The 56,258-nt window shown below is 69.1% G+C and carries 52 protein-coding genes and 1 pseudogene; 18 read left to right on the forward strand and 35 right to left on the reverse strand.

The window, feature by feature from the left end; genetic code table 11:
- Positions 1–123: 123 nt before the first annotated feature.
- The 13 genes from ACIHAO_RS25705 to ACIHAO_RS25765 all read right to left on the reverse strand — a co-directional run bounded on the left by ACIHAO_RS25705 (position 124) and on the right by ACIHAO_RS25765 (position 12,232).
- On the reverse strand, positions 124–618 hold the full coding sequence (locus ACIHAO_RS25705; RefSeq protein WP_396561876.1) for a hypothetical protein: 495 nt from the start codon (positions 616–618) through the stop codon (positions 124–126).
- Complete coding sequence (locus ACIHAO_RS25710) at positions 615–1,103, reverse strand: hypothetical protein (RefSeq protein WP_396561878.1); 489 nt, start codon at positions 1,101–1,103, stop codon at positions 615–617. Before ACIHAO_RS25710 ends, ACIHAO_RS25705 begins: the two co-directional genes overlap by 4 nt.
- Positions 1,103–2,338 carry an MCE family protein gene (locus ACIHAO_RS25715; RefSeq protein WP_396561880.1) on the reverse strand — a complete coding sequence of 412 codons (1,236 nt, stop codon included), beginning with the start codon at positions 2,336–2,338 and terminating at the stop codon, positions 1,103–1,105. The genes ACIHAO_RS25710 and ACIHAO_RS25715 overlap by 1 nt, the downstream gene beginning before the upstream one ends.
- Positions 2,335–3,540: an MCE family protein gene (locus ACIHAO_RS25720; protein ID WP_396561882.1), complete on the reverse strand. Its 1,206-nt coding sequence runs from the start codon at positions 3,538–3,540 to the stop codon at positions 2,335–2,337. The genes ACIHAO_RS25715 and ACIHAO_RS25720 overlap by 4 nt, the downstream gene beginning before the upstream one ends.
- On the reverse strand, positions 3,537–4,718 hold the full coding sequence (locus ACIHAO_RS25725) for an MCE family protein (RefSeq protein WP_396561884.1): 1,182 nt from the start codon (positions 4,716–4,718) through the stop codon (positions 3,537–3,539). Before ACIHAO_RS25725 ends, ACIHAO_RS25720 begins: the two co-directional genes overlap by 4 nt.
- Positions 4,715–5,746: an MCE family protein gene (locus ACIHAO_RS25730; protein WP_396561886.1), complete on the reverse strand. Its 1,032-nt coding sequence runs from the start codon at positions 5,744–5,746 to the stop codon at positions 4,715–4,717. The genes ACIHAO_RS25725 and ACIHAO_RS25730 overlap by 4 nt, the downstream gene beginning before the upstream one ends.
- Positions 5,743–6,780 (reverse strand): MCE family protein, encoded by a 1,038-nt coding sequence (locus ACIHAO_RS25735; protein WP_396561888.1) that lies wholly within the window; start codon positions 6,778–6,780, stop codon positions 5,743–5,745. Before ACIHAO_RS25735 ends, ACIHAO_RS25730 begins: the two co-directional genes overlap by 4 nt.
- A gap of 463 nt (positions 6,781–7,243) precedes the next feature.
- Positions 7,244–8,560, reverse strand: a complete 1,317-nt coding sequence (locus ACIHAO_RS25740) for an MCE family protein (RefSeq protein WP_396561890.1) — start codon at positions 8,558–8,560, stop codon at positions 7,244–7,246.
- Positions 8,557–9,405, reverse strand: coding sequence for an ABC transporter permease (locus ACIHAO_RS25745; protein WP_125785417.1), 849 nt, complete (start codon positions 9,403–9,405; stop codon positions 8,557–8,559). Before ACIHAO_RS25745 ends, ACIHAO_RS25740 begins: the two co-directional genes overlap by 4 nt.
- Before the next feature lies 1 nt (position 9,406).
- Positions 9,407–10,192 carry an ABC transporter permease gene (locus ACIHAO_RS25750; protein WP_091597335.1) on the reverse strand — a complete coding sequence of 262 codons (786 nt, stop codon included), beginning with the start codon at positions 10,190–10,192 and terminating at the stop codon, positions 9,407–9,409.
- A gap of 91 nt (positions 10,193–10,283) precedes the next feature.
- A complete protein-coding gene (locus tag ACIHAO_RS25755) occupies positions 10,284–11,045 on the reverse strand; it encodes a glucose 1-dehydrogenase (protein ID WP_034322618.1) in 762 nt (253 codons plus the stop codon).
- Positions 11,046–11,070: 25 nt separating this feature from the next.
- Entirely contained in the window at positions 11,071–11,955 is an 885-nt protein-coding gene (locus tag ACIHAO_RS25760; protein WP_396561893.1) for a 3-oxoacyl-ACP reductase, read from the reverse strand.
- Positions 11,956–12,040: 85 nt separating this feature from the next.
- A complete protein-coding gene (locus tag ACIHAO_RS25765; protein ID WP_396561895.1) occupies positions 12,041–12,232 on the reverse strand; it encodes a ferredoxin in 192 nt (63 codons plus the stop codon).
- Between the two features lie 103 nt (positions 12,233–12,335).
- Between ACIHAO_RS25765 and ACIHAO_RS25770 the strand changes: the two genes are divergently transcribed.
- The 4 genes from ACIHAO_RS25770 (at position 12,336) to ACIHAO_RS25785 (ending at position 17,536) form a co-directional block, all read left to right on the forward strand.
- Positions 12,336–13,517, forward strand: a complete 1,182-nt coding sequence (locus ACIHAO_RS25770; RefSeq protein ID WP_396561897.1) for an acyl-CoA dehydrogenase family protein — start codon at positions 12,336–12,338, stop codon at positions 13,515–13,517.
- A 176-nt stretch (positions 13,518–13,693) separates the two neighbouring features.
- Complete coding sequence (locus tag ACIHAO_RS25775; RefSeq protein ID WP_396561899.1) at positions 13,694–14,767, forward strand: acyl-CoA dehydrogenase family protein; 1,074 nt, start codon at positions 13,694–13,696, stop codon at positions 14,765–14,767.
- On the forward strand, positions 14,764–16,287 hold the full coding sequence (locus ACIHAO_RS25780) for a long-chain-fatty-acid--CoA ligase (RefSeq protein ID WP_396561901.1): 1,524 nt from the start codon (positions 14,764–14,766) through the stop codon (positions 16,285–16,287). The genes ACIHAO_RS25775 and ACIHAO_RS25780 overlap by 4 nt, the downstream gene beginning before the upstream one ends.
- 151 nt (positions 16,288–16,438) lie before the next feature.
- Positions 16,439–17,536 (forward strand): alpha/beta hydrolase family protein, encoded by a 1,098-nt coding sequence (locus ACIHAO_RS25785; protein ID WP_396561903.1) that lies wholly within the window; start codon positions 16,439–16,441, stop codon positions 17,534–17,536.
- Here the strand turns inward: ACIHAO_RS25785 and ACIHAO_RS25790 are convergent.
- Positions 17,488–18,093: a TetR/AcrR family transcriptional regulator gene (locus tag ACIHAO_RS25790; RefSeq protein ID WP_396561905.1), complete on the reverse strand. Its 606-nt coding sequence runs from the start codon at positions 18,091–18,093 to the stop codon at positions 17,488–17,490. The two genes, ACIHAO_RS25785 and ACIHAO_RS25790, sit on opposite strands and share 49 nt — an antisense overlap.
- A gap of 65 nt (positions 18,094–18,158) precedes the next feature.
- Here ACIHAO_RS25790 and ACIHAO_RS25795 point away from each other — a divergent pair, with 65 nt between their 5' ends.
- Together ACIHAO_RS25795 and ACIHAO_RS25800 are read left to right on the forward strand one after the other, a co-directional pair.
- Positions 18,159–18,608, forward strand: a complete 450-nt coding sequence (locus ACIHAO_RS25795) for an SgcJ/EcaC family oxidoreductase (protein WP_396561907.1) — start codon at positions 18,159–18,161, stop codon at positions 18,606–18,608.
- A 4-nt stretch (positions 18,609–18,612) separates the two neighbouring features.
- On the forward strand, positions 18,613–19,524 hold the full coding sequence (locus ACIHAO_RS25800; protein ID WP_396561909.1) for a hypothetical protein: 912 nt from the start codon (positions 18,613–18,615) through the stop codon (positions 19,522–19,524).
- Here ACIHAO_RS25800 and ACIHAO_RS25805 read toward each other — a convergent pair.
- Genes ACIHAO_RS25805 through ACIHAO_RS25815 form a run of 3 tightly spaced genes read right to left on the reverse strand, consistent with a single transcriptional unit; the run spans position 19,517 to position 24,289 of the window.
- Positions 19,517–22,210 (reverse strand): GNAT family N-acetyltransferase, encoded by a 2,694-nt coding sequence (locus ACIHAO_RS25805; protein ID WP_396561911.1) that lies wholly within the window; start codon positions 22,208–22,210, stop codon positions 19,517–19,519. The two genes, ACIHAO_RS25800 and ACIHAO_RS25805, sit on opposite strands and share 8 nt — an antisense overlap.
- Before the next feature lies 1 nt (position 22,211).
- Positions 22,212–23,384 carry an acetoin utilization protein AcuC gene (locus tag ACIHAO_RS25810; RefSeq protein WP_396561913.1) on the reverse strand — a complete coding sequence of 391 codons (1,173 nt, stop codon included), beginning with the start codon at positions 23,382–23,384 and terminating at the stop codon, positions 22,212–22,214.
- Positions 23,385–23,440: 56 nt separating this feature from the next.
- Positions 23,441–24,289: a sulfurtransferase gene (locus ACIHAO_RS25815; protein WP_396561915.1), complete on the reverse strand. Its 849-nt coding sequence runs from the start codon at positions 24,287–24,289 to the stop codon at positions 23,441–23,443.
- 108 nt (positions 24,290–24,397) lie between these two features.
- Here ACIHAO_RS25815 and ACIHAO_RS25820 point away from each other — a divergent pair, with 108 nt between their 5' ends.
- The 3 genes from ACIHAO_RS25820 to galE all read left to right on the forward strand — a co-directional run bounded on the left by ACIHAO_RS25820 (position 24,398) and on the right by galE (position 27,411).
- Entirely contained in the window at positions 24,398–25,117 is a 720-nt protein-coding gene (locus tag ACIHAO_RS25820; protein ID WP_396561917.1) for a metal-dependent transcriptional regulator, read from the forward strand.
- A complete protein-coding gene (galK, locus tag ACIHAO_RS25825) occupies positions 25,114–26,295 on the forward strand; it encodes a galactokinase (protein WP_396561919.1) in 1,182 nt (393 codons plus the stop codon). The genes ACIHAO_RS25820 and galK overlap by 4 nt, the downstream gene beginning before the upstream one ends.
- Positions 26,296–26,457: 162 nt before the next feature.
- Entirely contained in the window at positions 26,458–27,411 is a 954-nt protein-coding gene (gene galE / locus ACIHAO_RS25830) for a UDP-glucose 4-epimerase GalE (RefSeq protein WP_396562130.1), read from the forward strand.
- On the opposite strand, the gene ACIHAO_RS25835 is transcribed toward galE, so the two are convergent.
- The 3 genes from ACIHAO_RS25835 to ACIHAO_RS25845 form a co-directional block, all read right to left on the reverse strand.
- Positions 27,386–28,450, reverse strand: coding sequence for a DUF4192 domain-containing protein (locus tag ACIHAO_RS25835; protein WP_396561921.1), 1,065 nt, complete (start codon positions 28,448–28,450; stop codon positions 27,386–27,388). The two genes, galE and ACIHAO_RS25835, sit on opposite strands and share 26 nt — an antisense overlap.
- Positions 28,451–28,600: 150 nt before the next feature.
- The gene (locus ACIHAO_RS25840; RefSeq protein WP_125785394.1) at positions 28,601–29,455 is read right to left on the reverse strand and encodes a M23 family metallopeptidase; all 855 of its coding nucleotides are present in this window, start codon (positions 29,453–29,455) and stop codon (positions 28,601–28,603) included.
- 227 nt (positions 29,456–29,682) lie between these two features.
- Positions 29,683–31,494, reverse strand: a complete 1,812-nt coding sequence (locus ACIHAO_RS25845) for a Xaa-Pro dipeptidyl-peptidase (protein WP_396561924.1) — start codon at positions 31,492–31,494, stop codon at positions 29,683–29,685.
- An 82-nt stretch (positions 31,495–31,576) separates the two neighbouring features.
- Here ACIHAO_RS25845 and ACIHAO_RS25850 point away from each other — a divergent pair, with 82 nt between their 5' ends.
- The gene (locus ACIHAO_RS25850) at positions 31,577–33,142 is read left to right on the forward strand and encodes a DUF4139 domain-containing protein (protein ID WP_396561926.1); all 1,566 of its coding nucleotides are present in this window, start codon (positions 31,577–31,579) and stop codon (positions 33,140–33,142) included.
- An 18-nt stretch (positions 33,143–33,160) separates the two neighbouring features.
- Here the strand turns inward: ACIHAO_RS25850 and ACIHAO_RS25855 are convergent, their stop codons facing one another.
- The gene (locus ACIHAO_RS25855; protein WP_396561928.1) at positions 33,161–35,818 is read right to left on the reverse strand and encodes a LuxR C-terminal-related transcriptional regulator; all 2,658 of its coding nucleotides are present in this window, start codon (positions 35,816–35,818) and stop codon (positions 33,161–33,163) included.
- Positions 35,819–36,407: 589 nt separating this feature from the next.
- Here ACIHAO_RS25855 and ACIHAO_RS25860 point away from each other — a divergent pair.
- A pseudogene (locus ACIHAO_RS25860) lies at positions 36,408–36,929 on the forward strand (GAP family protein); the annotation flags it as partial.
- On the opposite strand, the gene ACIHAO_RS25865 reads toward ACIHAO_RS25860, so the two are convergent.
- From ACIHAO_RS25865 to ACIHAO_RS25875, 3 genes are read right to left on the reverse strand one after another with little or no spacing between them, the layout of a single operon-like run.
- Positions 36,872–38,050, reverse strand: a complete 1,179-nt coding sequence (locus ACIHAO_RS25865; protein ID WP_396561930.1) for an AI-2E family transporter — start codon at positions 38,048–38,050, stop codon at positions 36,872–36,874. The pseudogene ACIHAO_RS25860 and the gene ACIHAO_RS25865 sit on opposite strands and share 58 nt — an antisense overlap.
- Positions 38,044–38,484 (reverse strand): hypothetical protein, encoded by a 441-nt coding sequence (locus ACIHAO_RS25870; RefSeq protein ID WP_396561932.1) that lies wholly within the window; start codon positions 38,482–38,484, stop codon positions 38,044–38,046. Before ACIHAO_RS25870 ends, ACIHAO_RS25865 begins: the two co-directional genes overlap by 7 nt.
- A complete protein-coding gene (locus ACIHAO_RS25875; RefSeq protein WP_396561934.1) occupies positions 38,481–39,014 on the reverse strand; it encodes a DUF1269 domain-containing protein in 534 nt (177 codons plus the stop codon). Before ACIHAO_RS25875 ends, ACIHAO_RS25870 begins: the two co-directional genes overlap by 4 nt.
- Before the next feature lie 197 nt (positions 39,015–39,211).
- Between ACIHAO_RS25875 and ACIHAO_RS25880 the strand changes: the two genes are divergently transcribed.
- Entirely contained in the window at positions 39,212–41,020 is a 1,809-nt protein-coding gene (locus ACIHAO_RS25880; RefSeq protein ID WP_396561936.1) for a glycoside hydrolase family 15 protein, read from the forward strand.
- 65 nt (positions 41,021–41,085) lie between these two features.
- On the opposite strand, the gene ACIHAO_RS25885 is transcribed toward ACIHAO_RS25880, so the two are convergent.
- The 3 genes from ACIHAO_RS25885 to ACIHAO_RS25895 are packed head-to-tail and all read right to left on the reverse strand — an operon-like array spanning position 41,086 to position 42,976.
- The gene (locus ACIHAO_RS25885; RefSeq protein ID WP_125785391.1) at positions 41,086–41,517 is read right to left on the reverse strand and encodes a CBS domain-containing protein; all 432 of its coding nucleotides are present in this window, start codon (positions 41,515–41,517) and stop codon (positions 41,086–41,088) included.
- Positions 41,518–41,564: 47 nt separating this feature from the next.
- Positions 41,565–42,047 carry a hypothetical protein gene (locus ACIHAO_RS25890; RefSeq protein WP_396561939.1) on the reverse strand — a complete coding sequence of 161 codons (483 nt, stop codon included), beginning with the start codon at positions 42,045–42,047 and terminating at the stop codon, positions 41,565–41,567.
- Complete coding sequence (locus ACIHAO_RS25895; protein ID WP_396561941.1) at positions 42,044–42,976, reverse strand: neutral zinc metallopeptidase; 933 nt, start codon at positions 42,974–42,976, stop codon at positions 42,044–42,046. The genes ACIHAO_RS25890 and ACIHAO_RS25895 overlap by 4 nt, the downstream gene beginning before the upstream one ends.
- 106 nt (positions 42,977–43,082) lie before the next feature.
- Here ACIHAO_RS25895 and ACIHAO_RS25900 point away from each other — a divergent pair, with 106 nt between their 5' ends.
- Positions 43,083–45,089 carry a prolyl oligopeptidase family protein gene (locus tag ACIHAO_RS25900; protein ID WP_396561943.1) on the forward strand — a complete coding sequence of 669 codons (2,007 nt, stop codon included), beginning with the start codon at positions 43,083–43,085 and terminating at the stop codon, positions 45,087–45,089.
- Positions 45,090–45,152: 63 nt separating this feature from the next.
- Here the strand turns inward: ACIHAO_RS25900 and ACIHAO_RS25905 are convergent, their stop codons facing one another.
- Positions 45,153–45,467: a multidrug efflux SMR transporter gene (locus ACIHAO_RS25905; RefSeq protein ID WP_125785387.1), complete on the reverse strand. Its 315-nt coding sequence runs from the start codon at positions 45,465–45,467 to the stop codon at positions 45,153–45,155.
- Positions 45,467–46,123: an FMN-dependent NADH-azoreductase gene (locus tag ACIHAO_RS25910; protein WP_396561945.1), complete on the reverse strand. Its 657-nt coding sequence runs from the start codon at positions 46,121–46,123 to the stop codon at positions 45,467–45,469. Before ACIHAO_RS25910 ends, ACIHAO_RS25905 begins: the two co-directional genes overlap by 1 nt.
- A 93-nt stretch (positions 46,124–46,216) precedes the next feature.
- Between ACIHAO_RS25910 and ACIHAO_RS25915 the strand changes: the two genes are divergently transcribed.
- Positions 46,217–46,804 carry a TetR/AcrR family transcriptional regulator gene (locus tag ACIHAO_RS25915; protein WP_396561947.1) on the forward strand — a complete coding sequence of 196 codons (588 nt, stop codon included), beginning with the start codon at positions 46,217–46,219 and terminating at the stop codon, positions 46,802–46,804.
- Here ACIHAO_RS25915 and ACIHAO_RS25920 read toward each other — a convergent pair whose 3' ends face one another.
- Positions 46,805–47,203 carry an SRPBCC domain-containing protein gene (locus ACIHAO_RS25920; protein ID WP_396561949.1) on the reverse strand — a complete coding sequence of 133 codons (399 nt, stop codon included), beginning with the start codon at positions 47,201–47,203 and terminating at the stop codon, positions 46,805–46,807.
- Between the two features lie 54 nt (positions 47,204–47,257).
- Here ACIHAO_RS25920 and ACIHAO_RS25925 point away from each other — a divergent pair, with 54 nt between their 5' ends.
- Complete coding sequence (locus ACIHAO_RS25925; protein WP_396561951.1) at positions 47,258–47,857, forward strand: CGNR zinc finger domain-containing protein; 600 nt, start codon at positions 47,258–47,260, stop codon at positions 47,855–47,857.
- 18 nt (positions 47,858–47,875) lie between these two features.
- On the forward strand, positions 47,876–48,925 hold the full coding sequence (locus ACIHAO_RS25930; RefSeq protein WP_396561953.1) for a DUF2293 domain-containing protein: 1,050 nt from the start codon (positions 47,876–47,878) through the stop codon (positions 48,923–48,925).
- A gap of 26 nt (positions 48,926–48,951) precedes the next feature.
- Here ACIHAO_RS25930 and ACIHAO_RS25935 read toward each other — a convergent pair whose 3' ends face one another.
- Positions 48,952–49,488 carry a hypothetical protein gene (locus tag ACIHAO_RS25935; protein WP_396561955.1) on the reverse strand — a complete coding sequence of 179 codons (537 nt, stop codon included), beginning with the start codon at positions 49,486–49,488 and terminating at the stop codon, positions 48,952–48,954.
- The gene (locus tag ACIHAO_RS25940) at positions 49,485–50,642 is read right to left on the reverse strand and encodes an ImmA/IrrE family metallo-endopeptidase (protein WP_396561956.1); all 1,158 of its coding nucleotides are present in this window, start codon (positions 50,640–50,642) and stop codon (positions 49,485–49,487) included. The genes ACIHAO_RS25935 and ACIHAO_RS25940 overlap by 4 nt, the downstream gene beginning before the upstream one ends.
- 29 nt (positions 50,643–50,671) lie before the next feature.
- Here ACIHAO_RS25940 and ACIHAO_RS25945 point away from each other — a divergent pair, with 29 nt between their 5' ends.
- Complete coding sequence (locus ACIHAO_RS25945) at positions 50,672–51,028, forward strand: DoxX family protein (RefSeq protein ID WP_396561958.1); 357 nt, start codon at positions 50,672–50,674, stop codon at positions 51,026–51,028.
- A 255-nt stretch (positions 51,029–51,283) separates the two neighbouring features.
- Positions 51,284–52,102, forward strand: a complete 819-nt coding sequence (locus ACIHAO_RS25950) for a phosphoribosyltransferase (RefSeq protein WP_396561960.1) — start codon at positions 51,284–51,286, stop codon at positions 52,100–52,102.
- A gap of 57 nt (positions 52,103–52,159) precedes the next feature.
- Here the strand turns inward: ACIHAO_RS25950 and ACIHAO_RS25955 are convergent, their stop codons facing one another.
- The 3 genes from ACIHAO_RS25955 to ACIHAO_RS25965 form a co-directional block, all read right to left on the reverse strand.
- Positions 52,160–54,976: a vitamin B12-dependent ribonucleotide reductase gene (locus ACIHAO_RS25955; RefSeq protein WP_396561962.1), complete on the reverse strand. Its 2,817-nt coding sequence runs from the start codon at positions 54,974–54,976 to the stop codon at positions 52,160–52,162.
- A 34-nt stretch (positions 54,977–55,010) separates the two neighbouring features.
- A complete protein-coding gene (gene nrdR / locus ACIHAO_RS25960; RefSeq protein ID WP_034311932.1) occupies positions 55,011–55,499 on the reverse strand; it encodes a transcriptional regulator NrdR in 489 nt (162 codons plus the stop codon).
- Between the two features lie 301 nt (positions 55,500–55,800).
- Complete coding sequence (locus ACIHAO_RS25965; RefSeq protein ID WP_396561965.1) at positions 55,801–56,160, reverse strand: LysM peptidoglycan-binding domain-containing protein; 360 nt, start codon at positions 56,158–56,160, stop codon at positions 55,801–55,803.
- Positions 56,161–56,258 lie beyond the last annotated feature (98 nt).

The following is a 56,258-nucleotide window of genomic DNA, read 5'->3' on the forward strand; positions in this document are numbered from 1 at the left end:
CCGCGCCCCGCCGCCCCCCCCCCCCCCCACACAAACCACCCCCCCCCCCCCCCCCCACCCCTCCCCGGGGGGGGGGGTGGCCGCCCCCCCCCCCCCCCGCAACCAGGTGACGAATTGCGGCCGTCACAGCGGGGTGAGCTGTGAGATCTTCCACCGGCCGTCGATCCGGACAGTGGTGACCGAAAGCTGGGAAACCGACGATTGCGGAGCGGCTCCACCGGGAGTGAGCGTCTGCTGGTCGAGGAACAACAACACTTCGGCCTGGTCTCCGCGCAGGGACCGGACACCGAGCGATCGGACCGTCGTGGTGCGCACGAGCTTCTGCTCTTCGGCCCGTTTCCGCGCCGAAGCGAACTGATCCCGGTACTGCCCGGTCGCCTCGCCGGTGAGCACGTCGGCCGCGGCCCGTTCGGTCCGCGCGAGGTTGCTGTAGTCGTAGGAGAAGACCGCCTTGACCCCGGCGCCGACCTGATCCGCGACCTCGGCCGTGGCGGCCCGGTCGACCAGCGCCGCGTTGCCGTCCGAGCCCAGCGAGGACGCCTGGAGGCCGAACCACACCGCGCAGCCGGTGGCCAGCACGATGAGCGCGATCAGGAGCCGCGGGGTGCGCCCGGTCACGAGCCCGCCGCCTGTACCGCGCTGACCTTCCAGCCGTCCTCGACGCGCTGGTAGTCCACGGTCAGCCTGCTCACCTTGGGCGCGGCCGATCCGCCGCCGGTGCTGACCCGCACGTCCAGCACGGCCATCAGCCGCGCCGTCCCGGCGACGGCGTCGAGTTCGGTGACCGCGGCCTGTTTGAGCTTGGCCGTGGCGACGGTCTTGCTCGTGGTCGCCCGGTCGATCTGGACCTTCCGATCGCCGGTGAGATCCTTGCCGAGGCGTCCGGTGGTGACCCCGAGCCAGCGGTCGACGTCCTGGGCGCCGCTGCGGTAGTCGATCGTGTTGAGCACTTCGAGCTGGCCGGACGCGGCGGCCAGCACGGCTTCGCGTTCCCGGCCGCGGGCAAGGCCGTCGTCCCGGGCGGAGCTCCACCACGACCAGCCGAACCAGGCGGCCGCGAAGACCGCCAGCGCGGCGAAAACGGTAAGGGCACGGGTGAGCACTACTTGCCGCCCAGCAGCGCGCCGAGTCCGCCCGGCGCGGATCCGGTGAGCAGGCTCAGCACGCCCGGCAGCTGAGCGGATTCCGCCGCCTGCGGGGTCTGCTTCGGCCGCTCAGGGACCGCGGGCGGCTTCCCGGCGTACGGGGCGTTCTGTGAACCACGCACGCCCGTGGGACTTCCCGGCGGCTCGGCGCAGTAGGCCTGCGTGTTCACCGGCGCCTCGGTGGTGTCGTTGGCGGGGCGTTGTTTCGTGCCCTCGTAGCCCTTGGTGCACGAGGCCGGGTCGAAGAAGTTGAACACGACGCCGAGGTGACCGGTGCCGTCCGGCGACGTCGAGCGCGAGAAGGCCGAGATGATCGGGTACGCGACGAGGAGTTCCTCGATCGCGTCGGTGCGGGCGGAGGTGATCTGGGCGGTGGTGAGCGTGTTCGCGAACAGCACCCCGAGGTCGGTCCCGGAGACCGCGAGCACGTCGCTGATCTGGCGGCTCAGCTTGGGTGCTTCGTCGATCACCCGCCGCAGATCCGGGTCGGACGTCTTCAGCTGCGCCGCGATCGTCTTGAGCCCGCTGGAGAACTGGGTGATGTTGTCCGCCTGCCGCCGCTGGGTGTCCAGCACCGTCCGCGAGTTGGCGAGCAGGCCTTGGGTGTCGGGCAGGTACTGGGTAGCCGTCGCGGTGAGGGAACCGGTGCTGTTCAGCAGCTGCCGCAGATCCGGACCGGCGTTGGCGAACGCCTCGTAGGTCTCGTCGACGACGGTCTTCAACGATTCCGGCTTCACACTCGACACCAGTTTGTCCAAATTGGACAGCACGGTGTCCGGCGCGAGCGGGATCGACGTCTTGTCCCGTTCGATGACCGACCCCTCGGCCAGGTAAGGCCCGTTTTCGTGCATGGGCAGCAGATCGACGTACTGCTCCCCCACGGCCGATCGGTTCGCCACCGCGGCCTTGGTGTCCGCGGGGATCTTCGGCGCTCCCTCGTCGATGTCGAGGCCGAGGTCGATGCCGTGCTCGGTGAGCGTCATCGACGCGACCTTGCCGACCGCGACCCCGCGATAGGAGACCTCGGCGTTGACGAAGATCCCGCCGGAGTCCGCGAGCTGGGCGGTGACGAGGTAACCGCGAGTGCCGAAGAGCCGGTCCAGGCCGGCGTACTTGCCGCCCGCGTAGACGACCGAGACCACCGCGATGACGACGAACACCGCCATCTTGATCTTGGTCTTGCGCGTGATCACCGGCCACCTCCCAGCAGCGGTCCGAGGATCCCGCCGAGCACGCCGCCCAGCACGTCCCCTTGGGGCGTCTGGGGAGCCTGGGGGAGATCGCCGGCGGGCAGCGGCAGCACCGGTGGGGCGGCACCGTTGTTGAACGGGATCGCGCCGGGGGTGCCGGTCCCCTGGGTGCCAGGGAGCTGGATGATCGGCTGCGACGAGTTGTTCATGTTCTCCAGGAACGTGTCCAAATTCAGATCGATCTTCGCCTCGACGTTCGCGTAGTCGCCCTTGATCACGTTGCCCGCGTAGTCCGGGAACGGGTAGGTGAGCAGGATCCGCAGCGCCGTCGGCAGGTCCTGGCCCGCCTCGGTCAGTTTCTTCAGCGTCGGCTGCAACGCGCGCAGGTTCGCCACCAGCGTGTCCTTGCTCGCCTTGATCGTTTCGGTCGCCACCCCGGACAGCGTGTTCAGCGACTGCAGCATGCCGACGAGCTGATCCCGTTGCTCGGTCACGACCTTGAGTCCCGGCGAAAGATTGTCGAGCGCGTTCGTGAGGTTCTGTGTCTGGCCGACGAGGGTCTTGGACAGCTTGTCGAGACCGTCGATGGCACGCAGGATCTCGCCCTTGTGCCCGTCGAGTTCGGTGGCCAGCTTGTCCACTTGGGACAGCAGCGAGCGCACCTCGGCCTCGTTGCCGGTGAGCGCCTCGTTGAGTTCGTGGCTGATCTTCTGGATCTGCTCGACCCCGCCGCCGTTGAGCAGTAGGGAAAGCGCGCCGAGGACCTCTTCGACCTCGGGGTTGCGGTTCGTGCGGTCGAGCGGGATCTTCGCGCCCTCGGCGAGGGCTCCTTCGGGCTTTTCGGGGGCGTGCAGGTCGACGAACTTCTCCCCCAGCAGACTCGACTGCCGCAGCTCGGCACGAGCGTTCGCGGGCAGCGCGATGTCGCCGTTGACGACCATGCTCACCCACGCCGACCGCGTGTCCGGCGCGAGGTCGATCTTCTCGACCCGCCCGACCGGGACATCGTTGACCTTCACACTCGCCTGCGGCACCAGGTCGAGGACGTCGGAGAACTGCGCGGAGAGCCGGTACGGATGGTCGCCGAGATCCGCGCCACCCGGCAAGGGAGTGTTGTACAGCCCGGAGAAACCGCCGTCACTGCAACCGGCCAGCACCAGGACACCCGCCATCACGCCCGCGATCCGCTGCCGTTGCCGCCTCATTTCGGGAGCCCCTTGGTCATGACGTCGACGAGCGGGAGCGGCAGCGGTGGCAGCTCGCCGCTCTGCAGTGAGGCCAGCACCTGCGGCACCGACGGGAGTTTCAGCGTGCCGTCGAGGACGGGCGCGAGCTGTTTGCAGATGTTGCCCAGCGCGTCCGGGATCGGCTTCGGCGTGCTCGCGCTGATCAGGCGGCACACGGTCAGGATCGGCGGATGCGTCAGCTCGTTCAGGTTGTCCCGCACCGCGATCGTGCCGGACGCCGCGTCGTAGGAGTTGATGAAGTTGGTCGCCCCGGTCGGCGCGATGTCGATCACCTCGGCGAGCGAGGCCCGCTGGTCCACGAGCACCTTCGTCAGGCCCGCCAGCTTGTCCACATTGGACGAAAGGAGGTCCTTGTTCTCCGCGACGAACTTCTCGACGTCGCCCATCGCCGTCGCCAGTGAGTTCAGCGCGGCACCCACGTCGGCGGAATCCGCGGCCAGGAAGCCGCTGACGTCCGCGGCGCGGCGGTAGAACTCGTTGAGCTGCTTGTCGCTTTCGGCGAGCGCACCGGTGAAGGAGTTCAGGTTCTGCACCGTGGTGAACAAATCGCCTTTGGAGCTGTCCAGGGTCTTGGCCAGTTCGGACAGCCTCGTCACCGTGGTGTTGAGGTTCTTCCCGTTGCCGTCGAGGTTCGCGGCCGCGGTGTCGAGCACGTCGGACAGCGCGCCGTTCTTGTTGGCGCCGTTGGGCCCCAGACTGGTCGAGAGCTTGTCGAGACTCGTGTAGAGGTCGTCGAGTTCGGCCGGCGTCGCCGTCTTCTCCTTGGCGATCACCGTGTCCGGCGCCATTTCGGGGCCGCTCTCGTAGGCCGGGGTCAGCTGGACGTACCGGTCGCTGACCAGGCTCGGCGCGACGACGACGGCGCCCGCGTCGGCCGGGATCGGGGTGTCACCGTCGATCCGCATGTCGACCCGGACCGCCTCGCCCTGCGGCGTGACACCGGTGATCTCCCCGACCTTCACTCCGAGCACCCGGACCGACGAACCCGCGTAAAGCCCGACCGTCTTCCCGAAGTAGGCGCTGATCCGCGTCCCGCCGGGTTCCTTGAACACCAGCCACAGTCCCGCGGTCAGGAGCAGCACGAGGACGCAGGCGAACGCGACCCGGTGGTAAAGCGGGCGGTGCCGAGCGCTCATCGTCCGCCCACCCCCTGGTTCGGCGCCGCGATCGGCGGCGTGCAGCCCTCCGGGTTGACCTGGAACGCGCCCGCGATGATCGTCGGCGGCAGCAGCCCGCACAGGTAGCCCTCGAACCAGCGCCCGTTGCCGGTCGCGTTGGCGCCGACGCGGGCGAACGGCGCCATCAGCGCGAGGCTGCGGCTGAGGTTGTCCTGGTTGCGTTGCAGGAGGTCGGTGACCTTGCCGAGTTTCTCGAGGGTCGGCTTCAGCTGTTGCCGGTTGTCGGCGACGAGACCGGACAGCTGCGCGGAGACCTGTTGCGTGCCCTTGAGCAAGGTACTGATCGCGTCCTTCCGGTTCTGCAGTTCGGCGAGCAGGAGGTTGCCGTCGTCGAGGATCCGTTTCAGCTGGACGTTGCGGTCGGACAGCGTCTTGGACACCTTGCTCGTGTTGGCCAGCAACGTCTTCAGGTCACCGTCGCGTGAGGACACCGTCTTGGACAAGGAAGACAGGCCGCTCAGCGCGTCCTTGAGATACTGCGGGCTGTCCTTGAGCGCGTCGGAAAGGACGGTGAAACTCGACGCCAGCTGCGCCGTGTCGATCTCGCCGACGGTGCCCGACAGCTCCTGGAACGCGTCCTGCAGTTCGAACGGCGTCCGTGTGCGGTCGAGCCCGATGGTGGCGTTCGGATCCTGGTTCGCCTTGCCCTTCGGGGTCAGCGCGAGGAACTTCTCCCCCAGCAGCGTCTTGATCTCGATCGACGCGGCGGTCGCGTCGCCGACCCTGACGCCGGAGACCCGGAACTTCACCAGCACCTTCTTGCCCGCCAGCTCCACGGAACTGACCTGCCCGACCTTGACCCCGGCGACCTGGACCTCGTTGTCCGGCGCCAGCCCCGCCGACTCGCCGAAGTACGCGGAGTACGTCGTCCCGCTGCCGAACAACGGGATCCGGTCGGAGAAGTACGTCGTCGCCGTGACCAGCACGATCAGGATCAGCGTCACGCCGCCGACCAGGGCCTGGTTGCGTTCCTTGAGCGGCTTCACGGCCCGCACCTCTCCGGTCGCTGCGTGCCGGGCAGCGGCGTGATCGGCAGTTCGATGTTGAGCGATTTGATGCCGATGCTGCCGGAGATCCCGCACAGGTAGTAGTTGAACCAGCTGCCGTAACTCAGCGTCCTGGTGAACTTCTGCAGGTTGCCCGGCAGCACCTGCAGGAGATGGTCGAGCAGCTGTTCCGAGTCGCCGAGGTTCTGCGACAGCGCGCCGAGCTGCGCGACGTCTTCCTTGAGCGCCGGCCGCGCGTCGGCGAGCAGGCCGGTGGTGGCGACGGTGAGGTCGCCCAGCGCCTTGACCGCCTCCCCGATCGGCTGCCGCTGCTCCGCCAGCCCGGTGACGAGCCGCTGGGTCTGGTCGATCAGCTCGCCCAGCTCCGGCGACCGTTTCTCGACCGTGCCGAGCACGGAGTTGAGGTTCACGATGACGTCACCGATGATCTTGTCCTTGCCCGCGATGGCCGACGTCACCGACGCGGTGTGCGCGAGCAGGCTGGTGATCGTGCCGCCCTCGCCTTGGAAGACCTGGATGATCTCGTAGGACAGTTTGTTGACGTCCTCGGGGTTCAGCGCGCGGAAGAGCGGTTTGAACCCGTTGAACAGCACGGTCAGGTTCAACGCCGGTTTGGTGCGCTCGGGCGGGATGACCCCGCCGCGCGGCAACGACTTCTCGTCGCCGATGTCCGTGCCGAGCGAGAGATACCGCTGCCCGACCAGGTTGCGGTACTTGATCGTCGCGGTCACCGACGCCGGCAGCCGATGCGAGGTCTGGACGTCGAAATGGACCTGGGCGAAACTGCGATCGCCCTCCTCGACCTCGATCCTGGCGACCTGCCCGACCTTGACGCCGACGATGCGGACGTCGTCGCCCTCCTTGAGGCCGGACGCGTCGGTGAACTTGGCCGTGTAACCGGAGGTCTCGCCGAAGTTGGTGTTCGCGATGGTGGCGCCGAGGATCGCGGTGAGCAGCACCGTCACCACCGCGAAGATGAGGATCTTGACCAGATCCGGGACGAAGGACCTCATCGGGCCGCCCTCCAGCCTCGCGAGTGGCCGGGACGGTCCTTACCACTCACGCGCCCCAAGACCGACCGATCGCCGCCGGCCGTCGGGGGCCGAGGTTGCGAAAGCCACTTTCGCAACGTTGAGGGTTGCGAAAGTGGCTTTCGCAACGTCAGGTGGGCGAAGGCCTCCATGACCGCATCAGATGCGATGAAAGCTCCCTTCGCCGCGTCGGATGCGGTGAAGGGCCCCTTCAGCCCGGCCTCACGCCCCGCCGCGGCCACCACAAGTGTGTCGCGAAAGCCACTTTCGGGACACGTGACGTCCCGAAAGTGGCTTTCGCGACATGCGCGAAGCGCGGAGGAGGCGCTCTGCGAGGCCGAACGTCGCCCACGCCCGAAGCGGCGGTCCGTGAAGTCCTCCTTCCCTACGCTCAGGGTAGGGAAGGAGGCCTTCACGGCCCCGGAACCCGAGTTCGGCACGGTCCTCATCGCAATTCCACCTCCGCCCCGCGGTACAGCGGCCCCACCAGCAGGCTGCCCCAGTTCGGCACCTGGTCCGGTGTCGTGCCCATGGCGGGCGACACGAGCAGGTCGATCAGCCGCTGTTCGTCCGGTGTGTTCACCACCGAGCCACCCGCGCTGCCGCCGGCGGGCAGGGTGCCGTCGGGATCCCGCGGTGGCGCGGGTTTCGAGGATCCGTCGTCGATGGCGCCATCCGGCGGGTACTGCGGCCAGCGTCCCGGGGGCGGCACCTCCGGGTAACACCGCGGGCCGCGTTTGTCGTTGTACTTCGGCTCGTCGACACCGGGCAGGTACTTGCCCCGGCTCGGCGTGAACTCGATCGTCACCCGGCTGACCTCGGGATGCGCGGTGCCCTTGCCGAACGCGAGTTCCGCGCGCGGCACCGATCCGGCGAGCTGTTTGAGCAGGCACGGGTACTCCGGCGCGTACTTCGCGAGGACGTCCAAAGTGGGCTGCAGGTTGGTGGTGAGCCGGATCAGGTTGTCCTGGTTCACTTTCAGGAAGCTCGTCAAGTCGATCGAAGCCGCGGTCACCGTCGAGTAGACGTCGGCGAGACCGCGCTGGCTCTCCACCAGGGTCTTGCTCGTGGTGGTCAGATCCGACAGCGCTGCCAGCAGATCCGGCGCGGCCTTGTCGTAGATCGCGGCCGCGTCGGCCAGTCCGGTGATGTCGGCCTTGAGATCGGGCAGCGACGGGTTCACCTTCCCGAGGTAGCCGGAAAGCCCGGCCAGCGTCGCGCCGAGCTGTTTGCCCTGACCATCCAAAGCGGACGCGACGGCGTTGAGCGTGCTGGCCATCTTCTCCGGCTGTACGGCCTGCAGCAGCGGCATCACGTTGCCCAGCACGGTTTCCAGCTCGATCGCGCTGCTGCTGCGGTCCTGCGGGATGACGTCGCCCTCGGCGATGTGCCGCTCCGGCTTCTCCGGTACCTGCAAAGCGACATACCGCTCGCCGAACAGTGTCTTCGGCAGCAGGCGCGCGGACACGTTCGACGGGATGACCGAGGTCTTGTCCGGTTGCAGCGCCAGTTCCATCGTCGCGCGATCACCGTGCGCCCGGATCGTCCGTACCTCGCCGACGACCATCCCGCGTACCTTGACGTCCGCGCCCTCGCGCATCTGGTTGCCGATGCGGTCGGTCTCCAGGTTCACCAGGGTCACCGTGGTGAAGGCCTTCTGGTAGAAGGCGATGGTGGTGACGAAGAACAGCACGACCACCACGAGGAAGATCAGCCCCAGCACCTGGTGCCGGAGCCGCTGCAGCAGAATCCTCCTGTTCACCCGGAAATCCTCACCGTCGTCGTGGCGCCCCAGATCGCGAGGCTGAGGAAGAAGTCGAGTACCGAGATCAGCACGATCGACGTCCGCACCGCGCGCCCGACCGCGACGCCGACCCCGGCGGGCCCACCGCTGGCGGTGTAGCCGTAGTAGCAATGGGACAGGATGACAAGCACGCTGAAGATGATCACCTTGAGGAACGACCAGAGCACGTCCTCGGGCGGCAGGAACAGCGTGAAGTAGTGGTCGTAGGTGCCCGCGGACTGGCCGTAGAGCCAGATGGTGATCTGCCGCGAGGCGAGATAGGACGAAAGCAGGCCGACGGCGTAGAGCGGGATGACCGCGGTGACGCCGGCGATCACCCGCGTCGTCACCAGGTACGGCAGGCTCGGCACGCCCATCACTTCGAGCGCGTCGATCTCCTCGGAGATCTTCATCGCGCCCAGTTGCGCGGTGAACCCGCAGCCGACGGTGGCCGAAAGCGCGAGCCCGGCCGAGAGCGGCGCGACCTCGCGGGTGTTGAAGTAGGCCGAGATGAACCCGGTCAGCGCGGCGGTGCCGAGCTGGTTCAGCGCCGAGTAGCCCTGCATGCCGACGATGAGACCGGTGAACAGCGTCATCCCGATCATCACGCCGAGCGTCCCGCCGATCACCGCGAGCGCGCCGGTGCCGAAGCTGACTTCGGTCAGCAGGCGGAAGATCTCGCGGCCGTAGCGCCGGATCGTGCGCGGGGTCCATGCCAGCGCACGGAAGTAGAACGACAGCTGACCGCCGAAGCCTTCCAGCATCGCGCCGGGACGCGCGATGATCTCGAGCGTCCGATCCGAAACAGCGGGTTCGCCTGCCATGTCACATCGCCTTCGGCGGCACGATCCGCAGGTAGATCGCGGTCAGCACGACGTTGATCAGGAACAGCAGCAGGAACGTGATGACCACGGCCTGGTTCACCGCGTCGCCGACGCCCTTCGGCCCGCCCGCCGGGTTCAGCCCGCGGAACGCCGCGACCACACCGGCGACGAAACCGTAGAGCAGCGCTTTGATCTCGCTGATCCACAGATCCGGCACCTGGGCGAGCGCGTTGAAGCTGGCGAGGTACGCGCCAGGGGTGCCGCCCTGCATGACGACGTTGAAGAAGTAGCCGCCGAGCACCCCGACGACGCTGACCAAACCGTTCAGCAGTACCGAAACCACGATGGCCGCGAGGACGCGGGGGACGATCAGGCGCTGGATCGGGTTGACCCCGAGGACCTCCATGGCGTCGATCTCTTCGCGGATCTTCCGGGCGCCGATGTCCGCGCAGACCGCGCTGCCGCCCGCGCCCGCCACGAGCAGCGCGGTGATCAGCGGGCTCGCCTGCTGCACGATCGCGAGCGCGCTCGCCGCGCCGGTGAACGACTGCGCGCCGATCTGCTGCGTCAGCGAGCCCAGCTGCAAGGCGATGACGGCACCGAACGGGATCGCGACCAACGCCGTCGGCAGGATGGTGACACTGGCGAAGAACCAGCACTGCTGGATCCACTCGCGGAACTGGAACGGGCGTTTGAAGATCGCGCGCAGGACTTCCCACGACAAGGTCGCGAGCCTGCCGACCTGGATGAGCGCACCCGTACCCGGGACGGACACCGATGCGTTCACAGAACCTCCCAGTAGCCTGCCCCGAGTCTTACTCCACCTGTCAACGCCCCATTGCGTTAGCGGTGTTCACTTTGCTCTCGGCACCTCCACGCTAGAACTTGAGTGCGTGCGTCGCGGTCGCACCGCCATCGGCGACGAATTCCGCGCCCGTGCTGTACGAACTTTCGTCACTGGCCAGGAACAACACGAGTTTCGCGATGTCCTCCGGCTGCCCGACACGGCCGAGGGCGACTTTCTTGCCCACCCACGACATGTCGACTTTCTGCCCGCCCGCGGCGGCGGCGACCATCGGGGTGTCGATCGCGCCGGGGTGGACCGAATTGACCCGGATGTTCTTCGCGCCTAGTTCGAGCGCCGCGACCTTGGTCATCCCGCGGATCGCGAACTTGCTCGCGGTGTAGGCGACGAGGAACGGCATCCCGGCGAGGCCTTCCACTGAGGACACGTTGACGATGGAGCCGCCTCCGGCCCCGGTCATCGGTTCAACGACCGAACGCATCCCGAGAAACGCCCCGATCTGGTTGACCCGGATGACGCGTTCGTAGTCGGCGAGCGTGGTCTTGCCCAGTTCCGAGAAGTGCAGGATGCCCGCGTTGTTGACCAGTACCGTCGGCGGGCCGAACTCCGAGACGGTGCGCTCGATCGCGGCGTCCCATTCCGCCTCGTCGCCGACGTCGAGATGCTGGTAGACGGCGGACTCGCCCAGATCCGCGGCGAGTTTCTTGCCGTCGAGGTCGTTGATGTCGGCGATCACCACGCGCGCGCCCTCGGCGACGAACAGCCGCGCGGCCGCCTCGCCCTGCCCGCGGGCGCCACCGGTGATCAGCGCTACCTTGCCGTCGAGCCTGCCCATCGTCATCCACACCTGTTCCTGTTGTTCACGGCAGCGACATGATCTCGGACGCGGAGAACATCCGCTCCGGGTCGCGGTCGGCGAAGTAGCCGCCCACGCTGGTGGCGAGTTCGCCGGCGGTCCAGGTGCCGTTGACGGTGTCGAACCGCTGTTCCACCGACGGCGGCCGCATCAGCGCGACCATCCCGCCGTAGACGAGGAACACTTGGCCGTTGACGCGATCGGCCTCGGGCGAGCAGAGGAAGGACACGAACGGCGCGACATGGTCGACCGAAAGCGGGTCGATCCCCTCCGGCGCGTCGGCTCCGAAGACCGCTTCGGTCATCGCCGTACGGGCGCGCGGGCAGATCGCGTTGGCGCGGACGCCGTAGCGGGAAAGGCCGCGCGCGGTGGAGACGGTCAGCGCGGCGATGCCCGCCTTCGCCGCGCCGTAGTTCGGCTGGCCGGGGGCGCCGAGCAGGAACGACTCCGACGCGGTGTTGACCACCCGGCCGTACACCGGCGCTCCGTCTACTTTGGACTTGTCGCGCCAGTACGCCCCGGCGTTGCGGGAAAGCAGGAAATGCCCGCGAAGGTGGACCCGGAGCACCGTGTCCCATTCCTCGTCGGACATCGAGAACAGCATCCGGTCGCGCAGCACGCCCGCGTTGTTGACCACGACGTGCAGACCGCCGAAGTGGTCGACGGCGGCGGTGAGCAGCGCGTCCGCGGTCGAGGACTCCGACACGTCGCCGGTGACCGCGACGGCCTTGCCGCCTTCGGCCTCGATCTCGTCGGCCACCGCCTGCGCCGCGGCCGACACGTCGTTGACCACCACCGACGCCCCCGCGGCGGCCAGCGCCAGCGCCTCGGCCCGGCCGAGTCCCGCGCCGGCCCCGGTCACGATGGCCGTCCTGCCGTCCAAACTCACTCCGGGCCTCCCGCCTTTCAACGCACAGCCTCTCCGCACACACTAGAATCTGTTCTTGCTGTGCGCAAGCGTCAAATAAACGGTGCTAACCGCGTATGAGCAGGGCGTTTTTCGGACAGCTCGCGACAGCTTGAGTAACACGTTCTACTTGGTTCTGCGGAACTTCGGCCGACGCGAGGACCAGCTCCTCTTCGTCGTCGAGATCGAAGACCTCCGGCGCGAAGCCGACACAGATCGCGTTCGCCTCGCAGAGCGAGCGATCGACGTCGATCTCCATATTCCCTCCTCGCCGTCACACCTGGTACAACTAGAACAGGTTCTACCCTACCGCCGCGAGCGGCCATGGCACCAGTAACGAGCACCGACGGCAGAGGTGACGGATGCGGATCGACTACACGCCGGAGCAGCGCGCACTGGCCGGGGAACTACGGGAGTACTTCGCCGGGCTGATGACCCCCGAACGCCGTGAAGCCCTGGCCGGTGACGGCGGCGAGTACGGCGACGCCGTGGTGTACAAGGAAATCGTCCGGGACCTCGGCAGTTCGGGCTGGCTCGCGATCGGCTGGCCCCGCGAGTACGGCGGGCAGGACCGGCCGATGCTGGACCAGCTCGTCTTCACCGACGAGGCGGCCGCCGCGGGGGTGCCCGTCCCGTTCCTCACGGTGAACACCGTCGGGCCGACCATCATGCGTTACGGCACCGAAGAACAGAAGGCGTTCTACCTGCCGAAGATCGCCGCCGGCGAGCTGCACTTCGCGATCGGCTACTCCGAACCGGGCGCCGGGACCGACCTGGCGGCCCTGCGCACCCGCGCGATCCGCGACGGCGACGACTACGTCATCAACGGCCAGAAGATGTGGACGAGCCTGATCGAGTACGCCGACTACATCTGGCTGGCCGCCCGCACCGACCCCGAGGCCCACCGGCACAAGGGCCTGAGCATGCTGATCGTGCCGACGTCGGCGCCGGGCTTCTCCTGGACGAAGGTGCACACGGTCGCCGGGCCGGGCACGAGCGCGACCTACTACGACGACGTACGCGTGCCGGTGACGTCCCGGGTCGCCGGGGAGAACGAGGGCTGGCCGCTCATCACGAACCAGCTCAACCACGAACGGGTCGCGCTGACCTCGGCCGCGCCGATCCAGACGTCGCTGCGCGAGGTGCGGACCTGGGCGCAGACCACGAAACTGCCCGACGGCTCCCGCGTCATCGACCAGCCGTGGGTGCGGCTGCATCTGGCGCGCGTCCACACCCACGCCGAGTACCTGAAACTGCGGAACTGGCGGATCGCCTGGGCGGCCGCGACCGGCGACCTCGGCCCGGCGGAGGCGTCGGCGACCAAGGTGTTCGGCACGGAGTTCGCGACCGAGGCGTACCGGCTGATGATGGAGATCCTCGGCGCGGGCGCCGTCGTCCGCGACGGCTCCCCCGGCGCCCTGCTGCGCGGCCGGATCGAGCGGCTGCACCGGTCTTCGCTGATCCTCACCTTCGGCGGCGGCGCCAACGAGGTCCAGCGGGACATGATCGCCGCGACCGCCCTCGGCCTGCCCGTCACGCGCTAGTGGTTGCGATCGGAAGGTGGGCGGGGGTATTCGGCGGATCCGGATTTCCGCTGGGCGCGCGGCCGGTAGACGCGCGTACCGGTGTCGTACTCGTGTCTTCCGGCCGTGCGTCCAGCGGAAATCTGGGCCGTCGAGACCCTCTGCCACCTTTCGATCGTGACCACTAGGAGATATCGATGGACTTCACGCTCACCGAGGCGCAGAAGGATCTCGCGTCGCTCACGAACCGGATCCTGACGGACAAGGTCACCCCCGACGTGCTGGGACCGCACGGTTCCGGCGGCTTCGACGCTCCACTGTGGACTTCACTGGCCCAGGCGGGGGTGCTCGACGCCGCCCTGCCGCAGTCGGTCGGCGGTGGCGGGTTCGGGCTGCTGGAGCAGTGTTCCGTACTGGCCGAGATCGGCCGCGCGGTCGCGCCCGTGCCGTATCTGACGTCGGTCGTCCTGGGCGCGGCGGCGGTGGCCGAATTCGGAGACGGGCGGCTCGTGGAGCGCTGGATCGTCCCGGTCCTGCGCGGCGATCACGTCCTCGCGGTGGCCCTGCCGGATTACGGTGTGCCTTGCGGTTTCACCGCCGAGACCGACGGCGACGGCTGGCGGCTGACCGGTGCCCAGACCGCGGTGCCTTCGGGTGCCTTCGCGCACGGGTTCCTCGTCGAAGCCGCCATCGACGGCGGGCGGCAGGTGTTCCTCCTCGACCGGGACGCGGTGACCGTCTCCCCGCAGCGGACCGTCGACCACGCCGACGCGGCACTCGTCGAACTGTCCGGCGCGAAAGCCGCGACCTCACTGGGCGACATCGGCGAGTGGCTGCGGCTGCGGGCCACGATCGGCGTCTGCGCCCAGCAGCTCGGCGTCGTCGAACGGGCGCTGGAACTGACCGCGGCGTACGCGCGGGAGCGCAAGCAGTTCGGCCATCTCATCGGAAGTTTCCAGGCGGTGCGGCAGCGGCTCGCCGACGCCTACGTCGACGTCGAAGCCGTCCGGCTGACGTTGTGGCAGGCCGCCTGGCGGCTGAGCGAAGGCCTTCCGGCGGCCGAAGAGGTCGCGACGGCGAAGTTCTGGGCGGCCGAAGCCGGGCATCGGGTCGCGCACACGGCCGTGCACATCCACGGCGGGGTCGGCATCGACGTCGACCACACCCTGCATCGCTACTTCGTCGCGGCGAAGCGGCTCGAATTCACGCTGGGCGGCGCGACCGCGCAACTGCGCGGGCTCGGCGACCTGCTGGCCGCGGACCCGGCATGACCCGCACGGTCACGGAACTCCTGCTCGCGCGGGCGGAGGACCACTCGACCGGCCTGCTGTCCGAAGACCGGCGCTGGACCTGGGCCGAGCACGTCCGGGCCTGCGCCGGACACGCGGCCGCGCTCGCCGGGCTCCTGCGGCCCGGCGGGCATTTCGGGCTGCTGGCGGACAACGTCCCCGAGTTCTCGTTCCTGCTCGGCGGCGCGGCGCTTTCGGGGCATGTGCTGGTCGGCCTGAACCCGACGCGCCGGGGCGCGGCGCTGGCCCGCGACGTCGCGCTGGCCGACTGCGAGCTGGTGTTCGCCGAAGAAAAGTACCTTCCGCTCCTGTCCGAGGCCGGCGTCCCGGTGCTGCCGCTGAGCGAGCTCGAACCGGCGCGGGAGGCCGTCGTCCCCGTGGCCGCGAAGCCCGAAGACCTGCTCATGCTGATCTTCACCTCCGGCACCAGCGGCGACCCGAAGGCCGTCCGGTGCACGCACGGGAAGATCGCCTACCCCGGCGAGATGCTGGCGACCCGGTTCGGTCTGTCCACACAGGACACCGTTTACGTGTCGATGCCGATGTTCCACTCCAACGCCATCATGGCCGGCTGGTCGGCCGGGCTCGCCGCGGGCGCGGGGATCGCGCTGCGGCGGCGGTTCTCCGCCTCGGGCTTTCTGCCGGACGTGCGGAAGTTCGGTGCGACATACGCCAACTACGTCGGCAAGCCGCTGTCCTATGTGCTCACCACTCCTGAACGGGACGACGACGCCGAAAACCCGCTGAAACTGGTCTACGGCAACGAAGGCGCGGAAGCCGACCTTGCCGCTTTCGGCAAGCGCTTCGGCTGCCACGTGGTCGACGCCTTCGGTTCGACTGAGGGCGGTGTGAACTTCGGAAGGGACGCCACCACCCCGGCCGGCTCACTCGGCCGCTTGCTCGACGGCGTCGCCGTCCTCGATCCGGAGACCGGGAAACCCTGTCCCCCGGCGGAATTCGACGCGGGCGGGAAACTGCTCAACGCCGCCGAAGCGGTCGGCGAACTGGTCAACACCGGTGGCCCTGGCTTCTTCGCCGGCTACTACGGCGATCCGGTCGCCGAGGCCGAGCGGATGCGAGACGGGATGTATCACACCGGCGACCTGGCGTACCTCGACGCGGACGGCTACTGCTACTTCGCGGGACGGCTCGGCGACTGGCTCCGCGTCGACGGCGAAAACCTCGGCACCGCCCCGATCGAGCGCGCGCTCCTCCGCCATCCCGCCGTCAGTGAAGCCGCCGTGTACGGGGTGCCGGATCCGCGGGTGGGCGACCAGGTGATGGCCGCGCTGGTCTGCCGGACGCCGATCGACGCGAGTGAGTTCGCCGCCTTTGTCGCCGCGCAAAGCGATCTCGGGCCGAAGCAGTGGCCCCGGTTCGTGCGGACGCTCGCCGAACTCCCGCGGACGGCGACGCACAAGGTGCTCAAACGAGATCTGGCCGCCGAGGGCACACGCGACGCCCAGAAGCTCCGCTACCCCCGCCCGACCTCCCGCAATTAGTCACCTACTTGCGGCAGCCGGCAACGCGAACTACCGCAAGTAGGTGACTGATTGCGGGGTGGGCGGGGCGTGACCCGCAGGGTGATCCCAGGGTCGGGACCGGTGATCTTCCCGATGTCCCGGCCCCGGCCCGCTGCCTACGTTCGTTGCCATGAAACGAACAACGCGCCGGATCGGCGTACTCGCCACCGCGCTCGCCCTCCCCGCCGCACTGATCACCCCGACGGCGTCGGCGGCGCCCGTCCGGTTGAGCCTTCCCGCGCCGACAGGTCCTTACGCCGTCGGCAGCACCGACCTCCACCTGATCGACCACTCCCGCCAGGACCCCTGGATTCCCGGCGTGACAAGGGAATTGATGGTCACCGTGCGATACCCGGCTTTGCCGAGCGGAAAGCCGAAAGCGCCGTACATGGCGCCAGGTGTCGCGAAGGTGGTGGCCGAGGGCGACGCCGTCAAGCTGGGCATGACGGCGGATCAGCTCGACTACCGCTTCCCCACCCACTCCCGGATCGGCGCGCCCGCGATCGGCGGCAAGCGGCCTGTCGTGCTGTATTCGCCCGGCGGCACCCTGTCGCGTTCGCACGGCACCACGCAGCTGGAACAACTCGCGAGCGAGGGCTACGTCGTCGTGGCCATCGACCACACCCACGAAGCCGAAGCGGTCGAGTTCCCCGATGGGCGCGTCGCGAAGAAAGCCCTGCCGCCGTCGAGCATCGAGGTGTCGAAGCGCGTGATCGAGACCCGCGTGCGGGACACCCGGTTCGTCCTCGACTCGCTCGGCCTGACCCAGGCCGGCATGTTCGGCCACTCCGCCGGCGGGTTCACCGCGGGCGAGACGATGGTGACCGATCGGCGCGTCGTCGCCGGGGCGAACCTGGACGGCAGCATGGCCCATTCGCAATCGCAGCGGATCTTCGGCCGCGTCGCCGACGAGGGACTGGACCGGCCGTTCCTGCTGATGAGCGCTGGTGATCACAGCGCCGCGTCGGACGCGTCCTGGCAGGAGTTCCTCCGCAACCAGCGTGGCTGGACCCGCGAGACGCGGCTGCCGGAGGGTGAACACTTCAGCTTCACCGATTACCAGACGCTGTTGCCGCAATTGGGCAACGCCCCGGCCGCGTTCGTCGGCACCATCGACCCGGCGCGGAGCGTCGCCACGCAGCGGGCTCAGCTCTCGGCGTTCTTCGGCAAGACCCTGCGTCACCGAAGCAGCGACGTGACCAAGGTGTCCTTGAGCCAGGCTTCGTAGTCGTCGTGACTCCACCCGGCCTCGGCGACGAGGCTGGTGTGGACGTCGGCGCTCATCAAGGCCACAGCGATGTCCGCGGCCCTGGGCACCACGGCGCGCCCGCTCTCACGGACACGGCCGATGACCATCTCGACGCCGAGCCGATTGCGCCGGGCGCCTTCCGCCTGTGTCGCGGCGATGTCCGGGTCGACGGCGGCACCGGAGCTCAGCATCGTGACGATGTCGCCACAGCGCTCCCGAACCTGGCGGGCGACGGTGGCCAGCAGGCCGAGCAACGCCTCCGGGTCGTCGGTCCGTTGCGCCTCGGCGACGAGGTCGGGGATCCCGGCCTCGTCGTCGAGAAGGTCGACGAGGCCGCCGAGAACGCCGGCTTTCGAGCCGAAGTGCGCGTAGATGGTCTGCGGGGACACCCCGGCTTCCTGCGCGATGAGGCGGATCGGTGTCCGCGCGTACCCGCGTTCGGCGAACAGCCCGCGGGCCGCCGTCAGGATCGTGCGCAGCGTCAGCGCCTCACGACGGTCGCGCAACCGGACGATGCCGGGAAGGTCCGCGGGCATGTATGCTCCTCGAAAGTTGGAACGTTGTTCTAACTTATGGATCGCTGTTACAAGAGAGGATAGCGGTGACCACCGAGGAGATCATCACCGCGCTGGAACGCGCCTGGAACGCGGGCGACGGCGAGGCGTGGGCCGCGAACTTCGCCGAGGACGCGGACTTCGTCGACGTCGTCGGCCGGATCCAGCGCGGCCGCGCGACGATCGCGCGCGAGAGCCAGAACATCTTCGACACCATCTACCGGGGCAGCACACTGCGGATCCGCCAGGTGTCGAGCCGTCCGCTCGGCGGCGGGTTCGATCTCGTGCACACCGCGACCACGCTCACCATCCCCGCCGGTCCGCTGGCCGGGGAAGCGCGGGCGGTGCAGACGAAACTCGTCCACGACGGGCGGATAGTCGCGTTCCACAACACCATCCGGGGAGACATCGCGGCGTTCACCGGTCACGACGCGGACCTCGGCGCCCGCTCGCCCCAAGAGTGGGATTCCCGACCGGCGCCGTTCCCGGCAGACTGACGGCGTGACGCGCCTGAGGAAGCATTGGCTCTGGCCGCTCGTGATCAGCGTGCTCGCGCTCGGCGCCTTCGCCGGCCTCGGCCTGCTGACCCGGGCGGTGCTCGGCTCGCGAGGAAACCGGGCGCTGGCGGACACCGGCGGCTTCGGCGTGTGGTCGATGCTCATCGGGGCGTCGGTGGTGCTGTTCGCCTTCCTGTTCGCGCATTCGGTCCATCTCACGGCCTGGCGCCGTCTTGCCGGGGTCGCGGTCTGGAAACCGGCGCTGGCGTACGGGATCTTCGCGGCGATCCTCTTCGCTTTCCAGTGGAAGGCCGGTTCGCCGATCGGCGAACTCAAACCCACGACGGCGATCGGGGTGTCGCGGACCCTGCTCGCCCTCGGCCTGATCGCGGCGGCGCCCGCGGTGCTGGGCCTGTGGCTCAACCACACGCGCCTCCGCCGGATCTCGCGGGTGTTCGACGGCGAGACCCGGGCGCAGGCTTCCGACGTGCTCGGCGAACTCCTCGAATGCAAGCGCGCCAACGGTGCCTGTCTCGCGGTGCTGGCGCTCATCGTGTCCACGGCGGTCATCGACGCCGGGGCCCAGCGCCGGGCGTTCCTCGCGACAGGCACCCCGAAAGAGGCCTTCCCCCCGGAAAGCGTGCTGCTCTATGGCGCTCTGTTCACCGCGATCTCACTGCTGCTCTACGTCCCGGTGTTCCTCGCGTGGAAGACCCGGTGCCTGCGGCTGGTCGACGAGATCTACCCGCTGCCGTCCGACGCGCGGCCCGGCGAGGACTGGCTCGCCGGACGCGCCCGGCTGACGCAGCTTCTCGGCACCGACACCACGGTGGGCAAAACCGTCACGGCGGCGTTCGGGATCCTCGCGCCACTCGCGGTGAGCGTGCTCGCCGTGGTGCTCCCGGGGCTCAAGTAGGGGCGTTGATCGGCCGCAGCCGTCGCGGCCCGGTGTCGGGACGGGAAGGCGGCGGGCCCAGCACGATGCGGGCGTTGGCGACGAAAGCGCCATCGGGCGAGGCCAGGATCGGGTCGAGCGTCATCGAGCGGACCTCAGGATTGTCCTCCGCTAGCGCCGCGACACGCAGCACGATGTCCTGGAGTGCGGCCAGATCCGCCGGTTCGTCGCCACGGTATCCGGTGAGCAGCGGTGACGTCCGCGGCTCGCGCAGCAACGTGGCGGCGTCGACGTCGGTGAGCGGGACCGCGCGGTAGGCCCTGTCCCCCAGCAGTGTGCTCACCAGCCCGGAGAGACCGAACGACACGAGCGTGCCGAACGACGGATCGTCCTGCAGCCCGACCACACACGAAATCCCCTTGGGCGCCATCCGCTGGACGTACACCTCGTCGTCATGGGAGATCTCGCGCAGATCGGCGTACGCCCGGCGCACTCCGTCCACAGAGGACAGATCGAGCCGCACGCCGGCGAGGTCCGGCCTGCCGCGCAGCCGTTCGTCGACGGCCTTGAGGGTGACCGGGAAGCCCAGCTCCTCAGCCGCCTTCACCGCTTCGTCCGCGGACGAGGCGACCCGGAACGGGACGACGTCGATGCCGTAGCAGCCCAGGAACCGGACCACGTCGTCGTCGGACAGCAGCGTCGTCTTGCCTTCCTCGCCCGCCAGCAGTTCGGAGACGATCACCTGCGCCTGCTCGGCGTGCAGGCCCGCGGGGCGCACCAGGTTGCCCTGCGGCCGCTGCCGCCAGGCGGCATAGCGCACGACCCGCGCGAGCGCGTTCACCGCCCGTTCGGGACTCGGGTACGACGGGACCGAACCCCGCGTCGGCACGCCGTCCTCGGACAACACGGCAAGCTCGTCCGGCACCCCCTCGACGGCGAGGAAGGTCGACACGATCGGCTTGTTCTTGTCCATCTCGACGACGGCCTCCCGCAGCGCGCGGGCGTAGGCCGTGCCCGGGATCGCGAGCGGCGGCACGAAGACCACGACGAGCGCGTCGACCTCCGGGGAGTTGAGTGCCTCGCGCACGGCGGCGGCGAATTCCTCCGGGCTTGCCTGCGGCCCGACGTCGACCGGGTCGGCGGTCAGCCGGAGGCCGTGTGCCCGCGCGGTGTCCGCGGCGAGCAGCCCGATGGCGCTGGAGTTGCCCACGATGGCGACCCTCGGCCCGGCGGGCAACGGCTGATGCGCGAAGACCAGCGCGGTGTCGAAGAGTTGCGCGAGCGTGTCGACGCGGACGACGCCCGCCTGCTCGAACAGGGCCTGGACGCTGGACTCGTCGACCTCCGCCGAAGTCGCGGCGAGTTGCGGGCGGACGGCGTGCCTGCCGGATTTCACCGCCACCACCGGCTTCGTCCGCGCCAGCCGCCGCGCGAGGCGGGCGAACTTGCGCGGGTTGCCGAACGATTCCAGGTACAGCAGGACGAGGTCGGTCGCCGGATCGGTTTCCCAGTACTGGAGCAGGTCGTTGCCGGAGACGTCGGCCCGGTTTCCCGCCGAGACGAACGTCGAAAGCCCGAGACCGCGCGCTTCGGCGTCGGCGAGGATCGCGGTGCCCAGCGCGCCGGACTGGCAGAAGAACCCGGTGCGGCCGCGCCCGGGCAGCCGGGGCGCGAGCGTGGCGTTGAGCCGGACCGAGGAGTCGGTGTTGAGCACGCCCAGCGCGTTCGGGCCCACGACCCGCATACCGTGCGCCCTGGCCTCCCCGACCAGCCTCAGCTCGGCGTGCAGCCCGTGCGGACCGGCCTCGGCGAACCCGCCCGAGACGATCAGGAGGGTCTTGACCCCCTTGGCCAGCGCACCGTCCAAAACGGACTCGACGGCCTCGGCGGGCACGGCGACCAGCGCGAGGTCGACGTCCTCGGGAATGTCCACGACGGACGGATAGGCACGCACGCCGCGGACGGACTTGTGCTCCGGGTTGACCGGGTAGACCGTGCCGGCGAAGTCGGCGCTGAGCAGGTTCGTGAGGGCGACGTAGCCGATCTTCGTCGGATCGGTGGACGCGCCGATCACCGCGACCGACCTCGGATGCAGCAGGTTGTGCACGCTGCGCGCCTCGGCGGCCTGCTCACGGGAGCGGGCGACCGCGAGCGACTCCTCGGTCGGGTCGATGTCGAACTCCAGGTGCAGCACGCCTTCTTCGATCTCGCGGCTGACCTGGTAGCCCGCGTCGCGGAACACGCGGACCATCGCCGCGTTCTCGGCGAGCACTTCGGCGACGAAGCGGCGAAGCCCGCATTCCGAGGCGGCGGCGGCCAGATGCTCCAGCAGGATCGACCCGAGCCCCCGGCCCTGATGGGCGTCGTCGACGACGAACGCGACCTCGGCCGACGGTCCGTGTTCGAGCCGTTCGTACCGGCCGACCGCGACGATGTCGTCGCCCAGCAGCGCGACGAAGGCGACCCTGTCGTGGTGGTCGACGACGGAAAACCGTTCGAGGTCCCGCTGCGGGATCCGCGGATAGGCGCCGAAGTACCGGAAGTACCGGGTGCGTTCGGACAACCGCCCGTGGAAGGCGACGAGCCCGTCGGCATCACTCGGGATCACCGGGCGCAGGTGCACCGTGCCGCCGTCGGAGAGCAGGACGTCGGCCTCCCACTCCCGCGGGAAGTCGTAGGGGTCGCGTTTGGTGTCCTCACTGGCCATGTCAGTCCCTCGGATCGTCCGGATCGAGGCCGTGCAGCGGGAAGATCGCCCGGCGGGTGTCGCGGATGGCGATGTCGACCGGCTCGTCCGCCCCGTCCCCCCACTGGACGTACGCGGTGTCGCGGTCGTCGGACATGCCGGGCGGGATCTCGGCTTTCGGCGCCGCCCTGGAGATCGACGCGACCCAGTTCGGCGGCAGGGCCGTCGCCGGATCGACGTCGCGGTCGAGCACGGTGGCGAGCAGATGGGTCCAGGACCGCGGCACCACCCGGATCAGCTGGTAGCCACCGCCGCCCACGGCGAGCCAGCGCCCGCCCGCGTGCGCTTCGGACAGTTCACGCAGCCGCCGGTAGATGGCGCGATGGCCGTCCACTGAGAGCGAGAGGTCCGCCAGCGGGTCTTCCTCGTGGGAGTCGACGCCGCATTGGGTGACGAGGAGCTGCGGCCGGAACTGTTCCAGCAGCGACGGCACCACCGCCTCGAACGCCCGCAGCCAGCCGCCGTCGCGGGTGCCCGGCGGCAGCGGCAGGTTGACCGCGGTGCCCTCGGCCCCGCCCTTGCCGATCTCCGCCGAGTAGCCCGTGCCCGGCCACAACGTGAACGGATGCTGGTGCAGGGAAACGGTCAGCACCCGGGGGTCGTCGTAGAACGCCTCCTGCACACCGTCACCGTGGTGGACGTCGGTGTCGACGTAGGCGATGCGGTCGAAGCCGTGATCCAGCAGCCACGAGATCGCCACCGAACAGTCGTTGTAGACGCAGAACCCCGACGCCTTGCCCGGCATCGCGTGATGCAGCCCGCCGGCGATGTTCACCGCCCTGGTGGCCTCGCCCTCGGCGATCTTGCGCGCCGCCAGCAGCGTCGAGCCGACGACGAGCGCGGAAGCCTCGTGCATACCGGTGAACACCGGGTTGTCCTCGGTGCCGAGCCCGTGCGCGAAATCGGCTCCGGTCATCGGCGCCTGCCGGACGGCCTCGATGTACTCGCCGAGGTGCACCCGGCGCAGCTCGTCTTCGCCCGCCGGGCCGGGGACGAGCAGCTCGACCCCGTCGAGCACGCCGAGTTCGGTGGCGAGCCGGATGGTCAGTTCGAGCCGGACCGGGTTGAACGGATGCTCGCCGCCGAGGTCGTAACCCAGCAGCGAGGAGTCCCATACGACGGCCGGTGCTCGCATGGGTCCGAACTCTAGTGCCCGGACGCGGCTCGTGCGTCGTTCCGGACGCCCGCGGGTCAGCCGGGCAGATCGCCGGTGGCCACCGGACGCTCCGGATCGCGGGACCAGTGCGACCACGAACCCGCGTACAGCGCCGCGGGCTCCGGGTGACCGGCGACTTCGAGCGCGAGCACGACGGACGAGGCGGTGACCCCCGATCCACAGTAGACACCGACCGGGGTCTCCGGGACCACGCCGAGACCTTCGAACCGCTCGGCCAGTTCCGAGGCGTCACGCCAGCGGCCGTCCTCCGCGAGATGCCCGGAGAAGGGCGCGTTGACCGCGCCGGGGATGTGCCCGGCGCGCGGGTCGATCGGCTCGGTCTCCCCCGCGTACCTCGGCCTCGCCCGCGCGTCGAAGAGCAGCCCGTCCCTGGCGAGGGCGGCGGCCTCGTCCGCGTCGAGCACCGGCATGCCGCCGGGCTTCACGACGATGTCGCCTTCCGCGGGCGAGGGGACCTCGCCGGTGAGCGGGCGCTCTTCCTCGGCCCAGGCGGCGAACCCGCCATCGAGCACGGCGACCTCGGTGTGCCCGGCCCAGCGCAGCAGCCACCACGCCCTGGCCGCGACCGATCCGTCGGAGTCGTCGTAGACCACGACCGGGTGCCCGGCGCGGACCCCGGCCGCCCGCAGGTGCCGTTGCAGCGTCGCCGGGTCCGGCAGCGGATGGCGGCCGCCGTCACCCGGCTCCCCGGCGAGCGCCGTGTCGAGGTCGACGTACACCGCGCCCGGGAGATGCGCCTCACGGTAGGAATCGGCACCGGGCGGGCCGGCGAGCCGCCAGCGGACGTCGAGGATCACGGAGCGTGCCGGTTCCGGCCCGGAGAGCTGCTCGGCGAGTTCGCCGGTGGTGATCATGGGGCGCATACCGCCATCTTTCCGTGCCTCACGGCTCCACGCCCAGCTTGGGGGACTTTTCCCGCCTCGGCACTTGTTCTCCCCACGCCTGCGTCGCTGTCGGTGCCAGCGACTACGATGAGCAACGCGGACGAAGGGGACAGCGTGAACGATCTCATCGACACCACAGAGATGTACTTGCGTACGATCTACGAGCTCGAAGAAGAAGGTGTCGTCCCGCTGCGGGCCCGGATCGCGGAGCGGCTGCAGCAGAGCGGCCCGACCGTGAGCCAGACCGTCGCCAGGATGGAGCGCGACGGACTGGTCGTGGTCGCGGACGACAGGCACCTGCAGCTGACCGAACACGGTCGCGAGCTCGCCATCGCGGTCATGCGCAAGCACCGCCTGGCCGAGCGCCTCCTGGTCGATGTCATCGGCCTGGAGTGGGAGCACGTCCACAACGAGGCCTGCCGCTGGGAACACGTGATGAGCGAGGCCGTCGAGCGCAAGCTGGTCAAGCTGCTCGACCACCCCACGACGTCGCCCTACGGCAACCCGATCCCGGGGCTGGACAAGCTCGGCGACGGTGAACCCGCCCCGCCCGCCGAGGCCGACCTGGTGCGGCTCGACGAGTTCGCCCGCATGGGTGGCGGCGAGGTCGAGATCCGCCGTATCGCCGAGCACGTGCAGCTGGACGAGACGCTGATGACGGAGCTCAAATCCGTCGGCATCGTGCCCGGCAGCCGGGTCAAGGTCGGCAAGGCGGCCCCCGGCGGGACCATAGAGGTCACCGGCGGGGACAACACCGCACAGGTTCCCGTGTCGGCGCTGCACGCCGTGCTGGCGCAGGCCAGGTGAGCGCCGCGTCCGACGCCGCGGAGACCTTCCAGGCCCTCCACGACCGGGCTCCTGCGGGCGTCTGGTCCGCACCCGGCCGGGTGAACCTGATCGGTGAGCACACCGACTACAACGACGGTTTCGTGCTGCCCTTCGCCCTCCCGCACCGGCTCGCCGCCGCGGCGGCCCCGCGCGAGGACGGTGTGCTGACCGTGGCCACCCTCGGCTCGGACGGCAGGGTTCAGGAATCCGGCCCGCTCACCATCGCCGATCTGCGGCCCGGCTCGGTCGAGGGGTGGGCCGCGTACCCGGCGGGGGTCGCGTGGGTGCTGCGTGATCAGGGCCTCGGCGGCGGCGCGGACGTGGCGATCGCGGGGGACGTGCCCTCGGGGGCGGGCCTGTCCTCCTCCCACGCGCTCGAATGCGCGGTCGCGCTCGCCCTCCTGGGGCTGGCGGGCAGCACTCCCGGGGCAGGCGCGGGTTCGCCGAGCCTGCACGAAGTGGCCCGCTGGGTGCAGCGTTCGGAGAACGACTTCGTCGGTGCGCCGACCGGTCTGCTCGACCAGACCGCTTCCCTGTGCTGCACGGAATCGAACGTGCTGTTCCTCGACGTCCGCTCCGGTGAGCTGGAGCAGGTGCCGTTCCCGCTGGAGGAATCCGGCGTCCGGATCTTGATCATGGACACCCGCACGAAGCACTCGCACGCCGAGGGCGGCTACGGCGAACGTCGTCGGGGCTGTGAGCGCGCCGCGGAACTGCTCGAGGTGAAGGCGCTCAGGGACATCGACGTGGCCGGGCTGGACGTCGCCCTCGACAAGCTGCCGTCCGAACTCGTGCCGCTGGTGCGCCACGTGGTGACGGAGAACCAGCGTGTCCTCGACACCGTGGAGCTTCTGCGCGCGGGCCGGATCACCGAGATCGGCCCTCAGCTGGACGCCTCGCACGTCAGCATGCGCGACGACTACCGGATCTCCACCCGGGAACTCGACCTCGCCGTCGATTCCGCGCGTGAAGCCGGGGCGCTCGGCGCGCGGATGACCGGCGGCGGCTTCGGCGGCTCGGCGATCGCGCTGGTCCGTGAGTCCGATGTGGACTCGGTGGGCCGGGCGGTGAAGGCCGCGTACGAAGCGGCGGATCTGCGCCGCCCCAGGCTGTTCACCGCGGTGCCGTCGCGCGGCGCCGGCCGCGACGAGCTCTAGCGCGGGGCCGGCCCCGCGAAGGCCACTTCGGCCGGATTTCGTAGCGCACACCCGTACCCCCGGGCGAGCCTTGTGCCCGGGGGCGAGGACACTGGGCCGCGACCGCATCCGCAGCAGAAAGGCGCGAACGTGACCGACGAACCGACCAAGACCCTGAAGCTGATGGTGACGGGCGGAGCCGGTTATGTGGGCAGTGTCTGCGCGGCCCGCCTCATCGAGGCCGGGCACGACGTCACCGTGGTCGACGACCTCTCCACCGGGCACGCCGACGCGGTGCACCCGGAAGCCACCTTCGTCGAGGGTGACGCCGCCGAGGTCGCTCAGCGCCTTCTCGGCGACGGCTTCGACGGTGTCCTCCACTTCGCCGCCAAGTCGCTGGTCGGCGAGTCGATGACGGATCCGGCGAAGTACTGGGAAGGCAACGTCCTGACCTCGCTTCGCCTGCTGGAAGCGATGCGCGACCACGGCACGAAGCGGCTGGTGTTCTCCTCCACCGCGGCCACCTACGGCGAACCGGAGTCCTCCCCCATCCCGGAGACGGCGCCGACGCGGCCGACCAACACCTACGGCGCGACGAAGCTGGCCATCGACCACGCGATCACGTCGTTCTCGCGCGCCCATGGCATCGCCGCCGTCAGCCTGCGCTACTTCAACGTCGCCGGGGCCTACGGCTCCTTCGGCGAGCGGCACGCCACCGAAACCCATCTGATCCCCCTCGTGCTCCAGGTCGCCACCGGGGACCGCGAGCGGATCCAGATCTTCGGTGACGACTACCCGACCGCCGACGGCACCGCCATCCGCGACTACATCCACGTGGTCGACCTCGCCGACGCGCATCTGCTGGCCCTGCGCCACGCGGCCGACGGCGAGCACCGCGTCTACAACCTCGGCAGCGGCACCGGTTTCTCCGTACTCGAGGTGATCGAGGCGTGCCGCCGCACCACCGGTCACGAGATCCCCGCCGCGGTCGCGCCGCGCCGGGCGGGCGACCCGTCGGTGCTGGTGGCCTCCAGCGAGCGGGCGAACGACGAACTCGGCTGGAAGCCCGAGCGCACCGACCTCGACGGCATCGTGGCCGACGCGTGGGCGTTCACCCGGTCCCGCCAGACCGCCTGAGGCTGATCTCGGGAGTTCCTTCGTCCCGCTGCCGCAGGACCACCCTGGCCACTTCGGACGGCTGCACCATCGCGTGCAGAGCCCTGGTCAGCAACTTCGTCAGCCCGTGTTCAGGGTCGGTCTCGGCGGCCCTGACCAGGGCGATCCCGGCGGTCGCCAGGTCGCCGCGGACATAGGCGGCGTGTGCTTTCAGCGCCAGCGCCTCGGCGGCCTCCGGCGCCGGGAGTTCCCGGGCCAGCGTGAGCCAGAGTTCCTCCGCCGTGCGGGCGAGGGGTGACTCCGCGGGGGCGGCGGTGAGCATGCAGGCGCCCCGGACCTCGACCAGGGAGAGTGCCCAGGCCAGCCGGACGGCCTGGTCGTCGGTGACGGTCAGGTCGCCGTCGTCGGCGCGGGCGAGCGCGGCGTTCACCTCGTCGACTCCCGCCCCGACGAGATCTGCGCCTCGCCATGGCGGATCGGCCATTCTCGTGAGGAGATCGGCTCGTCTGGCGAGTGTCTCCGGCGCGACGGGGTCGAAGAGCCGCTCGACTTCTTCCCGGCTCGCGTGCGTGATCTGCCCGGCACCGGTGACGACCGCGGCGGCCACCGAGTCGCGCGGATCCGGCAGGCGACCGCCACAGGTTCTGTCGCGGTAGCAGCCCCAGCGCACGTCGGCGGCGATACGCGGCGCCCACACCGAATGCTTCAGCGAGATGTCGTACTCGGCCAGCGAGGCTTCCAGGCGCCGGATGAACCGGCGTCGCGGTGGCCGCCCCGCCTTGTTCACGGTGCCACCGCCGACCACCGCCACGGTGGCGCCGGTGTGGCGGGTCACGGCGAGCCTGATCGCCAGGTCACGCACCTGGTCGTGTTCCAGGCCCGGCGGTGGCAGGTCCACGCGCATGACGAGGCCCTGTTGCTTGCGTCCCGGGCCGCGCAGGCCGAAGACGACGATGGAGTCCTCGGGGTGGAAGCCGAGGAGGTACGGGATCGCGGCGAGCAGGTCCGCCGGATCCGTCAGATCGACCGTGGTCCTGCCGGTCGGAGTGGCTGTGGTCATGCCCCCACCCTGCGGCGGGAATGGGGCCGCTGGGTGGGGGCGGGACACATCTGTGGACAGCCGGGACCGTTGTGGACAACCGCCGCGGGCCGGGTCGCGGGGACGCCGATCCTGTCGGTGGGGTGGTCTACAGTGCCCGGCCCCGCGGGGTCAGCCGCAGTGTTCGAACGGGCTCTCGTAAGCGTTCGATCCGACCGAACCGCCCCACTTGACGCAGGTCGAGGCGGCCGTCTTCTTCACCGGTCCGGCGTAGTAGGTGAAGCTGCCGGAGTCGGTCACGCGAGCGGAACCCTGGACTTCGAGGAACGCCGACACCGGCGACGCGGTGCCGAGGGAAACCGCCTTCAACGTGGTGACGCAGTTGGCCTTGGTCGAGGCGTTGTAGAGCAGGTACGCCGTTCCCGCGCTGTTCGCGAGCCCCTGCGAATCGACGACCGAGAATCCGCTGCCGCACACCTCGGTGGCGTCGTACGGGTTACCGCCGCACGAGTTCTTGCTGGTGAAGTTGGTGTGGCCGTAGTACGGCACCGCGACCCCGTGCAGCACCGCCTTCTGCGCCACCCCGTTGAGCCGCTGTTCGAAGTGCAGGTGCGGACCGGTCACCCCGCCGGTCGCCCCGGCCGTGCCGATCTGCTTGCCGACGCTGACGGCCTGGCCGACCGAGACGGACTGGGTCGACAGGTGGGCGTACCGGGTCCGCCAGCCGCCACCGTGGTCGATCTCGACCCAGCGCCCGTAGCTCGTGCTGCCTTCGTTGGCGACCCGGGTGATGGTGCCGCCAGCCGACGCCAGCACCGGCATCCCGGTGATCCCCGACTTCTGGAAGTCGACCGAGTTCGCCGGGCTGTGCCCGCTGAACGTCGCCGCCGTGACCGTGACGCCGCATTTGAAGGGGACCTGGAAGTTCGGGGCGGCCGACGCCTGCGTCGTACCGGCGAGGGTCAGGCCGAGCGCGGGCAGGACGGCGGCCGCGGCGAGCACTGCGAAACGGCGCAACCTGGACATGGAGACCTCCATCAGGTGGGGAAGCCGGACAGGCCGAAGCAAAGCCGGGGGAAATACATTTTCCGTACAAGCCCGAGGTCGGGTGGGTGTTTTTCCACCCGGAACGCCGGCTCCCGTCACGCCCGGCACCGCCGTCGCGGCGTCACCACGGCACGTCGATGACGTGGTGAAGGCCTCCTTCCCTACCCTCAGGGTAAGGAAGGATGCCTTCACGGAAGTGGGCTCGCTCAGCCGAAAGCAGCTCGCAGCGCGGGCTTGCCGCCCGCCACCGGCAGCACCAGCGAGGTCCGGTTCAGCTCGACCGAGACACCGGCGCCGGGCTTGGGCCGGAGCGTGTAGTCGTGGTCGCTGGAGGCGACCAGGAACTCGATCTTGTGCCCGGCCGCGAGCAGGTAGTCCTTCGCCACCAGCTCGACCTCGACCTTGTAGTTCTCACCAGGGGTGATCGGCTCGGTGCGGGCGGGGTCGCGCCGGTTCTGCGGGTCGGTCCAGCCGCGGGTGATCACCTTCGCCGTCCCGTCCGGAGCGCGGTCGAGGAGCACCGCGGTCACGTTCGCGGCCGGCTTGTCGAAGGACAACGACAGGTCGGTCTTCACCGTTCCGGAGAGACGCACGGGCTGCTTCGCCGCGGTGGTCGCGTAGAGCAGCCGGTTGCCCGAAGACGTCGCGGCGGCGAGCTGCTCGACGGTCTTGCTCGCGTCGTCCGCCAGCGTCTCGACCGCGGCCTTGCCCGGAACGGGGTTGCGCGTGTCGAGTTTGCCCTTCGAGGAACCACCGGGCCACGGGTAGAGCTTCACGTCCTGGGTGCCGGGCAGCGGCCACTCCGGCTCGTCCACCCACGACTTGTCTTCACGCTGGATGGTGGCCTTAGGCTCGCGTTCGATGCCGTTGTCCACGTCGTAGAGGTAGTGCGACATCCACTTGTTCAGGGTGGCGAGCCAGACGTCGCGGCGGAGGCTGTACGGGTCGGCGTGCCCGGCCTGGTGCAGCCAGATCTTGTGCTCGACCCCGTGCCGCTTGAGCATTTCGTACCAGCGGGTGCCCTGGTCGGTCTTGACGTTCCAGTCGCCGAGGCCGTGCACCACGAGCACCGAAGCGCGTACCTTGTTCACGTCGTTGCGGTAGTTGCGCACGTCCCAGAAGCGGCTGTAGTCACCGGTCACCCGGTCCTGGTCGACCGCGATGCTGTCGATCAGCGGGCGGCAGACGGCGCGATCCTGGCGGGTGTAGACGTAATCCGCGAGCACGTCCGCGTCCTCGCCCTGGAAACCGCCCGCCGCGACGACGGCGCCGTCGTTGCGGTAGTAGTCGTACCAGCTGGAGATCGCCGCGATCGGGACGATCGTCTCCAGCCCCTCGACGCCCGTGCTGGCCACGGCGTTGGGCAGGGTCCCGTTGTAGGAGACGCCCATCATGCCGGTCTTGCCGGTGCTCCAGTCCGCGACGGCGGCCTTGCCCGCCCCGTCACGGGCCGTCGCCCTGCCGTTCAGCCAGTCCACAATGGACTTCGCGCCGATGGTCTCGTTGACGTCGCCGGTGCTCGGGCAGCCGGTGGACTGGCCGCTGCCGAGCGACTCCCCGTACACCACGGCGAAACCACGGGCGGTGAAGTAGTCCTGGTACCGCCAGCCGATCGGCGCCGGGTTCGGGCCGACGGTCCTGGTCGCGATCCGCGGGCCCGCGGCGGGCCGCTTCGCGCCGGGCACGTACAGCTCGACGTCGACGTTGTGGTTCGCGACGTCGTTGCCGCCCGCGTAGTAAGGGCTGGCCTGGTAGACGACCGGGACCTTCATGCCCTGCTGTGTCGCGCGGGGCCGCACCACCTCCGCGTGCACGAGGTCGTCCTTGCCGTCGCCGTCGCTGTCGACCGGCGCGGTGACCCAGACGTTCTCACGGATGACGTCGGCCGGGTCGAACACCGGTTGCGCCTGACCGCCGGAGAAGACCGGCGCCGGTGGCGCGTCGGCTTGGGCGGGCAGGGCGGTCGCCGGAAGAACCAGGACGGCGGTGAACAAGGCGGCGAGTCTGGCGACTCTCACGTGACCCCCAAGGGCGGGCGGGCAAGACGCAGCTGAGGTTTCCGGCCACCCGAACGGGTGTCAAGAGACTAACGTCGGGGGCATGCCGAGCACCCTGGAAGCACCGATCGTCGCCGTCACCGTCTACCCGCACCACGCCCGGATCACCAGGCGGGCTTCAGCGGGCCTGGACGGGGAAACGCGCTTCGCTTTCGCGGGCCTGCCGTGGAACCTGGACACGGATTCGGTCCGCGTCACCGGCACCGGCCCGGCCGTCATCGCCGGGGTCGACGTCGTCGTCGAGCGCCATCCCGCCCCCGCGGACGTTTCCTTGCGCGCGCTGACCGAGCGACGGCGGGCCGATCAGGCGGTGGTGGACGAGGTCGCGGACGCTGTCGCCGCGGAGACCACGAAGGTCGATCTGCTGACCGGGGTGGCGAAGCGGAGTGGCGGCAGTTTCGCGAAGGCGCTCGCGGCGGGTACGGCGGAGCCGCCCCGGGTCGCCGAAGTCACCGAGGCGCTCGGCGCGCAACTGGCCGAGGCGCTGGGGAAGCGCCGTGAACTCGGCATCCGCCTCGCCCGGCTCCGTGACGACCTCAAGGCGCTGGACCGGGAGATCGAGGCCAAACAAGGCATGTCCGAAGTGGACAGCGCGACGGTCACGGTCGAAGTCGAGAGCAAGGAGGACGGCGCTGAGATCGGCCTCGAACTGTCCTATGTGGTCGCGAACGCGAGCTGGGAGCCCGGTTACGACGTCCGTGTCCGCGGTGAAGACGTCTCGGTGACCTGGTACGGGCGGATCACCCAGCACACCGGGGAGGACTGGCCGGAATGCAAGCTGGCCCTGTCCACCGCGCGGCCGGCGAACACGGTGAAGGTACCGGAACTCGAACCGTGGTTCCTCGACCGTGTCCGGCCGGTCCAGCCGTTGATGGCGCGCGCCGCGTACGGCAGCGCCTCGCCCGCGGGCGGCGGGATCCCCGAGTCGGTGGGCATGGCCGCCCCCGCCGCGCCGCCGATGGCGATGCGGACCGCGTCCGTCGAACAGGGCACCACCGCGGTCACCTACCGGCCGGGGCGCCCGGTGGCGGTGCCGTCGGGAGCGCAGGGCCACCGCACGACGCTCGCGCAGCTGGAGCTGACGGCGAAACTGGGTCACGTCACCGCTCCGGCGGTGTCGGGCGAGGCGTACCTGCGGGCGGCCGTGGTCAACACCTCGGAGCACACGCTGCGCCCGGGTAAGGCGTCGGTGTTCCACGAGACGGAGTTCGTCGGCACCACACGGCTGGAGGTCTGGGCGCCGGGCGAGGAACTCGAACTCGCCCTCGGCGTGGACGACCGGATCCGGGTCGACCGGGAACTCGCGCACCGCTCGGCGAGCAAGGCGACGCTGTCCGGCGCCCGGAAACGGGAGGCCGCCTACACCACGACGATCGTCAACCACAGCCCGCGCGAAGCCGTCGTGACCGTGCTGGACCAGGCACCGGTCTCCCGGGACGACGCGATCACCGTCCGCGACGTGCGCACCGTGCCGGAGCCGGTGGAGCGGACCGAGCTGGGCGAGTTCACCTGGCGGCTGACGCTCGCTCCGGGCGCGCAGGGTGTCGTGACGCTCGGATACCGGGTGGACGTCGCGAAGGGTGTCGAGCTGTCGGGGTGGCGCGAGTAGCCGTCCCGGCCCGAGGGCCTACAACAGGCCGCGCCTTCGTGCGGCGACGACGGCGTCGCGGCGGTGGTTGACGCCGAGCTTCCGGTAGATGCCGCGAAGGTGGGTCTTGACCGTGTTCACCGAGACGTAGAGCGAATCGGCGATCTGTTCCGCGGTGCGCATGGACGGCAACTCGGTGAGCAGTTCGAGCTCGCGTGAGGTGAGCGGGTCGACCGGCGCCCCGGGGCGGGCGGGCAACGCCTGCAGCACGGCACTCGCGAACTCTTCGGTGCGGCCGAACCGCCCGGCGCCGCGCACCAGCAGCTCCCGGATGTCCTGCCCCGCGTCGTGGAACGGCCGGAGCGCCTGCTGGGGTGCCGCGAGGTCGAGCGCGTGGTTGACGGCGGCGTGCGCCTGGTTCTGTTCGCCTGCCTGGTCGGCGAGAACCGCTTCGAGGAGCCAGCTTTCGATCAGGGTGTGCGCCACCAGTGTCCTGGTCTGCCGCTCGATGACCGGGCGCAGGCGACGGCGGGCGGCGCCGGTCCGCCCGCGGTGCAGGTGCACGAGGCTGCTCAGCAGCGCGTGCTCGGCGTAGGGCGCGAGCAGGTGCCGGTGCCGTTCCATCACGTCCATCGCCCACGTGGGTTCTCCGACGCGGAGGGCGAGCCGTTGCTCGACCGGCGCCGTGCAGGCGACGAGCCACGGCGCGACCGACTCCCCAGCGAGCCGTTTCCGGTGGCTCCGCAACGTTTCGACGACCGCGTGCGGATCGGCCGCGAGGCCGAATTCGACGGCGGCCCCGAGGGTCACCGTCAGCATTTCCACGGCCGGGTCCACCACCGCGGGCAGAAGCCGTGACGCCAGCGCGGAAAACCGGCGGGCGCTCTCCTGGTCCAGCCGTTGATAAGCCGCCAGCCCGAGCACGGTGTACAGGAAGGCGGTGCGCGAAGTCTCGGTCCAGCCGTGGGACCGGGCCAGTTCGAAGGCGGCGCCGGTGTGCACGGCCAGCCCGGCGAGGTCGCCCTGCACACAGGCGATTCCCGCGAGATGGATCTCGCAATGCAGGCTGACGGCGTCGCGGCGCTCCAGGGTGGCCATCCGCAGCGCGCGTTCCAGATCCTCGGTGGCGCCCGGGATGTCGCCCAGCCACAGGGCGGCCGTCCCCCGGGTGGCCAGCGCCAGCAGGTCGAGGTCGACGTCGCCGGTGTCGCCCGCGCTCGTGGCGCGGAGTGCGGTGAGGGCCTCGTTCAGCTCTCCGCCGTACCTCGCGCGACAGAGGACCGCCACGGCGTTCAACGCGCGCAGCCGTCCGGAACGCAGTGGCTGGGCGGAATTGTCGATCCGGCCGAGGTACCGGTCCGCCGCCACGAGGTCGTGGTCGTCGAGGGACGCGATGGCGGCGACGAGCGCGACCTGTGGCCGGGCGAGCAGATGCTCCGGCAGCGCGCCGAGCAGCTTGTGCAACCGCGCCCCGTGTCCTTTGAGGACGATCTGCAACCCGGATCGCTGGATGTAGCGGGTGATCAGCTCTTCGTCCTTCGCCGCGACGCTGTGCTCCAGCGCCGCGAGCACGTCTCCGGAGTCCGTGAACCATTCCGCCGCCAGCCGGTGGAGCCTGCGATACGCCCGTGGATGGCGCCGGCTCAGTTCCGCGCGAAGGTGGTCGCGCAGCAAAGGATGACAGCGGTAGCGGACCTCCGCCCCGCCGTGCCGGGTGACCAGCGTGTTGGTGCGGGTGAGGGTGTACAGGATCTGGCCGGCGTGCTCCTGTCCGGTCAACCGGGCGGCCAGCCCGTCGGTGATTTCGGGACACACCGACATGCTCAGCAGGAAATCGCGGATGTGCGCGGGCTGCGGGCCGACGATCTCCCCGGACAGGTACTCGGCAAGCAGGCGGTCGTCACCGGTGAAGGACCGGATGGTCCCGCCGGTGTCCGGGGCGGAGTCCAGCGCGAGGGTGAGGAACCGCAGTCCCGCCGCCCAGCCTTCCGTTCGTTCCGCGATCCGGTCCAGATCCGCCTCGGACAGCGACAGGTTCTTCCTGGCGAGCAGTTTCCCCGTCTCCTCCTCGGTGAAATTCAACTGGGGCGCCGTGATCTCCCGCAGCCTGCCTTCGAGCCGGAGCTGCGGCAGGATCAGCGGCGGCGGGAACCGGGTCGCGATGACGACCCGTACTCCGGACGGCAGATAGCGCAGGAGCAGGTTCACGCTCTCGACCGTGTCCGGCGCGGACAGCTCGTGTGCGTTGTCCAGCACCAGGATCACCGGCCGGCGGAGCCGCGCGCACGCGTCGACGAACGCGCCGACGCGTTCGTGCGCGGAGGCGTCCCGCGCGAGCGCGGGCCCGGGGACCAGGCCGTGGTCCACCGCCCGGAGGATCGACGACCACAACGGGAAGACCTCGTTGTCGTTGGCGTCCAAGGAAACCCAGACCAGATGCTCGCCGGGGTGGTGGCGCGCCCGGCGCCGGAACCAGCTGCCGAGCAGCACGGTCTTCCCGGAGCCGGCCGGCGCGTTGAGCAACGTGACGCTGGGGACCTCACCGGACGTGGCCTGATCGAGGACGTCCAGCAACCGGTCCCGTTCGAGGACGTCGGACGCGGGTGGTGGTGGCGCGAGTTTCGGCGAGGGCACCACGACCGCTTCGTCGTGGGTTTCCGGCGCCGTGCCCTCGACGCGGGTCATCGGCCGGCGCATGACATCGCCGCGTTGGAGAGAACCTGCCAGGCGAAGCCGAGAACGCGGGACGTCCCGCTGAAGACGAACCCGATACCGGAAAGTACGGCATCCGCCGATGACCGGCTTGTCCCTGGTTGCGCCGAAAGGACCAGCACGAAAGTCAGTGCTGTCAGAACGAGTTTGGCTCTGGACCGACCACGCGGTTCAGTGCTCACCGATTGTCTCCCTTCGATTCCCCAGACGAGTGAGGGAACCGATCTTGCTCACCCCGTGCGACGGTCACCTCCTCCCTGGCGGGTGAGTCGGGTCACCACTGGTCGCGAAGAGTGTTCGCCGAGCGGTGTTTCTCGCGTTGGGTGACGGAATCACGACGTCGTTTTCACCCGCTGAGAACGAAGACCCCCGCACGGCGGCAGCGCATTCTGAGGATCGCGGATCGAGGCCCGGCATCCGCCCAGGGCTCCGGCGGCATGACCGCCGCGCGAGCGTTGCCCGTCGCCGTCTGGACAAGCGGTGGCGGGCAACGCGATTCGCTGCCGGAACACCCTCGGACGGGAAGTACGGAATGACGGAATCGCTCACGGTGCTCCCGCTCGCGATCACCATGATGGCCGGGCCGCAATTCGTGTCGGCGCTGATCCTGATCACGACGGCGCGCGCGGTGCCGACCTCTCTCGCGTTCGTGGCGGGAGTGGCCACGGCCGTGACGGCGGGAACCGCGCTCACGACCTGGCTGGCCGGCCTTCTGCCACCCGATCCCCTCGTCTCCGGCTCGGGCGGTTCGGTCTACACGCTGATCCAGTACGGTCTGGTCGCGTTTCTCCTGGGAGTGGCGATCTGGAACTGGACACACCGCGAGACCGCGGAACCGCCGAAATGGCTGGGAACACTCATGTCGGCGGGCCCGCGGCGCGGATTCCGCACCGGATTCCTGCTCATCGCGTTCTTTCCGTCGGACGTCGTCGTGATGTGCGTCGTCGGCCTCGACCTCGGCCGCGGCGGGGCGGGGTTCGGCGCGGCGATCCCGTTCCTCCTGACCACCACGCTGATCGCCGCCCTGCCGCTCTTGGCCTATCTCCTCTTCCGGCGGCGCGCCGCCCGGCTCATGCCCGCCGTCCGCGACTGGACGAACGACCACGGCTGGTTGCTGAACATCGTGGCGTGCCTCTTCTTCGTCGTGCTCATCCTGTTCTGATCGCCCTCGGGTCCCCGCCGGGGCGAACCCACCAGCGCGGTGACCCAGCTGCGCCCCGGGTCGTCGACCAGCACGGCCAGCGCCAGCAGGGTCGCCGGAACCGACAGCAACGTCCCGAGCGGGCCGAGCACCCAGGCCCAGAACACCAGCGCCACGAACGTCGCCGTCGCGGACAAGCCGACCGCGTTACCCACGTACCGGGGCTGGATCAGTGACTGCAGCACGAAATTGATCACGATGTAGACCACCACCACCGCCAGCATCGCCCGCCAGCCGCCGTCGAGGAGCGCGAGCGTGGCGGGCGGGCCGAGGCCGAGCAGGAACCCGATCGTCGGGATGTAGTTGGTCACGAACGAAAGCAGACCCCACAACGCCGCGAGCGGAACTCCCAGCAAGACCAGCGCGAGAACGTCGATCGCCGCGACGATGAGCCCGAAGACCGTGGTCACCGCCAGGTACACCCGGACGCGACGGCCGAAGTCACGCAGTGCTTCGGCCGTACGCGCCCGCTCTCCCGCGATCCCGGCGATCCGGTCGTCGATGTCCGCCGTCTCCGCGCTGAGGAACAGCAACAGCCCCAGCAGGAAGACCAGGCTCGTGGTGACACCGGTCAGATCGGAGAGCAGGGAACCGGCGTAGGAAACGAGCTTGCCGGGATCGAGTGTGTGGAAGATGTCGCGCAACTGTCCCGGCCCGGCACCGAATTCCGCCAGCACGCCGGCGATTTCCTCGTACAGGGCGGTGATCCGGTCGCCGTAGCGCGGCAACAACTCCGCGAGCTGGGCGACCGAAACGATCATCGCGACGCAGAAGGCGACGAGAATTCCGTAAACGAACACCACGAGCGCCGCCGTCGCCGCCCAGCGCGGGAAGCCGAAGCGCCGCAGCCTGCCGTGCGCGGGACTGAGCGTGATCACGATGACGAGCGCCAGCAACGTCGGCGCCGCCAGCCACGCGACCGCTTTGATCCCCGCGATGGCGACCACGATCGCGGCCGCGCCGAGCAGGACGACGAGCGCCCGCGGTGTCCGGCTCGCAGGCCGATCGGTCACCATGACCCGCGGTTCGGGACTTCGTCACCGTGGATGACGACCGCCCAGATGACCGTCACGCACAGGGCGATCACGATCATCGACCACAGCGGATGCGCCGAGAGGAACACCAGATGGGTCACCGCGTTCCCGGCGGCGAAGAGCACCGCGACCACCCTCGCCCAGATGGCTCCCGAGATGAGGAAGCCACCCGCGATCGCCACCAGCGTGCCGCCGACCAGATGGGCCCACGCCCAGCCGGTCACGTCGAGGACGAGCGAGTACTCCGGGCCCGAGATGTAGTAATCGCCCCTGACCAGCGCCACGATCCCGGCGATGACGTCGAACGCGCCGAGGATGAGCATGATCACGCTGGCGAAGACGATCCATCCGGCCCAGACCGGCCGGATGCCGGATCGGTCGGCGAGATCGGCGCCGGCACTCCACTGCCGGCTCATTTCGTCCCCGTTCCCGGGGCCTCGGCGGTCTGGAGTTCCTGGTCCGGCATGAAGCTTTCCCGCAAGGCCGCTTCCTGTTCGGAGGTCAGGTTCGTGAAGGCCAGCTCAGGTGTTTCCTCGCCGGCGAAGGCGTCTCGCACCTTGTCGATGACCGCGCCCGAACTGAGCAGGAAAAGGGCCGACGTGCCCTCGGTGACGGTCCCCCTGATCTCCTTGATCAGGTCGTCGTCGATGCCGTAGTCCGAAGTGAGCCCGCCGAAAGCGCCCGCCGCGGCACCGAGCGCCGCGCCGAGCAGCGGCACGAGGAAGATCAGGCCGAAGAGCAGTCCCCAGAACGCGCCGCTCAGCGCGCCGCGGCCGGCCAGATTGCGCAACTGGCGGAGCTTCGGTTTGGAAGCGCCCACAGGCCACGACACCGTCGCCGCGTCGTGTACCGAGATGAGCTGGTTCTTCACCAGGCCCCGCACCGTCTCCGCCGCACGATCCGCGCCTTCGGCCGAGCGGAACGTCCAGATGGTCAACGTGTCCACGGCTCACCGTCCCTTCTGAAAAAATGGGTGATCTGACGGTGGCCATCGCACAGCGGCGACGGGGGTGCGCACATCACCTGAGGCGGATGAGCGCCAGGGCTCCGGCCGGACCCGGAAGTCATCCGGCCAGGGTGACGCCCCGCTCCCCGGGGGCGGACCAGGGTCGTCGGAAAAGCCCTTCCGGCAAGGAGTCCCCTGTGAACCACCACCACCCGCCGATCGCCGACCACGGGCTGATCGGAGACCTGCAGACCGCCGCGCTGGTGAGCACCGGCGGCGCCATCGACTGGTTCTGCTGCCCTCGCTTCGATTCCCCGAGCGTGTTCGGCGCGCTCCTGGATCCCGGCGGCGGCCACTGCCGGATCCGTCCCGTCCGGGAGCCGTACACGTCACGTCAGTTCTATTTCCCCGGCACCGCCGTGCTGATCACCCGGTTCATGACCAGGCTGGGCACCGGCGAGGTCATCGACTTCATGCGCCCGGTGACCGGCGGGCGCACCGACGGCGGCCACCGGCTGATCCGGCTGGTCCGCTGCGTGCGCGGGCACGTCGAGTTCGCCATGGAGGTCGTCCCGCGCTTCGACTACGCGCGCCGCCCGCACACCACCACCGTCACCGAAGACGGCGTGCTGTTCGACAGCGGGGCGTCTTCACTGACCCTGCACGCGGTCCGGGAGCCGGGCGATCCACCGGCGATGCACGCCCACGTCCTCGAAGGCGGCGTCTACGGCTCGGTGAGGCTGGAAACCGGGCAGGCACGGGGTTTCGTGCTCGAGTCGGACGGCGGGGAACCCCGTGCGATCCCGGTCTCCGACGTCGAGCAGGCCTTCGACGAGACCGTCCGCTTCTGGCGGGACTGGCTGAACCATTCGACCTACCGGGGGCGCTGGCGTGAAATGGTCGACCGGTCCGCGATCACCCTCAAGCTGCTGACCTACGCGCCGACCGGGGCGATGGTCGCCGCGCCGACCACGAGCCTGCCGGAACAGATCGGCGGCGAACGGAACTGGGACTACCGCTACGCCTGGGTGCGTGACGCGTCGTTGTCGGTCTCTTCCTTGCTGGCGTTGGGTTTCACGGACGAAGCGGTCGCGTTCGCCCGCTGGCTCCGGGAGCGCCACCTCAGCGGCGACGGCAGGCTGAAGATCATGTACCGCGTCGACGGGTCATCGGATCTGCTGGAGGAATCGCTCGCGCACTGGTCCGGGTACCGCGGTTCGGTGCCGGTGCGGATCGGCAACTCCGCGTCCGAGCAGCTCCAGCTCGACGTCTACGGCGAACTGCTCGACACCGTGTACCAGGCCGACCGCCGGGGCGCCGAGGTCGGGCACGACGGCTGGAAGGCACTCACCGGCCTGCTCGACTGGCTCGCGGCGAACTGGGACCAGCCCGACGACGGAATCTGGGAGACACGGGAAGGAAAGGCCGACTTCACCTACGGCAGGCTCATGAGCTGGGTCGCCTTCGATCGCGGCGTCCGCCTGGCGACGGCGCACGGCCTGCCCTGCGCGCTCGACTCCTGGCGGACCGAACGCGACCGGGTCTACGACCAGATCTGGGAGCACGGCTGGAGCCCGTTCAAACAGGCCTTCGTCCAGCGATACGGCTCGGTCTCCCTCGACGCGTCCCTGCTTCGCATGGCCGACGTCGGTTTCATCACCCCGCACGACCCGAGCTGGCTGGCGACCCTGGCCGGCATCGAGAACGAACTGGTGACCGACAGCCTCGTCTACCGCTATGACCCCAGTGCCGCACCCGACGGCCTGCGCGGAGACGAGGGCACGTTCTCGCTGTGCACGTTCGGCTACGTCACCTCTCTCGCCCGTGCCGGGTATCCGGAGAAGGCCCGGCTGGTGTTCGAGAAGATGCTGACCTACGCCAACCACGTCGGCCTCTACGCCGAAGAGATCGGCCCGAGCGGCGAGCAACTGGGCAACTTCCCGCAGGCGTTCACCCACCTCGGGCTCATCGACGCCGCGCTCACGCTCGACGAAGCCATCGGCTGAGCCGCGCGTGCGAAGGGCCGTTCCCGGCTTCGGGAACGGCCCTTCGGCCAGCGTGTTCCGGTGGCTCAGCCCTGGGAGATGTACGCCTCCAGCTGTTCCTGGCTCTTCTCCAGCTGTTCCATCCGGGTCTTCACGACGTCGCCGATGCTCACGATCCCCGCCAGCCTGCCGTCCACCACGACCGGGACGTGCCGGATCCGGCGTTCGGTCATCAGGACGGACAGCTGGTCGACCGAGTCTTCGGGGGTGCAGCTGGCGACCATCTTCGTCATGATCGCGGCGACCGATCCGTCGAGCAGCTGGGGTCCGCGCTCGTTGAGCCGCCGCACCACGTCCCGTTCGGAGACGATCCCGACGATCCCGCCCTCGGCGTCGACGACCACCAGGGCGCCGACATTGTGCTCCGCGAGTCTCTCGAGCAGTTCGGTGACGTTCGTCTCCGGCGAGACGGTCGCGACGGCCGCCCCCTTGTTCCGCAACAGATCGGAAATCCGCATACGCGCTCCTCCCGGATGGGTGACCTGAGTCACTCCAGGTTATGGCCTCACCGCCCTGCGCGAAAGTCCGGAGAGTCCGGTTCCATCCCCAATCTGGTCGCGAGCGCGTCGTACGCCTGGACGATCCCGGCGCCGTACGGGTCGTCGCCGAGCGCGCCGAGGGTGCCCCGCCCCAGCTCCCACTGAGCCTTCGCGGACTCGTGATCACCGAGTTTGCGGTAATCCTCGGCGAGGTTCAGGTGCAGTGACGGGTAGAAGCCGCGCACGGCCAGCGTCGCGTGGTACTCCTTGGCGCGTTCGTCGGTGAGCGAATCGGCCGCCGCGAGCGCGCGGAGATCCCAGGCGAGTTCGTCGGCCGGATCGTCGCAGACGTCGGCCATGTAGTGCGCGAGCGCGCACCGGTGCAGCGGGTCGCCGTCCTCGCCGATCCGTTCCCACAGCGCCGTGAACTTCTCGCGCGCGCCGACGCGATCACCGGAGATGTGCAGCTGGAGGCCGGTGTTGATCTCCGCCATCACGTCGTCGGTCATTTGACGTCCGAGGCCGGGGCCGCCCAGGTGTTGCACGCCGACGTCGCTTTCCCGGAGAAGCCGGCCTTCGCCCATTTCAGCTGGTTACGGCGGCTGCCGTGGGTGTCGCTGTCGTCGGCGCGGCCGTAGTCGTCGAGGGCCGCGTTGGCCAGCGACCTGCTGATCGAACCGCGTCCGGCGGCGGCCGCGAGGGCGAGCGCGCCGAAGCAGTTCGCCTGCAATTCGATGCGGCGGACCAGCTCCTTGTCCGCGGGCGAGTTCTCCTCCGGCGACGACATCTTCTCCGCGGCCGCCGACAGGATCCCGCTGGACCGCTGGACATGGTGCCCGTACTCGTGGGCCATCGTCGCGAGGTGACGGGACCGTTCGAGGCCGGCGTCGCCCAGCATCCACTCGGTCGGCGCGTAGATCGTGGTGTCGCCGCCGCAGTAGTAGGCGACGGCCTCGTTCTCGCCCGGCGCCTTCCCGCAGGCGCTGGTCTCGGGCAGCGTCACCTGCACGGTCACCGTCAGCGCGGGCTCGTTCGCCTGGTCCAAGGCGGGTTTCCAGGCTTCGGCCAAGCACGTCACGAACGTCTTGTAGTAAGTCTCCAGCTTCGCGGGCTCGCGGCTGATCCCGGGCAGGCGGCAGGTGACCGCGCCGAGCGCGACCCCGTCGGCCAGCAGCGGGTTCGTCTCCAGCTCCCGCACCTCCTTGGGCGCGGGTTTCGCGTTCCCTGCCGGAGCCTTGGCACCTTCCGAGGTGTACTGGCCGGACACCGGGAGAGCCTGGCCGTCGATCTTCCGCGGCCCGCCCGCCATCGCCATCCCGGTGGTGGTCAAGGCGGCGACGATGAGCAGACCGACCACGGCGGCCCCCGTGTTGCGGGGACTTTCGGGACGACCCGGCGAGGGCGCGAACGGTCTGGGTACCTCGTCGGTGCCGGTCATGGTGTCCCCCAAACGTGCGAGCCAACAGCATACGGAGTACCGGCAGGTCAGGCGAAAACACCGCACCTGGTGGCGCCGGGACCGGGGCCACGGCGAGACTGTCAGCATGAGTGACGAGGACCCGTACCTGTGGCTGGAAGACGTGACCGGCGAAGAAGCGCTGGACTGGGTGCGAGCCCGCAACGCCGAAGCTCTGGAGGAACTGGCGGGCGGCGAGCGATTCGCCGGGATCCGTGACGAGGTCCGCGAGGTCCTCGACGCCGACGACCGGATTCCCTACATCCGGCGCCGCGGCGAATACCTGTACAACTTCTGGCAGGACTCGGCCAACCCCCGCGGCCTGTGGCGCCGCACCACCCTGGAGCAGTACCGGCTCGACACGCCGGAGTGGGAACTCCTGCTCGACGTCGACGCGCTGGCCGAGGCAGACGGCGAGAACTGGGTGTGGCAGGGCGCGGCCGTCCTCCGGCCGGGTTACCAGCGCGCGCTAGTCGAACTGTCGCGGGGCGGCGCGGACGCGACCGTGGTCCGCGAGTTCGACCTCGCGGAGCGACGCTTCGTCGAAGACGGGTTCTTCGTGCCCGAGGCCAAGACCCGGATCGGCTGGATCGACCACGACCGCGTCTACATCGGCACCGACTTCGGGACCGGGACGCTGACCAGTTCGGGCTATCCGAGGCTGGCGAAGGAATGGCGGCGCGGCACCCCGCTCGAAGAGGCGACGGTGGTCTTCGAGGGCAAGCCCGACGACGTCTCGGTGTCCGCGCACCACGATCCGACCGAGGGCTGGGAACGTGACTTCGTCTACCGCTCGATCGACTTCTACCGCACGGAAAGGTATCTCCGGACGCCCGGCGGGCTCGAACGCATCGAAGTCCCCGAAGACGCGCAGACGTCTTCGCACCGGCAGTGGCTGCTGATCCGGCTTCGGTCGGACTGGACCGTCGAAGGCACGACGTACCCCTCCGGCAGCCTGCTCGCCTCCGGTTTCGACGCGTTCATGGCGGGTGAGCGCACCTTCACAACCCTTTTCACTCCGGACGCGCACACGTCGCTGGAGTACTGGGCCTGGACGCACAACCACCTGTTGCTCTCGACGCTGTCCGACGTCCGGACGGAACTGCGCGTGCTCACGCCGTCCGACGGCTGGCGCTCGCAGCCGCTCGCCGGCGCCCCGGAACTGGGCACCGCGCAGATCACCGGCACGGATCCCGATGTCAGCGACGAATACCTGCTCGACTCCAGCGGCTACACCCAGCCGTCGACACTGAGCTACGGGCACGTCGGCGGCGAGGTCGAGGTCCTCAAGCGCGCTCCCTCGTTCTTCGACAGCGAGGGCATGACGGTCTCGCAGTACTTCGCGACCTCCGAAGACGGCACGAAGATCCCGTACTTCGTCGTACGCCCCTCCGGCGCCGAAGGCGGCCCGACGCTGCTGACCGGCTACGGCGGCTTCGAGGTTTCGCTGACCCCCGGCTACAGCGGTGTCATCGGCCGCGGCTGGCTCTCGCGCGGCGGCACCTACGTCGTCGCGAACATCCGCGGCGGCGGCGAGTACGGGCCGGACTGGCACACCTCGGTGACCAAAGCCAAGCGGTACAAGGTCTACGAGGACTTTTCGGCGGTCGCCGCCGACCTCGTCGAACGCGGCATCAGCGAGCCCGCCCGGCTCGGCATCCAGGGCGGCAGCAACGGCGGGCTGCTGATGGGCGTCATGCTGACGCGCTACCCGCGGCTGTTCGGCGCGATCGTGAGCCAAGTGCCGCTGCTGGACATGAAGCGCTATCACAAACTCCTCGCGGGCGCGTCGTGGATGGCCGAGTACGGCGACCCCGACGACCCGGCGGATTGGGACTTCATCGGGAAGTACTCGCCGTACCAGAACGTGCGCGGTGATGGCGAGTACCCGCCGGTCCTGTTCGTCACGTCCACCCGGGACGACCGGGTGCATCCCGCCCACGCGCGCAAAATGGTCGCGCGGATGCGGGAGCAGGGACACGACGTGCGATACCACGAGAACATCGAGGGCGGGCACGGCGCGGCGGCCGACAACGAGCAGCTGGCGTTCAAATGGGCGCTGATGCTCGAATTCCTGTGGGAGAAGCTGGCCTGACGTGTCAGGAAAGGGTCGTTCAAGACATTTTTCGTCCTGAACGACCCTTTCCTGACACTCGGCTCACTCCGCCACCTTCGCCAGCACCACCCCTCCGACGATCAGCGCCATCGCCGCGAACCGCCCGAAGCTGAGCGGGTCCTTGTGGATCACGATGCCGAACACGATCGCCCCCACCGCGCCGATGCCGGTGAACACGGCGTACGCGGTGCCCACCGGGAGCGAGTCCATCGCCTTCGACAGCAGGTAGACCGCGGCGACGCCGAGTACGAAGCACAGCACGGTCGGCCAGAACCGGGTGAAGTTCTCCGTCGGCTTGATGCTCTGCGACCAGGCGACCTCGACGACTCCCGCCAGGAGCAGGATTCCCCAGCCCATCAAGCTTCCCTTCCGGCCGAGGCCAGCTTTTCGGCGCCGAGGAGCGCCTGTTCCCGCGACGCGATCCGGTCGGGATCGCGCGGGCTCAGCCGCGGGTCGACGAGAGCGTTCGTGAGTTCGGAACGCAGGAACGTGACGTCGTGGACGTCGTAGTGACCAGCGAAGAAGTCACGCAGATAGCGCTCGTGATGGTCGACCGGTTCCCGCGGCGTGCCGGGCAGGTACGTGCCGCCGCGCGCTCCCGCGACCACAAAAGCCTTGCCCGCCAAGGACATCTTCGGGAACGTCACCTGGTCGATCCACAGTTTGAGCGTCGCGGGGATCGAGAAGTTGTACATGGGTGCCCCGATCAGCACGACGTCTGCGGCGAGCAGTTCGGCCAGCAGTGGCTCGATGATCGCCCAGGCCTCGCGCTGCTCCGGCGTCTTCACCACCGAGGCGTAGCCGGCCGGATCGGTGATCCCGTTCCGGAGGAGCGCGTCGCAGATCTCGGTCCAGGCCTGGCCGATCGGCGGCACCGGATCGGCGGCCACGTCACGATAGGTGTAGCCCGCGCCCGGGTTCGCGGCACGATAGATCTCGGCGAAACGAGCACTCAGCTCGCGGGAGAACGACGCGCTGCGGGCACTGGAGTCGAGGTGGAGAAGGTGGCTCATCGGGGCCTCCCAGACCAGGAAGTGGACACGGCGTCCACTTGCTTCGCCGGATACAAGTGGACGCCGCGTCCGGATATTCCCTAGGCTGCGGAAATGCCGACGGAAGACCTGCTCGCGGGCGACTCGGGACGGGAACGCTCGGACGCCGCCCGCAACCGCGCGAAGATCCTGAAGGCCGCCGAAGAGCTCTTCGCCGCACGTCCGGCCGCGGACGTCACCATGGAGGACATCGCCAAAGCGGCCGGGGTCGGCCGGGCGACGCTGTACCGCCGCTATCCGGACCGCTCGGCGATCGCCGTCGCCCTGCTGGACGAGCACGAGCGGGAACTCCAGGAGCGACTGCTCACCGGCCCTCCCCCGCTCGGCCCCGGCGCGCCGCCCGCCGAGCGGCTGGCAGCGTTCTACGCGGCGATGATCGGGCTGCTCGCCCGGCACGCGCATCTCGTCCTCGGCACCGAGGTCGGGCATTCGCGGTTCACCAGCGGGCCGTACCGGCTGTGGCGCACGCACGTTCGCCTCCTCGCCGAGGAGGCGAACGCGAAGGATCCGGACGCGCTCGCCGACGTCCTTCTGGCTCCGCTGGCCGCGGACGTGTTCCTCCACCAGACGGGCGAACTCGGCCTGAGCGCCGAACGGATCACCGACGCACTGGCCGAGCAGGCACGGCGAGCGCTGGCCTGATCAGCCGGCGAGACCGTCGGCGACGAGCTTCATCACGGCCTGCCAGTGCTCACGCTGAGCGGCGCGCTCTTCCGGCCCGGCGAGCCGCTCCTGATGGAAGACCACGACCGTCTTGTCCGGCCCCGCCGGACGAAGTCCCACCTGGACCGTGCTCTCGTGGTCCCAGTCCTTCGGCCGCCAGGTGAGGCGGATCTTCTCCTGCTCGCGGTAGCCGCGAACCTCGCCGACAGTGCCCTCCGCCGTCTCGTACGGCGCGCCCTTCTCCGGCTCCAGCCGCACGTCACCCAGCCAGGCCGCGAGGCCCGGACCCGAGAGGTACTCCCAAACCTGTGCCAGCGGATACGCCATCGTCTTGGACACGCCGATCTCCCAGCCCGCGTCCTTCGTCTTCCCGATCATCACGCCTCCGCCGTAACCGTCTTACCTGGTTTCGAAACCGACTATAGTGGTTACATGACTCCGGGAACAAGACTGCTCGTCAGCGCCCAGGGTGAGCGCTATCGGTTCGATCCGGGCAGCCTCAGCCTCGAACTCATGCTGACCGGCGGTCCCGGCCCGTACGAGCGCTACGAGATCGCGCACACTCCGGCCGATCTGGCCGAGTGGTTCACCGGCTCCCGGCTGGCACTGACCGCTCCCCTGACCGACATCCGGATCAAACCCGCCGAACTCGCCGCGCTCAAGGAACTCCGTGACACGCTCTACCGCGTCGCGCCCACCCTCGCCCGTGGCGAAACGCCGTCGGACGAAGACCTCGCCTTGCTGAACAGCGCGACCGAGGCGACCCCGAGGCCCCTCGTCGACCCGAAGACCCGACGGCTCGCCTGGGCGTCCCCCGTCACCGGGAAGCAACTCCTCGGCGCCGTCGCCCGCGACGCCATCGGACTCGTCGCGGGCGAACGGTCCGGCCGGGTCCGCGAATGTTCCGCGGACGACTGCCACCTGCTGTTCTTCGACACCTCGCGCTCGGGCAACCGACGCTGGTGCTCGATGGAACGCTGCGGCAACCGCGCCAAGATCCGTGCCTACCGCGCGCGGACCGAGACCGCCTGATCGCTAGGATTCCCGGCGATGCAAGGTGAGGCGAAACTGGAACAGCGCGTCGTGGAGACGGCGGAGAAGCTGCTGTCCAAACAGAAATCGGTGACCGCGCTCGACATCTTGAGCGGCATCGGCTGGCTGCCGGAGAGTGTGCTCAAAAGCTGGCAGCAGGGCCGGATCCCCGATCTGTCCACGGCTTTGCCGGTGAGCGCGGAGAAACTGAACTTCGCCCTCGGCGCTCTTCAAGGGTGGGCGAAGGAAAAAGCCCTCGAAAGCTCCGAGATCGAGCATGTCGGCGCGACCCGCGACCGAGCTGTCCTCCGGGTGACTTCGGGCGAACTGGCCGGCCTCGAACCACTGTTCCGGACGCAGTGGCTCATGCCGGGACTGTCCGAAGCGAAACGTGCCCAAGTCCTCGCCCGTCGGCAGAAGGCGCCGGATCTCGTCGTCTCCGTGGCGCTGAAGGACTGGACGTGCGCCGACTGCGGCGGCACCGGCGACCTGTTGTTCATGGAGAACGAAAAGCCGCACTGCCTCGACTGCGCCGACCTCGGCCACCTGGTCTTCCTGCCCTCGGGCGACACCGCGCTGACCCGCCGGGCCAAGAAGGCGAGCCGGCTTTCCGCCGTCGTCGTCCGCTTCAACCGGTCGAGGAAACGCAGCGAGCGGCAAGGACTCCTGGTCGAGGACGCGGCATTGCGCACCGCCGAGGAACAGTGCCTCGCGGACGAGGACGTCCGGGAACGACGCCGCGGACGGGATCGTGAACGGCGCGCCGAGGAAGACGTCGAGTTCACCGCCCGGTTCCACACCGCGATCACGGAGATGTTCCCCGGCTGCCCGCCGGAACGGGCACGCGCCATCGCCGAACACGCAGGCCAGCGCGGCAGCGGCCGGGTGGGCCGCTCCGCCGCCGGCCGGGAACTGGCCGAACGAGCGGTGTTCCTCGCCGTCGTCGCCTCGATCCGGCACCTGGACACCGAGTACGACGACCTCCTCATGGCAGGCGTGGAACGGCAGGCCGCCCGCGACCGCATCCACTCCGCCATCGAAGCCGTGCTGGACCGCTGGCGATCCTGACCGCTGTCACGTTCCGGGCGCGGGCCTCACAACAATCCCTGAACACGAGCCCACTCGCCGAACTCGGCGCCGGTGCAAGGTAGCCGCATGCCTGTGTCCCGGACCGAGTCGATGAGATTCCCGGCGGCGACCTCGGTCAACTTCCCGTCCCGGCAAGCCCGCGCCAGGAGCCAGATCGTTCCGTGCACCTCCAGGCCGTACCGCCTGGCCACCCGGATCGCGGCCTGGTCATCGGTTATCGCCGTGCAGTCCGCCGACTCCGCGATCGCGAAAACGCTGGCCTCACCCCGATCCCGCTCGCCCGCACCGATCCGCTCCGCCCATTTCACGAAACATTCGAGCTCGCGAATCGTGTCGAGCCGATGCACCTTGATCCATTCGAGCGCCAAAGCGTCCCGAAGGGCGGGGTGAGTTGCCGAGCCAAGACGCAGCTCCTCGATGACCACGTAAGTTGTCCGGCATTCGTCGGAGATCAGCAGGTCTCGAAGGACGTCCAGCCGATCGGCACGCGCGAAATGGTTCAAGCACATCGCGTCGAGAACCAGGGGACGAGAAACGGTCACGAGCCGCTACCCGTTTCGACCTCCGGCAGATCCTCGATTTCGATCTCTCCGTGCATGAGCTCGACGGCCCTCGCAGGCGTGACGAAGTGCTGCCGCAGAGCCTCCATCACCGCGTGGGCGTAAGCGGGAGGAACCCGTACTCCCTCGAGGTCTGGCTGCGGAACCCATCCGACGGCATCCCTGAGCTCCGCCCTCGTCGGGGCGTCGGAGAACCACTTCGTCATTCGCCCCCCGTCGAGCAGCCCGACGTGGCCCGCCTGACGGACGGTAAGCGACCACGACGTGCGGAAGACCGCGGACAGCTTGATCAGTTCGCCACGCAGATCGCTTTTCGTCACCTGTTCCAGCACACCGGACGGGAGCAGGAATTCCGCCGCGAACGCGTCGATGACACGTTCTCTGTCTTCACGAGACGTCGATACGCCGAGATCGGTCGAGTACTCGTCCCCCAGCACCAAGTGCCCCAACTCATGGGCGGCGGTCGCCCGGCGCCTGCCCGGGTCAGCCAGCCTGCTGACGACGGACACGCCGAAATCCCCATCCATCAGCGACGCCCCGTCGCCGGGAAGGTCCGACACGAGGACGTACTGCCCCGCTCGTTCACACTCCGCCATCAGCGTCCGGATCGGCTCTTGCCCGAGACCGTGCCTGCTCCTGAGCCACAAGGCGGCTTCACGCGCATCCTGCGGATCTGTGACGGTTCGGTCGTACACCACCGCCTTGCGCGGCTTGAGAAGGTCGAGGGAGATGACTTGGCGAAGGTCGTCCAGCCAGGCCATCAACTTGGCCTCCAGCCGGTAGGAATCCCTGGAAAGGGCACTGTCCGTGTCGTCGACCAGGCTGGTCCGCCGCGACAGCACCGCCGGCTGCTCGCGAAGGAAGTGCCCCATGGGCACCTTCAGCGCGGCAGCCAGCTTCGCCAGCTCGAGCGCATCGATCTGCCGTCCGCCGGACTCGATCTTGGCGATCTTCGTGCGCTCCAAACCGACAGCGCTCGCCAACTCGGCCTGCGACATGCCCGCCGCCAGCCTGCTCTCCCGGACGCGCTCGCCCACATCAGCCCATTCCACCGGACCAGTGTGGTGCGATTTTCGCACATTCGTCAAGTCGGAGGCCTGCCACCTGCGGAAATCGATTGCCCTGATCGCTGTCACGTTCCGGGCGCGCGCCTCGTCCAGTAGGCATGTCCACCGCATATCTCACCCTGGCCATCGTGATGATCGTGCTCAACGCCGGGATCGCCGCCGCCGACTTCGCGCGGGTCCCGTTCGTCCTGAAGAACTCCGCCGAGGTCGGCGTGCCTCAGTCCTGGATCCCGCCACTGGCCTCGCTGAAAGCCGCGGGCGCGGCCGGGCTACTGCTCGGCCTGCTCGGAGTGCCGTACATCGGGACCGCGGCGGCCGTCGGGCTCGTGCTGTTCTACGTCGGCGCGGTCCTCACCCACGTGCGTGCCCGCGTCCTCTACAACATCGCCTTCCCCGGCGGCATCCTCGCGCTGGCGGTGGCGACCTTCGTCCTCGATCTCGCTCAGACCAGGTAGGGAGCGAAGTGTTCGGCGACGACGTCCGCGACCGCCTCGCGGACGGCGTCTTCGGCGAGGATCGGGCGCGCGGGACCAACGCGCGCAGATCGTAGAGCCGGGAGACGGTGGACTTTCCCGCCGACTGGCCGCCGCAGATCCAGAGCGCCTGCTCGAGCGTGCCGAACGGGTCGACGATCTCTGACACGGATTCCCGTTCCTGGATCGGTCTTACGTGCCAAGCTTGAACGGTTCACGTACGCAGGGGGAGACACTGTGACAGCACCACGCTATCGGCCCGATCGCCGAGGGAAACACCTCGAAGACTGGCGACTGGAGCCTTCGGCTTCGGCTTGGTTCCTCGAATACCGCGGCATCCCGGCCACCACCGACCACGTACTCGGTGTCCTGCCCAGGGCCAGGAAGGCCGGGACACTGAAACACGACGCCGAATGGCCGTACCGGATCCGCATGGACTTCGAGCCCGACCGTTCGCTCAACGATTTCCTGGATTTCCTGAAGGAGGTTCTCGTCATCCAGATCGATCAGCAGGGTTTCGTCGACGCGGCGGTCGCGCTGGACTTCTACAGGCGGCCGGTCGAAGACGGATCGTCCGAAACCGTCCACACCGAGACGGCCGACCTGATCCGGCAGATCAAGAAGTACATCCCGGCAGAACAAGAAGAGAACAATCGTGCGGGACAGGCGTTGTGCGACTCTTTGAGCGATGTAGTGGTCCGGCACGAATGGTTCAACGAAGCCACTCGCATTCTTCCCGTCCCCGGCCACACCCGGAAGAAGCGCTGGGTCAGCGTCATGCTCGGCACACTCCTCTCTCAGGAACTCGGCATTCGGCTGACCACCGTCGAATCGAAGAGCGGGGACCGGAAACCCACCAAGAACATGACACTTGAGGAACGTAAAGCGTTGCTCCACGACTTCCGGATCGAGGAAGATCTCGAAGGCCGGACGGTTCTCGTTCTCGACGACATCTACCACACCGGCTACACGATGGCCGGTGTCGCCAACGCGGCCAAACGAGCAGGAGCGGCCACAGTCCTGGGCTTGGCCGCTGCCAGGAACCTCCGCCGCTAGACCGACGGCGAAAGCTGGGCGGGGACGACGAATCGCCATCCCCGCACAGCTCGTGAGCTAGCTACAGCCGGAGGTCGCTCCGCAGCCTTCACAGGCGTAGCAGGAACCGGCGGGCCGCATCTTGGTGCCGCAGGTCATGCAGAGCGGCGCGTCGGAAGCGGTGCCGAGGTTCAGTTCCACCAGTTCCGCCGTCGAATGCGCCACCTTGGCGGGAGCGCCGGTCGACGAGTCCACAGTGGACCGGAGCGCGTCGAGGTCGACGTTCTCCGGTTCCGCGGCGGGAGCGGCGCCGTAGCTCGCCTCGACCTGTGCCGAGCGCTCGTCGGCGGTGAAGATGCCGAGCTGCGACCGCTTCTCGTACGGCAGGTAATCCAGCGCCAGCCTGCGGAACAGGTAGTCCATGACGCTGGTGGCGATCCGGATGTCCGGGTCGTCGGTCATGCCGGCGGGCTCGAAGCGCAGGTTGGAGAACTTCGAAACGTAGAACTCCAGCGGGATCCCGTGCTGCAGGCCGACCGAGATCGACATCGAGAACGCGTCCATCACGCCCGACAGGGTCGAACCCTGCTTGCCGAGCTTCACGAAGATCTCGCCGAGCCCGTCGTCCGGGTACGAACCGGCGTGCAGGTAGCCCTCGGCGCCGCCGACGGTGAACGACACTGTCTGGCTCGGGCGCTTCTTCGGCAGGCGTTTGCGGACCGGCCGGTACTCGACGACCTTTTCGGCCTCGGGAGCGGCCTTCTCCTTCTTGCCGGTGGAGAGCGGCTGGCCGACCTTGCAGTTGTCGCGGTAGATCGCGAGTGCCTTGAGGCCGTACTTCCAGCCCTGGAAGTAGATCTCCTCGACCTCTTCGACGGTCGCCGACTCCGGCATGTTGACCGTCTTGGAGATCGCGCCGGACAGGAACGGCTGCACCGCGGCCATCATCCGGACGTGCCCCATCGGCGCGATGGACCGCTCCCCCACCGCGCAGTCGAACACCTCGTAGTGTTCCTGGCGCAGGCCGGGAGCGTCGACGACGTGTCCGTGCTGGGCGATGTACTCGACGATCGCTTCGATCTGTTCGCCCTGGTAGCCGAGCGCGGAGAGGGCGCGCGGGACGGTCTGGTTGACGATCTGCATCGAACCGCCGCCGACGAGCTTCTTGAACTTGACCAGCGAGAAGTCCGGCTCGATGCCGGTCGTGTCGCAGTCCATCATGAAGCCGATGGTGCCGGTGGGGGCGAGCACCGAGGCCTGCGCGTTGCGCCAGCCGCCTGCCTCGCCCAGTTCGATACCGCGCTTCCATTCCTGGGTCGCGAGCGCGCGGACCGCGGCGTCGTTCGCGTGGTAGGTCCGCACCAGTTCGTTGGCGGCGGCGTGCTTGCGCATGACCCGCTGGTGCGCCTCGGCGTTGCGCGCGTAGCCCTCGTACGGCCCGACGACCGCGGCGAGTTCGGCGGAACGCCGGTACGAAACGCCGGTCATCAGCGACGTGATCGCGGCGGCGAGCGCGCGGCCGCCATCGGAGTCGTACGCGTGCCCGAGCGCCATCAGCAGCGCGCCGAGGTTCGCGTAGCCGATGCCCAGCTGACGGAACTTACGGGTGGTGTCGCCGATCGCCTCGGTCGGGAAGTCGGCGAAGCAGATCGAGATGTCCATGGCGGTGATGACCAGCTCGACGGCCTTCGCGAACAGCGGCGCGTCGAAACCGCCGTCCTCGGTGGCGAACTTGAGCAGGTTCAGCGAGGCCAGGTTGCAGCTGGAGTTGTCCAGGTGCATGTACTCCGAACACGGGTTGGACGCGGTGATCCGGCCCGATTCGGGGCAGGTGTGCCAGTCGTTGATCGTGTCGTCGTACTGCAGCCCCGGATCGGCGCATTCCCAAGCGGCCTGCGCGATGGTGCGGAACAGCTTCTTGGCGTCGACGCGGTCGATGACCTCACCGCTCGTCCTGGACCGCAGGCCGAAGTCGCCCTGGGTCTCGACGGCCTGCATGAACTCGTCGGAGACACGGACCGAGTTGTTCGCGTTCTGGTACTGCACGGAGGTGATGTCCGAACCGGAGAGGTCCATGTCGAACCCGGCGTCGCGGAGGACCTTGATCTTCTCCTCTTCGCGGGCCTTGGTCTGCACGAACTCCTCGACGTCCGGATGGTCGACGTCGAGGACGACCATCTTCGCCGCGCGACGGGTGGCACCACCGGATTTGATGGTGCCCGCGGAGGCGTCGGCGCCGCGCATGAAGGAGACCGGACCGGACGCGGTGCCGCCGGAGGACAGCAGCTCACGCGAAGAACGGATGCGGGAGAGGTTCAGCCCGGCACCGGAGCCGCCCTTGAAGATCAGGCCCTCTTCGCGGTACCAGTTGAGGATCGACTCCATGGTGTCGTCGACCGAAAGGATGAAACACGCCGAGACCTGCTGCTTCGACGTCGTGCCGACGTTGAACCACACCGGCGAGTTGAAGCTGAACACCTGGTGCAGCAGCATCCAGGTCAGCTCGTGCTCGAAGACCTCGGCGTCGGCGGGGGTCGCGAAGTAGCCGTGTTCGCGGCCCGCGTTGACGTAGGAGTGGACGACGCGGTCGATCAGCTGCTTGAGGCTCTGCTCGCGCTGGGCCGAGCCGACGGCGCCACGGAAGTACTTGCTGGTGACGATGTTCGTCGCGTTGACCGACCAGAAGCCGGGGAACTCGACACCGCGTTGCTCGAAGTTGACCGTGCCGTCGCGCCAGTTCGTCATCACGACGTCCCGGTTCTCCCAGGTGACCTGGTCGTACGGGTGGACGCCCTCGGTGGTGAAGACCCGGCGCACGGTGAGCCCGCCCGCCTGCTTCTTCTTCCCACTCGTCCGCGCTGTGGCCGGGTTGCCTGTTCCCACGGTCTCGGTCATGGGTTTTTCCCTCACTCCCACGCGGGAGGCGGCTTCAGCCGTCTTTCGCGTCTTGATCGCTCTCGTCCGGTGTGGCAGCCATGGCCTCACGGAGGTCCGAGATCTCCTTCTCGAAGTCCTCGACCGAGGAGAAGGAGCGGTAGACACTGGCGAACCGGAGATAGGCGACGCCGTCGAGTTCGCGCAGGGGGCCCAGGATCGCCAGGCCGACCTCGTGACTCGGGATCTCCGCCAGCCCCGCCGACCGGATCGACTCCTCGACCCGCTGCGCCAGCTGCTGCAGCGCGTCGTCGTCGACCGGCCTGCCCTGACAGGCGCGGCGCACCCCCCGGACCACCTTGTCCCGGCTGAACTGCTCGGTGACCCCGGATCGTTTGACGACGGCGAGCACCATCGTCTCCGAAGTGGTGAAGCGACGGCCGCAAGCGGCGCACGAGCGCCTCCGCCGGATCGCTTGACCCTCATCCACCTCTCGGGAGTCGACGACCCGAGAGTCCGCATGCCGGCAGAACGGGCACCTCATCCGCCGATCACCTTCCCCTCCGCGCCGGCCGGTCCCGAGTGGACATCCGCCCCCGTCGCCACGCAACGACGGGAAAGATCGACATGTGGATCGATCTGTGGACATCCGGTGGGTGAACACCGGCCAGCTGTGGACAACTGGTACCGAGTCTACCCCAAGCTATGGACCAACTACAGCCATGTAACTACTACATATAGCGGTGGAGACTAGATCGCAGGTGGGACGCACGCAAGCGCAACGGCCAGGTCGATCAGACACGAACGGGGAGCTCACCCACAGCGGGTGAGAGCGGTCCTCCGGATCACCTCCCGCCCTCCGCGACCTCGGCCGCGACCGGGACCGTGAGCGGCAGCCCCGGCACGAGAACGGCGTTTTCCAGGGAGTTGAGCTCCTTGATCTTGGCCACGACCGCGCCGGTGTCACTGCCCGGTGCGAATCGCGTCGCGAGATCCGCCAGCGTCTCCCCCGCCGAAACGGACACCGTGGTGGTCCGTTCGGGTACCGCGGCCCCCGGGACACCGGCCAAGAACAGACCCAATCCGGTGATGACCCCGGCGACGAGCAAGGCCATCGCGACGAGCGACGGCCACCTGAGCGGAAGCCGCCTCGGCGCCGGGCACGCCGGAGAGGCGGTGGCGACACCGGGGCGACGGCCCGCCACGACCCGGGCCCTGGTCGGCGGACGCAAAGGTTCGGCACACCTGCCCCGAACCACCCGAACGGGCCTGGTCAACCCTGCCGGAACGGGCCCGGGTGAAC

Source organism: Amycolatopsis sp. NPDC052450 (genome assembly GCF_044547565.1).
Classification (GTDB): Bacteria; Actinomycetota; Actinomycetes; order Mycobacteriales; family Pseudonocardiaceae; genus Amycolatopsis.

Coding starts and splice junctions, on each gene's coding strand:
- ACIHAO_RS25900 (WP_396561943.1), top strand. CDS start 43,083: ATGAGTGACGAGGACCCGTACCTGTGGCTGGAAGACGTGACCGGCGAA.
- ACIHAO_RS25925 (WP_396561951.1), top strand. CDS start 47,258: ATGACTCCGGGAACAAGACTGCTCGTCAGCGCCCAGGGTGAGCGCTAT.
- ACIHAO_RS25720 (WP_396561882.1), bottom strand. CDS start 3,540: ATGAGGCGGCAACGGCAGCGGATCGCGGGCGTGATGGCGGGTGTCCTG.
- nrdR (WP_034311932.1), bottom strand. CDS start 55,499: ATGAGGTGCCCGTTCTGCCGGCATGCGGACTCTCGGGTCGTCGACTCC.
- ACIHAO_RS25890 (WP_396561939.1), bottom strand. CDS start 42,047: ATGACCGACGACGTGATGGCGGAGATCAACACCGGCCTCCAGCTGCAC.
- ACIHAO_RS25930 (WP_396561953.1), top strand. CDS start 47,876: ATGCAAGGTGAGGCGAAACTGGAACAGCGCGTCGTGGAGACGGCGGAG.
- ACIHAO_RS25725 (WP_396561884.1), bottom strand. CDS start 4,718: ATGAGCGCTCGGCACCGCCCGCTTTACCACCGGGTCGCGTTCGCCTGC.
- ACIHAO_RS25815 (WP_396561915.1), bottom strand. CDS start 24,289: ATGCGCCCCATGATCACCACCGGCGAACTCGCCGAGCAGCTCTCCGGG.
- ACIHAO_RS25910 (WP_396561945.1), bottom strand. CDS start 46,123: ATGAGCCACCTTCTCCACCTCGACTCCAGTGCCCGCAGCGCGTCGTTC.
- ACIHAO_RS25745 (WP_125785417.1), bottom strand. CDS start 9,405: ATGGCAGGCGAACCCGCTGTTTCGGATCGGACGCTCGAGATCATCGCG.
- ACIHAO_RS25765 (WP_396561895.1), bottom strand. CDS start 12,232: ATGGAGATCGACGTCGATCGCTCGCTCTGCGAGGCGAACGCGATCTGT.
- ACIHAO_RS25895 (WP_396561941.1), bottom strand. CDS start 42,976: ATGACCGGCACCGACGAGGTACCCAGACCGTTCGCGCCCTCGCCGGGT.
- ACIHAO_RS25785 (WP_396561903.1), top strand. CDS start 16,439: ATGAAACGAACAACGCGCCGGATCGGCGTACTCGCCACCGCGCTCGCC.
- galE (WP_396562130.1), top strand. CDS start 26,458: ATGGTGACGGGCGGAGCCGGTTATGTGGGCAGTGTCTGCGCGGCCCGC.
- ACIHAO_RS25955 (WP_396561962.1), bottom strand. CDS start 54,976: ATGACCGAGACCGTGGGAACAGGCAACCCGGCCACAGCGCGGACGAGT.
- ACIHAO_RS25945 (WP_396561958.1), top strand. CDS start 50,672: ATGTCCACCGCATATCTCACCCTGGCCATCGTGATGATCGTGCTCAAC.
- ACIHAO_RS25775 (WP_396561899.1), top strand. CDS start 13,694: ATGGACTTCACGCTCACCGAGGCGCAGAAGGATCTCGCGTCGCTCACG.
- ACIHAO_RS25865 (WP_396561930.1), bottom strand. CDS start 38,050: ATGGTGACCGATCGGCCTGCGAGCCGGACACCGCGGGCGCTCGTCGTC.
- ACIHAO_RS25855 (WP_396561928.1), bottom strand. CDS start 35,818: ATGCGCCGGCCGATGACCCGCGTCGAGGGCACGGCGCCGGAAACCCAC.
- ACIHAO_RS25790 (WP_396561905.1), bottom strand. CDS start 18,093: ATGCCCGCGGACCTTCCCGGCATCGTCCGGTTGCGCGACCGTCGTGAG.
- ACIHAO_RS25915 (WP_396561947.1), top strand. CDS start 46,217: ATGCCGACGGAAGACCTGCTCGCGGGCGACTCGGGACGGGAACGCTCG.
- ACIHAO_RS25835 (WP_396561921.1), bottom strand. CDS start 28,450: ATGACCACAGCCACTCCGACCGGCAGGACCACGGTCGATCTGACGGAT.
- ACIHAO_RS25820 (WP_396561917.1), top strand. CDS start 24,398: ATGAGCAACGCGGACGAAGGGGACAGCGTGAACGATCTCATCGACACC.
- ACIHAO_RS25805 (WP_396561911.1), bottom strand. CDS start 22,210: ATGGCCAGTGAGGACACCAAACGCGACCCCTACGACTTCCCGCGGGAG.
- ACIHAO_RS25885 (WP_125785391.1), bottom strand. CDS start 41,517: ATGCGGATTTCCGATCTGTTGCGGAACAAGGGGGCGGCCGTCGCGACC.
- ACIHAO_RS25770 (WP_396561897.1), top strand. CDS start 12,336: ATGCGGATCGACTACACGCCGGAGCAGCGCGCACTGGCCGGGGAACTA.
- ACIHAO_RS25850 (WP_396561926.1), top strand. CDS start 31,577: ATGCCGAGCACCCTGGAAGCACCGATCGTCGCCGTCACCGTCTACCCG.
- ACIHAO_RS25920 (WP_396561949.1), bottom strand. CDS start 47,203: ATGATCGGGAAGACGAAGGACGCGGGCTGGGAGATCGGCGTGTCCAAG.
- ACIHAO_RS25810 (WP_396561913.1), bottom strand. CDS start 23,384: ATGCGAGCACCGGCCGTCGTATGGGACTCCTCGCTGCTGGGTTACGAC.
- ACIHAO_RS25780 (WP_396561901.1), top strand. CDS start 14,764: ATGACCCGCACGGTCACGGAACTCCTGCTCGCGCGGGCGGAGGACCAC.
- ACIHAO_RS25755 (WP_034322618.1), bottom strand. CDS start 11,045: ATGGGCAGGCTCGACGGCAAGGTAGCGCTGATCACCGGTGGCGCCCGC.
- ACIHAO_RS25735 (WP_396561888.1), bottom strand. CDS start 6,780: ATGAGGTCCTTCGTCCCGGATCTGGTCAAGATCCTCATCTTCGCGGTG.
- ACIHAO_RS25840 (WP_125785394.1), bottom strand. CDS start 29,455: ATGTCCAGGTTGCGCCGTTTCGCAGTGCTCGCCGCGGCCGCCGTCCTG.
- ACIHAO_RS25905 (WP_125785387.1), bottom strand. CDS start 45,467: ATGGGCTGGGGAATCCTGCTCCTGGCGGGAGTCGTCGAGGTCGCCTGG.
- ACIHAO_RS25870 (WP_396561932.1), bottom strand. CDS start 38,484: ATGAGCCGGCAGTGGAGTGCCGGCGCCGATCTCGCCGACCGATCCGGC.